Source organism: Ruegeria sp. CF4 (genome assembly GCF_056537345.1).
Window position 1 is genome coordinate 1 of record NZ_JBQFRJ010000001.1, and the last position, 57,671, is coordinate 57,671.

The window sequence follows — 57,671 nt, forward strand, 5'->3', positions numbered from 1 at the left end:
ATCGCGCGTCGCGCGATGCCGGGCCCAACAGGAGGAGGCATTCCGTCAGGAATGTCGATGACTGGCGGGAGCGCTTGTGCTCAGCCGATGGCGCTTTCAGCAGCAGTGCGTACGGCACGAATGTTGTCGCCGTAGACCGACGGATTGGTCACCGATCCGCCTTTGAACACCGCAGACCCGGCAACTAGAACATCAGCACCTGCAGCAGCGACCAGAGGGGCCGTGGCGGGATCAACGCCACCGTCAATCTCGATATGCACGGGGCGATCGCCGATCATTTCGCGCAGTCGACGTACTTTGGCCGTCATGTCGATGAACTTCTGACCGCCAAAGCCGGGGTTTACGGTCATCACGCAGACCAGATCGGTCAGCTCCAGCAAATGCTCAACCGCCTCCGCCGGAGTGCCTGGGTTCAGCGCGACACCTGCCTTCATACCGGCACCGCGGATGGCCTGCAGCGTCCTGTGTGTATGCGGTCCGGCCTCAACATGGGCGGTCAGGATGTCGGCGCCCGCATCGGCATAAGCCTGAATGTAGGGATCGACCGGAGAGATCATCAGGTGCACGTCCATCACTGTTTTCACATGCGGACGGAACGCTTTGACAGCAGGCGGGCCGAAAGTGAGGTTTGGCACGAAATGCCCATCCATCACATCGACGTGGACCCAATCCGCCCCTTGTGCTTCGATGGCCTGAATTTCCTGTCCGAAATTGGCGAAATCGGCAGACAAGATGGAAGGTGCGATCTTGATGGAGCAATCAAAGCTCATGGCGGGCCTCATGTGAGATCTGGTTTGCGAGGCCATATAGCTGCCTGAGGCTTCGATGGGTAGCCCCTACGCTCGTGATTTGGGGCAATCCTCTCTCAAGCGCCCAAGGGGATGCGTTCCAGCAGGTGAAATCGGCCATCAGAAGCTTCTCCGACCAGTGCCAGATCACGGATCTCCAGTGGTTCGGGCAGTATCGGATGTAGCCTCGCCTCTAGCAGGGTTTGAACCTGTCGCAGGGTCGGTTTGCTGAGCTTGCTGCTCAGAGTGATGTGAAAGCGAAAAGTACCCATTACATGCGGATACCCCCAACGGATCAGATTGCTTTCCTGCTCTGTCGTTAGTCTGGCCGTGCGACGGCGCGCCAGTTCAGAGTCAGTCAATGGCATTCGGAACCTGTCCAGATCGCGTACGCAAGCGGCGGCAAGTGTGTTGACAGCTGTGGTGTCACCACCCGGCACAAGAGCCAGAAATCGACCCAGCGGGGCGATGTGCAATCCTGATACAACCGCCAGTCGCTGCGTTTGCGCAAGTTCTCTGCAGGCAGCTTTCAAAGCAGCCAGAGTTTGCCCCTCTCGCAGACGAAATGGTGGCTTCAGGGTCGCGTGCAGGCCGTATCTGCGCGGCGTTTCTGTTGTGGCAGCAACATCAATATCGGAAAGATCTGGATGGGGAATTGGCTGGCCTTCGTCCACGTCCCAGCCCAGCCATGCCTTGCAGAATCGGACCCATTCAGCCTCAGGCGGTGGCAGGAAATAGACTGCGTAGCGTGTGAACTCCATCTCGGTTTCTCGATACATCCTTGCGTCAAATCAGGCGCGGTAGAAAAGATACCGGTCCGGAGCGATGGTTTCGGGTCCCGCGATTTGGTCGAACCCGACCAAGGGTTGGCCCGAGATCAGCAACGCTCCGGGGCGCATCACCTGCGCTATCAAGGGGCTGAGGCGCGCGGCCTCTGCCACATCCTCGGATTTGATGCCGCGCCCGAAATCATAATGCGCCAACGCTATGGTTCGCCCTTGTGTGGCCAGCTTTTCCAACATGGGTTCCGCCTCACCCTGCAGGAAATCCTCTTCCGGAGGCGTACTATCGGGGTGACATTGCAGGACCCGATCCATCACCCAGATTCGACGCGCAGGTAAGATTTCCCGAAGATGATCGTAAGTGCGGCCATTGCCCAACCCCATGTCCAAAACATCGCCATCCTCGCCTTCGATCTGCGCAGCGGCCCAGTTCAGCCCGTCGCGCTGAGCCGTCAGGCGGCGCAGCATTGAATCAAGTCTGCTCATTCGGGCTTTCCTTCCAGTTGAGGGTCTTATGCAGCGGTCCAGGGTTTACCCGGCCCATCGAGCAATCGTTGCAGCAAGTCTCTCGTAAAATCCCAGATGTCTTGATCATGGACCAGATGGTGCGTCAACACACCAAACGGTTCCGTGTTGTCAGTCCGTCCTTCACGGCGATCCTGCAAGAGCTGCACGGTTTGCAAGACAAGGTGCTCGGGGTCGGCCAGACCGCGCGTGCCGTGCCAGTCGATGGGATCCAGATGAGTGTTCACTTGTTTCAAACCCGGCGCTGCCAATTCGGATTTGCGTGGCGTAGACGTCGAGAGAATGCGATAGCCCAAAGCGGGCAGGCGCTCCGCGGCTTCAGGCGCGATCCGGTTCCAGGGGGGAACAAACATCGGGCGCAGGTATTCGCCGAACAACATCTTGAGCCGCATCAGACCCGCCTCAGCGTCAGCGGTGATTGCCTCGATTGGTCGATGGAGGCGAAACTCCGCCTTTTTCTCGCCTTGCGGTGCATGGTTCCGATGCGCCCAACCGTGCACGACCGGGATCAAAGCAGGACTGGCTTGCACATAAGCTACGAGTTCAGCTTCAGCGCCTTGCGGGATCACCGCCAAGTGGGCGGGCAGACCAAGCTCATCAGACAGCGCCGTCAATTGATCGAGCTGCCGGGTGACTGAAACGGCATCGTCGTCTCGCCACCAGAGTGGCAGAGTGAGGCCCGCCTTGCGCCAAAGATCCAGTTCTGCTTGCAAGGGTCGCCAATCGGGGGTCATCCTTTGGCCCTCCGCAAGCTGGTCGCGATCTCCACCGCGCGTTGGGCACCGTTGAATCCGTGGGTCATGGGCGCGCGATCCGGTCCTGACATGACGCGTGCCAATGCGTCAGCAAGGGACGCGCCATCCAGATCGTCACTTTTCAGAACAGTGACGCCATCCAACTTGGCAAGACTGCCTGCGCGCAGACTTTGTTCGACTTCTTTGCCGTCTTCGAAGGGTATGAGAACCGAAGGCGTGCCGCTTTGCAGCAAATCCATTGCCGTGTTGTAGCCGCACATACTGACCGACGCGGCAGCAAGCGGCAGCATTTGCCGAAAGTCTGATCGAACAGGTTCAATGGTGATCGGGATATCTCCGGCAAGAGCCGACAATTCATTAATGCGCGACCGTGCGTCTTGCCCACCTACCAACAGGCGCCAACGCCTGTTGGGCATCTTTCGCGCGGCCTCGATGGCCGAGCGAAAGATCGGTTGGCCAACTGACCCTCCGCCTGCGCTGACCACAATTTCATCCTGCCCCAGGCCTTCGGGATGCGGCAGCGGTGCGGCTGCCGCAACAAAGCCTGTATAGTGCAGGCGTGCGGCCAGTTGATCCGATACAGGCCAGCTTATCTGCAGCGGGGCGATGTCGGGATCGGAATGAACAAGAACACTGTCGTAGAACTGTGCAATGATTTCATCCGCGCGTTCGGCTTTAGCGGGTTTCGAGGGCGGCGCGAGGATATCGCGGATCGAACTGAGAATGACTGGCGGGGTCGGCAAGGCTTGTGCGACCTCGAGCGCCGCCAGAAATTCGGGCGCAAGCGAGCGACGGCCGAACGGATAAAGCTCAGTGATGAATATCTCAGGTTGAAACCTGCGCAGCGCCTCTGTCAGTGCGGTAACACGCGCGGCCAGATAGTCCGGGTCTGCCACCTCTCCGCTCTGGTCCAGAAGGCGCGTAAAGTTGGTGCCATCCGATCGCAGCGGCGGCAACCCCAGCAATGTCATCCCGCGCGTGTCAAGCTGTGGCGCAGGCATCCCGCCTGAGATCACAAAAACCTCATGGCCTTGCTGAACAAAGGCGCGACCCAAAGTCAGTGCGCGGCTCAGGTGCCCGGTTCCCAACAAATGAGTTACGGTGATCATGACCCTCATGGATGGGCCTCGCTTCGGATCAGTCTGATTGGTTCGACCTCGGCCCGCATGGTGCTGAGGTCCACGATATATAGTCTGTTTCGCTTGATCTTGAACGGGGCGGGGCCTGAGAAATCCCAGTCCCATGCCTTGGCAAGGATCACCCGCATGATGCCGATGTGGCAGACGGCAAGCGTGTCACCCTGAAGGGTCTCCAGCCATGGTGCAATCCGAGTCCAAAGGTCTGCCGGGCTTTCGCCTCCGGGGGGCCGGAAGCCCCAGCCCCAATCCTCTATGTGCCGGTAGCCGCTGTCCGGTATCTGGATAAGGTCGACGCCACGCTGCCCTTCCCATTCGCCCCAGTTCATTTCGGTCAAGGCTTCGGATGTTTTTGGGGTCTGACCCGAGACCAGCAGCGCGGTTTCCGCTGCTCGTGATAAGGGGCTGGACCAGACCGATGCCGTGTCCCATGGGGCAGGCAGGCAATATACTGACAGTTCGGCGCGTGCATCGGCATCAAGCGGTATGTCACTGCGTCCTTGAATGCGGCCCGCGCGGTTCCAGTCCGTATGTCCGTGGCGTAGTAGCGCTAAACGGCTCATGGTTGATCTTCCAGCAACGGGCGAACGGCGGACCAGAAGGTATTTGTCGCAGCGGGCATCAGATGTCGTTTGGCAATGTGCGCGCGCGCGCGTTCGCCTTCTCTGCGGCGCAAATCAGGATCAGCGCAAAAGGTCTGTATACGTGTGGCCAGCCCGGCCGTTCCGGCCTCAACAGATGGATAATCGGAAGGCAGAAGAACATCGCGCACGCCGGGGCGATCTTGCGCCGCCACGGGTATGCCGCTGGCCTGCGCCTCAAGGTAGACCATTCCGTAAGCTTCATTGAAACCAGGCCAGATCAACAGTGATGCGCGCTCGTAGACCTGTTGCAATGTCGCCCGGTTCAACTGCCCGAGAAACCGGACACGATCTTCAAAGGGTGCCATCAACGCTTCAACCTGTGGGCGGGCGGGACCGTCACCCGCGATGTCCAGAACCCAGTCACCGGTCAGATGCGCCAGAGTTTCAGCCAGAATGGTGTATGAGCTCAGCTTGTCGCCGTCTCGCATCATTCCTACGGTCAGCATGGGGCCATCTTGAGATGAAGCTTTCGGCAGGTCTGTGATCGGCAGGAACGGGGGTAGCTCGGTAAGCTGCTGATTGCCGTAACGCTCTCGCTGCAATGTGATCAGGTCGTTTGCCGTATGGTAGAAGATAACCTGCGCTGCATCACAGGCCGCATGGGCGTAGTGGGCGAAGCGATCCCAAGGGCCGTTCAGCCGACTTGTGGCGCGGGTGCTTTCAAGCTGTACGTACGGGATGCCGCGCGCACGGCAGATTTCCGGCCCCAACAGGTCAGGGGCCTTGTAGTAATTGTGATAAGTCACCCAAAGGTTTGTATCAGCAGGCAGGCCCTGAACCAGTCGCTCGGTTTCCGCCTGTGCTTGGGCCAGAAACGTCTCTTGCACCTGTGAATCACCCGTTTTGTCGTAGATGCGGAGTTGCGAGGCGAGCTCGACGCTGTCCCCCTGCGCCGCGATCGCTGTCATGAGGTTCCGTGCCATTTCGCGATCGCCCGAGGGTTTAGGGCTGTCGGGGGATTTCATCGGCGCATAGAATGCAACCCGCGCCATCAGACGTCATCCGTACACAAGGTTTTCAGCCGCTCAGACAGGCGGCGAATGCCTGGGTCCATCTGGAAGTCCGCGATCAACCGATCATGAGCGGCCGCGGCCATACAGATTGAAGTATCGGGATGCTCGGCTAACTTGATGATCGCGCTGGCCAGTGCCGTCGGTTCGTCGCTGGACAAGACGCCGTGGACGCCATCTTCGATGAACTCGGGTATGGCCGAAATCGGAGTGGAGAGGATCGGCAAACGTTGAGACGCCGCTTCCATCAGCACGTTCGGTAACCCGTCCCGGTCGCCGTCTTCCGCGATACGGCTGGGCAGGACAAACAGATCTGAGTGCTGCATTTCGGCAATCACCTCGGGCTGATCGCAGGCTCCCTTCCACGTGATCCGCGAGGTCAACCCCGCCGCATCGGCTTGGGCTTTCAGCGCATCGCCGAGTGTACCGCCGCCGATATGGACCCAGTGCCAATCCAGCGTCTTCGGCAAAAGCGCGAGCGCCTCAAGAAGCCGGTCAATACCTTTCTTTTCGACCAGACGCCCGACCGAGAGCATGCGGAACGGCGAACCCGCCTGACGTGGTGCGCGTTGAGGAGGGGCGGGAAACCGTGACAGATCCAGCCCGTGATAGATCAGGTCGACCCGTTCCGGATCGTCGGCAAGTGAGCGCAAATGCGCGGCACCGATGGCTGTGCAGGTCGCGCCAAAGGCCGCCCCATATGTTGCCGCTTGCAGCTTCTCACGCTTTTCCCAATCGGGTGAGGTCCAGATGTCTTTGGCGTGGGCCGAAAAGCTCCAGGGCAGGCCGCGTATGATTGCGGCATAGCGCGCGACCGATGAGGGCGTGTGCATGAAATGCGCATAAAGCGCTTGTGTCTGCTCGGGAAGCTCGGCAGCCAATACGCAGGCCTGGCCAAAGCGGCGGATACGGTTATGGGAGGGATCGCGTCGCAGATCCTGCCGCCAGATGTCATAGGCTTGTTGATAGCCGGGCAAGCGCATTGCGATCTGGCGCGCAGCCTGCAGACGTTGCGGTTCATCATACAGATATTCCGGCAGGTAATGAACCTGCCCCTGAAATCTGTCGTGCAGCGGGTGGCGTTTGGTGTCGGTGGGGTGGCGCAGGGACCAGATATCGAACTGGTGCCCGGCGTCCTGCAGGGCCACCAGTTCCTGTGCAATGAACGTCTCGGACAGGCGCGGCCAGCCTTTGACCAGCACCGCTAGCTTGGGGGATTTGGCCGTCATCCGATGGCGCGCTCTTGTTCCGCACCCAGCAGGGCATCGATACGATGGGTGACGTATTTCAGGCCATCCAGCAACCCCGCACGAATGGCTTGTGAGGGGAGGGGCTGGTCTGACAGATCACGGATCGCTTGGATCATTGCGTCCGCCGTCAGTCCGTCGCGCGTTTCATCCAACATCTGCACAAGGCCCAGATCTTCCGCGCGTGAGGCGCGGATCCATTGTTCAAGCCGTGGGGTCGTACGCGGCACGATTACGGCGGGCTTGTCGAAGGACAGAACTTCGCAGAAGGTGTTGTATCCGCCCATGCAGACAACACCGGCGGCACCGGCAAAAAGCGTCTCGATCTGGGATTCGAAGCCAACCGCCGTAACCCGGCCGTTCAGTGCGGCGACGCGGGTTTCGAAATCCTCGCGCAGCTCGCCCGACAGGAACGGACCATAAACCAGAACTGCGCGAGGTGACAGATCGGGGTCCTTTTCGTAGGCCGAAAGAACGAGGTTGACCATCGCCTTGCCGTCGCCACCACCGCCGGGGGTGATCAGGATATAAGGCTGCTCGGGCGGCTCACCGACTGGTCCCAGATCGCGCCGCAAGTAGCCTGTCCAATGTATCCGCTGCTGCGTCGCGGGGCTGAGGGGCAACCCTTGCGTGGGATCATAGATCGAGCGCAGGCCATAAACCCAGATTTCGTCGTAGAACCGTTCGGTCGCTGCGATTGCGTCCTTGCGTTGCCATTCAGCGGCCAGAACTTCGGGTTCATCCAGCACGTCACGCAGGCCGAGTACCAATTTTGTCGAGCGAGAATACTCCAGATATTCGAGCGTCGGCAGCAGCTCTCCGCGAAACCCGGTGGGTTCCTTGTCGACGATCAACACGTCAGGATCGAATTGCTCAACCGCGGTCTGGATCAGGCTGGATCGCAGCTCGGTGACTTCCTCGATACCCATGCCGATAGTCCGCGACGCGTAAGAGCCGTCGGCACGCTTGGTAACACCAGGCAGGCGCACATGGTCCACGCGACGCGGGAAAGTGAAGCGCCCGGCCACCGGAGAACCCGTCAGAATCAGAGCTGAGGCGCGCGGATCCGCCTGCGTGATAGCGGCAGCCAATGCCCGGGACCGTCTTAGATGACCCAGACCGAACGTATCGTGACTGTAGAGCAGGATGCGCGGGGCGCGGCCGTGTTTTTCGTGTGCTGTTCTTAGGCTCATGCTTTGCCTGTTTCGGGTTCCAGTGCAATTCCGCGCGTTTGCATCTGTTATCTTATATGTTCCGTGCCTGCTTGCCAAAGCGGCAGAGCGCACCATGCAAATGTGGCAAACATTGCGAATTGGCAACAGCTTTTGCTGGCCAAGCCATCTGTGGGCCACTTTGAACAGGGGTTTTCGAGGCAGGTCTCCAACATCGTATTTCTCTGAGTTGTCATATTCAATTTTCGTTGGCTTGAAAACACCTTATAGCCAGCGGTGTCACGAGAACACGGATGCAGGACGATGTTGTGATGGCGTGTGGTGAGGATTTGAACCAGCTCGACAGGTTCTATAGGCTGCCCTGCAACCGCGAATTGGATGAAACGTATCATGAAAAAGAAAGTTCTTGCCGGATTGGTGCTGGTGTTTTGGGCGCTGTCGCTGGCATTTGTTTCAGCGGCGGCGGCGCAGTCGCTTATTCCAGGCTATCCCATCGGAGGGACGGAAGAGTCCGGTACCGCGACCTCAGAGAATGAGGATGTGGCGGCGGCTATCCGGGCTGCATCCGAGGCGGGGGCCAGCGTTATCGTGATCGATAGTGCCGGTCAGGTGGTTTCAACACCCGCCTCAGGCAGCGCGGCGAATGAGTCGTCAGCTGCTGACTCCATGGGTGAGGGATCACAGCTTATGAAAGCGCAGGAGCGCTTTTCTGACTTCCGCGAATCCGTTCGTTCGCGACTTGAGGCGCTGCCCTACTCAGTTTTTGAAGTAAAATATGTCCTAAGACAGACCAGCCCGGATGGTCGCATCCAAACCTATGTCGAAGTGCTGTTCTGGAACATTTTATTCCTGTTGCTGGGGCGCTGGTTGTCGACGGAAATCTACGGCAAACGTATCGCCAAGCGCTTTGTCGTGGCGCGGATCAAGGAACAGCCTCATGGCTATCGCGAGAAGATGCCGTTCCTGGTGTTCCGCTTCTTGATGGGGATTGGCGGTACGGTCTTTGCCATGCTCATGGCGCTGATCGTCGGATATCTGTTCTTTGGCGAGGCCGAGGATATCTCGATTCAGTTCACCGTCACTGCGATCTTCACGGCGTTCTTCCTGTCGCGCACAGTGTCGGACCTGTGGCGCATGGTTCTGTCGCCCTACCTCAGCCAATATCGATTGCCGCCCTTCTCGGACCGGGATGCGAAACGGTTGTATGTCTGGGCATCGGCGCTGGCGACCTATGATATTTCGGTGGTTTTGTTCTCGACCTGGGTCGCTGATTTCGGTCTGAACTACAATGTCTATGCCATGGTGTACGGCTCGCTGACCCTGGCCGGGGCGTTGGGTAATGTGTTGATGATCCTGTTCAACGCGCGTGCCATTTCAAATGCGATCCGGGGCGGGCGAGCCCCCGATCAGGTGTCGTGGATTTTGCGTTTCATCTCGTTCGCCTGGGCACCGGTATTGATCCTCTATTTGGTCTTCAGCTGGCTCAAGCTGGCAGTCGATCTTGTGCTTGAGGTCGAGGACTCGATCCCGATTGTGGCCAGCAGCTATGCGATCTTTATGTCGGTTGTCGTGGCCTACGGGGCGATGAACTATCTGCTTGAGCGCTATTTTGATCGCAATCGCAAGATTGAAGAGTTGAATGCGGAAGCGGAAGACGCGGAGGCCAAGGCCGAAGCAGAAACCGCCACACTTGAGGCCGAAAAGCGTAAATACGCTATCCTGACTTACGAGGATCTCGCCCGCCGTGTGGCCGGTATTCTGGCTTTTGTCGTAGGCCTCTATGCCTTGGTAGTGATCTGGAACCCGCAAGCGAACTGGAGCGAGGATCTGCCGGTTGGTCGGGCGCTGGATGTGATGGTAATCCTGTTCATCGGCTATATCCTGTTCCACTTTTTCCGGGTCTGGATTGACAGCAAGATCGCCGAGGAGGTTGACGACGGAGGCGCAGAGGCGGAGCTGGGTGACGAAGGCGGCGAAGGCGGGCAAAGCCGTCTGGCGACGTTGCTGCCCCTGTTTCGCGGGGCGATATTGGCGGTGGTCGTGGTGACGATTGCGCTGATCGTGCTGATGGAACTCGGCATCAATGTCAGCCCCCTGTTTGCAGGTGCCGGTGTCGTCGGTTTGGCCGTTGGCTTTGGGTCGCAGACTTTGGTTCGAGACATCTTTTCGGGGGCGTTCTTCCTGATGGATGATGCGTTCCGGAAGGGCGAATATATCGATATCGGCGACGTGAAGGGAACGGTTGAGAAGATCTCGGTCCGGTCGTTCCAGTTGCGGCATCACCTTGGGGCGCTGAACACTATTCCCTTTGGTGAGATCAAGGTTCTGACCAACTATTCGCGTGATTGGGTGATCATGAAACTGCCCTTGCGGGTGACCTATGACACCGACGTTGAGAAGGTGCGCAAACTGATCAAGAAGCTGGGGCAGGAATTGCTGAGCGATCCTGTGATCGGCGATAACTTCATCCAACCGCTGAAGTCTCAAGGCGTGATCGAGATGCAGGATTCGGCGATGATCATCCGGGTGAAGTTCATGACCAAGCCGGGCGATCAGTGGCTGGTGCGCAAGAAAGTCTATCAGGATATACGCGAGCTGTTTGCCCGGGAAGGCATCCGTTTCGCGCATCGTGAGGTCACGGTGCGTCTGGCGGATGACAAGGAGGCTGAGGACCTGACACCAAAGCAGCGCGAAGCGGTAACCGGAGCGGTGCAGGCGGCGATTGATGAGGATTATCTGGACGATATCGGACCGGCTGGTGGCGACGATCGGTAAGGTCCTCTCCCGCCCCTTTGATCTGCGTCGCTGACGCGACGCGGCCCAAAGCGTTGGGCCAAGCCGCGCGTTCCGCGCGGCGATTGCGCTAGGCTGAGGGGGTCGGCCAGGCCGCGTCAGACGTCCCGAGTTTGGCGGCGGGCAAGCGCCAGGTCATTGCGGCGGGTCCGACTGTGAGGGCCGGTTTCAGGCGGTGGCCTGGCCCCCAGCCGGAAGCTTCGGTCTGTGCGGCGTAATCTGAAGAAGCTGCGGTGGTAATGTCTTCACCGCCGCTGTTCTTAGCGAGGGTCGCCAGCAGTTCTGCGGTGCGGGCGAGCGATAGGCGGGCATCCATTACAGTGTGACCCGTAGCGGCCTCGGCCATGGCTGAGAGGACTGCCGCGGCCATCAGATAGCCCGTGGCGTGATCGAGAGCTTGCACGGGCAACGGTGTGGGCTTGTCTGCAGAGGCCCAGGCCATACCGGCATGGGCGATCCCTGAACTCATTTGCACAAGGCTGTCGAACCCGCGCCGAGTGGCCCATGGACCTTGCCAGCCATAGGCATCCAGAGTGACCTCGATCCGGTTAGGGGCAAGTTGGTCACGGGTTGCTTTGCCCAGCCCGAGCGCGTCCAGTGCGCCGGGGCGATAGCCATGAACCAGCACATCGGCTTGTGCCAATAGGTCTTTCAGCTGATTCAGCCCGTCCGGCGTTTTCAGATCCAGATAGGCGCAGCGTTTCCCTAGTGAGATATCGGGGATCACTCCGGGTTCATCCCAACCCGGAGGGTCGATGCGCAACACGTCCGCCCCGAATGCTGCAAGTGTCCGTGTCGAGACCGGACCGGCCAGAATGCGGGTCAGGTCGAGTACACGAAGCCCGGCCAACGGTCGCTCGCCCGACGCTTCGGGACGATCACGCAGAGTGACATTGTGCGGTCCGTGCCAGCCGATCAGGGGCTCGCGGGCGACGGCGCGCCCTTGTGGGTGGTCCTGCCATTCGGAGCGGTTGCGCATGGCGGCGGCGACACCTCCCTCAGCGACGATGGCAGCTTCCAGATCGATGATGGACCAGTCTTTGATCGCGCGTGTCACGGTGTCCCGGTCCGCTTCCACCTGCAGTACCTTGAGCGCGGCGGCGCGGTGGTGGGGCAGGTTGGTGTGCAACCTGATCCAGCCATCTGCGGCCTTGTAATCCCCGGCAATGGTATCCCACAAGCTGGGCATCTTCCACCCTTCGGGCTTGAACGAAAAGCCATACCACAAAGAGGCGAGCCGGTGATCCACGGCTATCTCAGGCGGCGTGGCTGACAGGTTGAGGGCTGTCATCAGACGGGCCAGTTCCTGACCCACTGCGGCAAAGCTTGCCGTCGCCAGTTCGGATACCGCAAAGGCGCTGGGGCGGGCTCCGACCCCGATGACCTTGTAGCTGTCGGTTGCGGGCAGGGCAGAGAGCAGGGTCATTGCTGATAGGGATCCAGACTGTCGCGCAATCCGTCACCGAGGAAGTTGAAGGCCAGCACAACGACGATGATCGGCAGCATCGGGATCGCGGTCCACGGGTAGATCTCGATCGAAGCGAGGTTCTGCGCGTCGTTCAGCATCACGCCCCAACTAACCGCTGGGGCCCGCAGGCCAAGGCCAAGGAAGCTGAGTGCGGTTTCGCCAAGGATCATTGCGGGAATCGACAGTGTTGCTGACGCGATCAGGTGTGACATGAAGTTCGGAAGCAGGTGCTTGCGGATCACCCGGCCCGAGCTCGCGCCCATCATCTCGGCGGCGCGCACATATTCCTCTTCCCGCAGCGACAGGAACTTGGCGCGTACAGAGCGGGCGAGGCCTGGCCAGTCGAGTATGCCGAGGATGATCGAGATGATGAAGAACACCGCAACCGGGCTCCAATTCGATGGAACAGCGGCGGACAAGGCCAGCCAAAGGGGCAGTTCCGGCAGCGAGCGCAGGATTTCAATTACACGATTGATGACCCAGTCGATGCGCCCTCCGAAATATCCGGCCATCGAACCGAACAGGATACCCAGGAAGAACGACACCGAGATGCCGATCAGACCCACGGTCAGCGACAATTGCGCGCCATAGAGGATGCGGCTGAAAACGTCTCGACCCAATCGGTCCGAACCCCAAAGGAACAGCGTGGCGCCCTCGGGCGCGCAGAACAGGTGCGTGTCGGATTTGATCAGGCCCGCCAGCTTGTACTCGGACCCTTCACAGAAGAACCGGATCGGGCGCGGGTCCTCGGTATCGGGGACGAATTTCCACTGGAAGGTCTCAAGGTCAGCCTCTGCCACGATGGGATAGACGTAAGGGCCAACGAATTCACCCTCATGGAACCAGTTGATGGATTGAGGCGGGGCGTACAGGTGCTCGCCGTTCCGATCATTGGGACCGTATGGTGCGATGAAACCTGCAAAGGGCAGCATCAGGTAACAGAGCAGCAGGAAGATGCCAGATATCAGGCCCAGCTTATGGGTCTTGAATTTGCGCCAGACCAGCACCCAGTTGGGTGCGTCCAGATCGGCACGTTCCAGCTGTTGGATCGAGGCCTGTGGGTCGAAAGGGGCTTCGTCGACATAGCGACCGTCGGGACGTTGGGTCATGCTTCACGCCCCTCATATCTGATGCGCGGGTCGAGCATGACCAGCAGGATGTCCGAGATCATGGTGCCGATCAGGGTCAGCAAGGCCACAAACATCAGGATGAAAGCCGACAGAAACTGATCCTGTGTTTTCAGCGCCGTCAGCAGGGTCGGGCCGATGGTTTGCAGGCCCAGAACAACCGAGACCAGAACCGAGCCTGATACCATGGACGGCAGCAGGTTGCCGATGTCGGCCACAAAAGGGTTGAAGGCCACGCGCAGGGGGTATTTCGTCAGCATCCGCGATGGCGCCATGCCCTTGGCGATAGCAGTTTCCACATAGGGTTTGCCAAGCTCGTCCAGCATATTGGCCCGCAGGCGCTGCATCATCGCTGACGCGCCCGAGGTGCCGATCACAAAGGTTGGCACGATCAGATGAAGTAGGATGGATTTGAGCTTGTCCCAGCTCATCGGTTCGCCTTCGAACTTTGGGTCCATCAGGCCGCCGATGGGCAGGTTGAAATACTGATGGCCATAGTAGAACAGGATCAATGCCAGCAGAAAGTTAGGCGTGGCGAGGCCCAGATAACCCACAAAGGCCGAGGTATAGTCGATCCATGTCCGCGATCGCGCGGCGGCGATCACGCCGAGGGGCAGGGCGACTGCGTAAACGAAAAGGATAGCGGCCAGATTGACCACGACGGTCAGCCATAGCGTATCGCCGACAATCTCGGACACCGGGCGATCGAATTCGAAGGACCAGCCATAGTTGCCTTGCAACAGCCCTTCGAACCCATGCGGTCCGGGCCAGAAGCCCATCCAGATCAGGTATTGTTCCGGCAGAGACCGATCCAGCGAATATTCCTTTCGAAGGAATTCCGCCTTGGCGACGCCAGCCGATTGCCCCGAGGCCTGCAGCTCGGCGATCTGGTTGCTGAGGTAATCGCCGGGGGGCAGGTTGATGATCACGAAGATCAGGACCGATACCACCAACAACGTCAGCAGCATCGTGAAAAAGCGATACACCGCATAGCGCAGCATGACCATTTAGCTGCTCCTGATCAGTCGGCGAAGAAGAACTCGTCGGGGCGGTGAATGCCGAAATGTGCGCCGGGCTCCCACGCCCACATGGCTTGTTCGGGTACATTGCGCAGACGGTTCGACACCACGACGGGCTGCGGTGCGCCATTCAGAATGCCGATCGCATAAAGTTGCTGAGCATGGATATCCAGCATTTCGCGCCAGGCAGCTTCGCGCTCTGCATCGGTGGTGGCGATTTCCCAGTTGTGCGCCAGCTCCATCAGACGTTCAGCCTCGGGCATGTCAGGCGCCTCGCCCGCATCGCCGCCGGTCTGATAGTATTGGCCCCATTTCGGCCAAGCCAGAAACACCTGATCCGTGGGTGCCAGATAGGCCGGAGAGGTGTGGCCCTGCGGGATCCCATCATCCCAACCGAACCAGACCGATGCCATTGTGTTGCCGGAAAAGACCCGGTTACGCAGGATGTCCCGGTCCAGAGGCCGCATCACCAATTTCACACCAATCTCACGCCAGGTATCGGTGACGATCTGCAGTGCGTTTTCGACCTCTTGCCGTTCTCCGGCGGTTTCGATCACCAGTTCCATCGGGCGACCATCGGGCAGCAGGCGGATGTCATTCTTGTCGCGCTGGCTGAGACCGGCATCATCCAGCAGGGCGTTTGCCATATCGATGTCGTATTGCGCCCAGGCTTGCGCGTTTTCTTCGCTATAGTAGGGCGAAGCTGGCAGAACCGACATCGCACCGGGCTGCGCCAGCTTGAAATAAAGCGCCTGATTAATCGTCTTGCGATCAATTGCCAGCGACAGGGCGCGGCGCACACGCACATCGCGCAGCACGTCACGCCAGGCTTTGTCCTCGAAATTCAGATTGGGGTAGATGGCGATCTGTGACGCAACTCCGGTTTTCCACAGCAGCGTCTTGTACTCGCCCTGCGCCTCGCCCTTTTTCAGGATCGAAGCGTCCCGGAAGGCCAGCCCACGCCCCTGCAGGTCGCTTTCGCCTGCATTGGTCTTCGCGGCAACTAGACCGGGAGCCACGATCTCCATCTCGACTACGTCCATATAGGGCAGTTGCACTCCCTTCGTGTCGATGCGGTGGTAGTAGGGATTGCGTATGAAGCTATGGCGGATTTTCTTACCCGAGCTTGCGTTCAGCCAAGGCTGCAGCGTCGGCAATTCGTGGTTGTCGAACTTATAGAGATTGTCGAGCTTGTTGTGCAGCGCGGCCCAGCTTTTGACACGGGCGTCTTCAACCTGAAAGGCCAGCTCTTCGGGGTCGGCGAATTTCTCGTGATATTGCTTGAGAAACTCGGATGGCCGGTAAATGAAGGGTGGGCGGGCCTGCGCCAGCGATTGCAGGAAGTTCGGGTTCGGGTCCCCCCATTCAAAGATCACCGTTGTCTCATCCGGGAAGCTCACCGCTGGTGGCTGGCCTTCGACAAGCAGGAAATCCGGCGGGCCGGAGGGGCTGAGTAGTTCGTTATTGGCAACATCCTCCCACCAATAGCGGAAATCCTCCGAAGTGAAGGGTGTGCCGTCTGACCACTTGTGACCGGGGCGCAGCTTTAGCGTGAATTTACGATTGTCTTCATTTTCGAACGCGGCCAACAGGTCGGGCACGATGTTGTATTCATGATCGAAACCGACAAGCCGTGCATAGCCGTAAACCACCATCTGCCGGATGTCTTTGGACCGGGTGACCATTGTGCGTAATGTGCCGCCCTGGGTCCCGAACTCGCGCCCTTTGGCGGAAAGGTCAACAATAAGCGGGTCTTGTGGAACACGTTCGGCGGCAGGGGGCAGGTTTCCGCTGTCAACTTCGGACTGCCAGAAGGCGCTCTCTTGCAGGTTTGAGGGAACTTCTGCCATCGCGGATAGAGTGCCCGCAAGGACCAGCGTGGTGGCCAGAAACAATCGGTGAGTGGTCTTAAACATGGCAACGTACCTTATGGCCGGGCTCCATTTCTACCAGTGAAGGTACCACGGAGTCGGAAAATCGGAAGGCATCATCCCAACTGTCCGGCGAACCCGCGCCTAAAGCGACCAGTTTAAGGTCGATCGGGCGATTGATATCGGGCTCAGGCTGGGCAGCGATGAGTGCCTTGGTGTAGGGGTGGTGAGGATTGTAGAACAGGGTTTCGGGCGGGGCCTGTTCAACAACAAGGCCCTGACGCATCACGGCGACCTCATCAGCGATCCGGGCCACAACAGCCAGATCGTGTGAGATGAACAGGTAGGACAGATTCAGACTGTCCTGTAGATCTTCCAGCAGGGTCAGGATCTGTTCTTGCACGGACACATCCAAGGCCGAGGTCGGCTCGTCACAGACAATCAGCGCGGGGTCCAGCATCATCGCGCGCGCGATTGACAGGCGCTGGCGCTGACCGCCCGAGAAAGCATGGGGATAGCGTTTGAGCATATCGGCACTCAGCCCGACCCGTTGCAGCATTTCGGCTGCTTTGTCTCGCTGTTCAGCGGCCGTGCCCAATTTATGGATCTCAAGCGGCTCGGTCATGGCGTCCTGAATGCGCATTCGGGGGCTGAGTGAGCTGTAAGGATCCTGAAACACCATCTGTGCCTTGCGCTGAAAGGCGGTGCGCTCGGCGCGCGACATCTTGTGGACGGTGATCGGCTCGGCATCCACAGAGGTGCGGAATAACACCTCGCCTCCTGGATCGGGCAATTCCGCGCCCAACGCGATCCGGGCGGCGGTGGTCTTGCCTGAGCCGCTTTCGCCTACAATCGCCAGCGTCTTGCCGCGGGCCAACTTCATGTCGACCCCACGGCAGGCATGGATCAGCTTGTCGGCCTTCCAACCCTTGCTGGACCGCATCGTGTAGGTCTTTGATACACCCTTCATCTGCAGGATCAGATCCTCATCGGGCATCGGTAGCCCCACGGCATCCTGATCCGGAATCTCGGGTGCTGCATCAAACAGCTGTTTTGTATAGGGATGCGCCGGTTCGTTCAGAATCGGTGCGGCAGGTCCGGCCTCCATCACGCGGCCCTTGTGCATCACCACGACCTGCTCGGCCATATTGGCGACAACGCCAAGATCGTGGGTCACGAGGATCAGTGCCATACCGGTCTCGCGCTGAAGTTCCTTGATCAGTCCAAGAACCTGCGCCTGCGTCGTCACATCCAACGCGGTTGTCGGCTCATCCGCGATCAACAGTTCGGGTTTTGAGACCATGGCCATGGCGATCATCGCACGTTGACGCATACCACCAGACAGCTCGAACGGGTAACTGTCATAGGCGCGCGCAGGGTCTGGGAAGCCCACGCGTTCGAACTGGGTCAGAACTTCTTTACGGGCCTGAGCCTCGGATGCGCCGCGATGCAGCCAAAGAACCTCACTGACCTGATTGCCGATTTTATGGAGCGGCGACAGCGAGCGCATCGGTTCCTGAAAGATCATCGAAACCCGATTGCCGCGAATGCCGCGCATCTGTTTCTCGCTGATTTCGGTGAGTTCTGCCGTGCCCTTGGAATCGTTCAGCCTGATTGATCCGCTGCGAATCTGTGCCGTACGTGGCAGAATCCTCAGCGCGGCCCTACACGAAATTGTTTTGCCCGATCCTGATTCTCCGACCAGGGCCAGCGTTTGACCCGGTTCAACGTCAAAGTTGACATCCCGAACAACGGCTTCGCCCGCGCCAAAACCTATGCTCAGATCCCGGACGGACAACAATGCATTCATGCGGGAATTCCACCCGGCTGGCCGCTTGATAACATCGGCTTAGTAATCTCCCTGACTTTTTTGACGCAGTTTCGCGCGGTTGGGGCGGCCTAGTCAAACACCTTCTTGCGCAGAAACGTCGCGGAAATATGAAATGCATGCCGGGACATCTACACAAAGTCTTGAGATTTTGTCATCTAAAGCGCAACCGATGCCGATTAGGCTTGTCCAAAACAATGAGGTTTGCCCGTGTCCCAGCAACAAAGCCGACTGGATCTGTTCATCGATCGCATGGTGTCACAGCGTGCCTGCCTGGATTTTGCGATTGCGCAGACAGCGGGCCAACCCGGTCCCGTGTTCGAGCTGGGTTTGGGCAATGGGCGCACCTATCACCATATGGTGCAGTATATTCCGGATCGTTCGATCTATGTATTCGAACGTGCGATCGCCTCACATCCGGATTCAACCCCGCCCGACGATCTGGTGATTCTGGGCGATGTACGCGAGACGCTGCCTGCCTCGGTCGAACGGTTCGGTGCATCTGCCAGCCTAATTCATGCCGATCTTGGTGGACATAATCGGGAAAAGAATGACGCTTTTGCCCGCTTCGTCTCGCCTCTGATCGAGCCGTTGCTGGCTCCGGGCGGGCTGATGGTGTCGAGCGACCGGATGTATTTCGAGGCTTTGAAGGAACTGCCCTTGCCAGAAGGCGCGGTTGAAGGGCGCTGCTTCATCTATCAACGCTGAAATGCCGTAGGGTAACTTGCGTATTTAACCGGAAGGGCCGCTAACCTTCGAGATGTCATGCCTCGAAGGAAGTTGCGTCATGTTATTCTACGATTGCTCGACCGCCCCCAATCCACGCCGCGCCCGGATGTTTATCGCCGAGAAGCGCATTCAGATTGAAACGCGTGACATTTCAATCGCTGAGGGAGAGCAGCTGAGCGATGCGTTTCGCGCTGTGAATCCGCGTGCCACCTTGCCCGTTCTGGTGACGGATGAGGGGTCGGTCCTGACTGAGAATTTGGGTATCGCGGCCTATCTCGAAGCACGCTTTCCTGAACCTGCCCTCATGGGTCAAACGCCGGACGAAAAAGGCATGGTGCTGATGTGGAACGCGCTTGTTGAGCAGCAAGGCGGCTTACCGATTGCCGAAACGCTGCGAAATGCGCACCCGGCCTTTAGGGACAGGGCGATTCCCGGCCCGGTGAATTATGCGCAGATCCCCGAGCTGGCGCAGCGCGGGAGCGACCGGGTGCACAAGTTTTTCGATCTGCTCGAAAGTCGTCTGCGCGAGAGTGCGTTCCTCGCCGGTGACGCGTTTTCGCTGGCCGATATCTCGGCCTTTGTCTTCGTCGATTTCGCTCGCGTCATCAAAATGCGTGTCCCCGCCGGGAACACCGCAACGCAAGCTTGGTTTGACGTAATCAAAAGCCGCCCCAGCGCTCAGCTTTAGGTTATTTTTGCATCAAATCTCATCAGGCACAGGACTGTACAGAAATGTCTAGACAGAAGTGAACAGTGCTATTAGCGTCCTCTGCGAGTCATGCAGGGGAGTGCAGGATGAAATCTCAGTATCGTGTCGTAGTCATCGGTGGCGGCGTGGTTGGCGCCTCGGTTCTGTATCATTTGGCCAAGTTCGGTTGGTCCGATGTGGTTATGCTGGAGCGACGGCGCTTGGCGTCCGGTTCGTCCTGGCATGCGGCCGGTGGCATCCATGCCCTGAACGCCGATCCCAACATGGCATCGCTGCAGGCCTACACCATCGACTTGCTCAGCGAGATCGAAAAGGAGTCGGGTCAGAATATCGGTCTGCACATGACCGGCGGCCTGACATTGGCCGGCACGCCTGAGCGGTGGGAGTGGCTGCAGGCCAATTACCGCATCTTCCAATCCATCGGCATTGATGATTGCGAGCTACTGACCCCGGAAGAAGCACAGCGCCGTTGCCCGATCATGTCTACTGATGGCGTATTGGGCGCGATGTGGGCGGATCGCGAAGGTTACATCGACACCACCGGCACAGTGCAGGCTTATGCCACCGCAGCCAAGAAGCGCGGTGCTGAGTATTACGAAGAGACCAAAGTCGAAGAGCTGATCCAGACCGACGATGGCTGGCAGGTGGTAACCGACAAAGGCACGATCACCTGTGAGCATGTGGTCAACGCTGCTGGTCTCTGGGCCAAACAGGTGGGGCGTATGGCTGGCGTGGAACTGCCTGTTTCGCCGCTCAAACACCACTACCTGATCACTGACTCTGTCCCAGAAGTGGCCGAAGCCGATTTCGAGATGCCAATGACGGTCGATCTCGAAGGCTTTACTTATATGCGGCAGGACCAGAAGGGCGTTCTGGTTGGCATCTACGAGGTTGACCATGAACATTGGGCTATGGACGGTGCGCCTTGGAACTATGGCGAAGAGCTGTTTCAGGAACAACTCGACCGGATCGAAAATGAACTGACGCTGGGCTTTGAGCGTTACCCTTCGATCCAGAATGTGGGCATCAAGACATGGGTGAACGGCGCGTTTACCTTCTCGCCTGATGGAAACCCTCTGGTCGGTCCGGTGCCCGGCAAGCGCGGCTATTGGTCAGCCTGTGCAGTAATGGCCGGGTTCCTGCAAGGCGGTGGCGTCGGCAAGACGTTGGCCGAATGGATGATCCATGGAGAGCCCGAGGCTGATGCGTGGCCGATGGATGTGGCACGTTATGGCGATTTCGCGCAGAACAAACGCTACATCCGCGAGACGACCGGTCAGTTCTATTCCCGCCGTTTCGTGATGACCTATCCGAACGAGCAATTGCCCGCAGGCCGTCCGCTGAAAATGGCCCCGGCCCATGATGCGATGACCGAGGCGGGGTGCAAATGGGGTGTGAGCTGGGACCTCGAAGTGCCGCTCTATTTCGCGCCGAAAGGGTTCGAGGAGACGCCAACGCTCAAGCGGTCGAACGCACATGATATTGTGGCCGAGGAATGCAAGGTGATCCGCGAAGGGATCGGTCTGTTGGATATCTCGGGCTTTTCACGGTTCGAAGTCACTGGGCCGAATGCCGAGGCATGGCTGGACAATGTCATGGCCTCAAAACTCCCCGCGCCGGGTCGGGCCAAGCTGGCGCCGATGCTGGGTGAGAATGGGCGTCTCAAGGGTGACCTCACCGTGTTGAACTGGGGCGATGGCACCTGGTGGATCATGGGCAGCTATTATCTGCGGGCTTGGCATATGCGCTGGTTTGACGATCACAAGATGGATGGCGTTACTGTGCGCGATCTGGGCGAGGAATATTGCGGCTTCGCCGTGGTTGGCCCCAAATCGCAGGCAGTGGTTGAGAAGCTGGCTGAGCAGGATATCTCGGGCCTGAAATTCATGGGCTGCGGTGAATTCGATATCGGTCTGGTTCGCGGCCGCGTTGCGCGCATGTCGGTGACCGGCGAAAAAGGGTATGAGATCAACTGCCGCTATGGCGATCATATCAAACTACGCCGCATGCTGCTGGAGGCCGGAGCTGACGAGGGCATCCGCGAATGCGGTTTCAACGCGATGTTGTCGACAAGGTTGGAGAAAAGCTTTGGCATCTGGTCGGCGGAGTTCACGCAGCTCTACACGCCGGGCATGACCGGTATGGATCGCTGGATCGACTGGGATAAGGACTTCGTCGGCAAAGAGGCGGCACTTGCCGAACGCGAAGGCAATGGTCCGGCGCAGGTTCAGGTCACGCTTGAGGTTGATGCAGATGACGCCGATGCCAGCGGGTATGAACCGATTTGGGCCGGAGGAGAGCGTGTGGGCTTTGTCACCTCGGGCGGCTACGGCCATTACACCGGCAAGTCACTGGCCATGGCTCTGGTCGATCGCGACAAGGCTGAGCCAGGGACCGAGCTGTCGGTCCATGTGGTCGGCGTTGAACGCCCCGCCCGCGTGGTTGCGCCGTCGCCTTACGACCCGCAGGGCAAAGCGATGCGAGGCTGATCATGGAGGCAGAGGTCGGAAGACGCCGTCGCCGGGGGCGTGGGGCTGAGGCGGCCCCACAGCCCAGTCGTGATGTGAACTATCGCCAGCTTCGCAATCCGTTTCCGCAGATGGAAGTATTTCCGGCGGATCAGATCGCGGACATGCACGACACCGCCCTGCGCACACTGGAAGAGCTGGGTGTAAAAGTCCTGCTGCCCGAGGCACGCCGGATTTTTGCGCAGGGCGGTGCACGCGTGGATGAAGACAGCGAGATGGTCTTCATCGGTCGCGACATGGTCGAGGCTGCAGTGGCTTCTGCCCCCAAATCCATAGCCTGTCGCGCGGGTGCGCGGCGGCGGGATTTCACGTTGGAGCTGGGCTCTTTGGTGTTTCAGCCCGGGGCAGGGGCACCTAACGCAACCGATCTGGAACGCGGGCGCAGACCGGCGACCGGACAGGATTATCTGGAGTTTCTGAAGCTCACGCATCACTTCGATGTCTTCCAGATGATCTCGCCCCAGGTGGAGCCGCAGGACGTGCCGACTAACGTGAGGCACTACTTTACGACACAGGCGCAAATGGAGCTGACGGACAAGTTCCCGTTCTTCTTTTCGCGTGGAACGCCGCAGGTGATGGACTGTTTTGAGATGCTGTCCATGGCGCGCGGGCTCAGCGATGATGATTTCCGGGCCAATCCGCATTGCTATACGATCATCAATACCAATAGCCCCCGAACGTTGGATATCCCAATGGCGCAGGGGCTGATCGACTTTGCCCGCCATGGGCAGATGTCGATCATCACGCCGTTTACGCTGATGGGGGCGATGGCACCAATCACCGTTGCCGGGGCCATCACCCTGTCGCATGCCGAGGCGCTTGCGGCTTTGACCCTGACGCAACTGACAAACCCCGGTGCCCCCGTGTGCTATGGGACCTTCACCAGCAATGTTGACATGAAATCCGGTGCACCCGCTTTTGGAACGCCGTCGCATTTCCAGGCCTCGCTGGCTGCCGGTCAATTGGCCCGGCATCTCGGACTTCCCTGGCGCTCAGCAGCCGGGTCTGCGGCCAACATCAACGACGTACAGGCCGCCAATGAAAACCAGTTTGGATTATGGGGCTGCCTGATGGCCGGGGCGACGGTGATCATTCACTCGGCTGGATGGCTCGAAGGTGGCCTGACCGTGTCCTTCGAGAAGATGATCTGCGATGCCGAGGTGCTGAACATGGTGGCCGAGCTATGTGCTGGCGCGCAGGCCGGTGGGGCCGAGATCGGGTTCGACACTGCCCTCAGCGAAGTAGAGCCCAGTGGTCATTTCTTTGCCACCAGCCAAACGATGGAGCGCTATAACACCGCGTTTTATGAGCCCCACCTGCATGATTATGCCAATTTCGGTACTTGGACCGAGCGCGGCTCGATCGATGCCAACCACCGCGCAACGGGTGTGTGGAAGGATATCCTGGCCAATTTCAAAGCGCCGTCGTCGGATATGGATCGCATCGGCGCATTGAAGGATTTCATCGCACGACGCACGGAAGAGGGCGGCGCGCCGCCGGAGAGTTGAATGAACACCAAACCCATCCTTCATCGTGATGACCCGAAGGCCGAGCCGCTGGTCGGGAACATCAAGGTCACGCGTGACGATTGGCTGAACGTGGCGATGGACGTACTGATCTCGGACGGTGTGGATCAGATCAAGGTCCTGAACCTGGCAGAGCGGATGGCCGTGTCGCGGTCATCTTTCTATTGGTATTTCAAATCCCGGCAAGAACTGCTGGACGCGCTGCTGGCACGCTGGCAGGCGATGAACACGGCGGCTCTGGTGGCGCAAGCTGAGGCTCCGGCCGAGACCATAACAGGTGCGGTCTGCAATGTGCATCGCTGCGTGGTGAATACCGATCTGTTCGACACCGCACTGGACTTTGCCATTCGCGACTGGGCGCGTAAATCCGGCAAGGTGCGCCGCGCGCTGGACCAGTCCGATGCACGGCGGCTTGAAGCGTTGCATGCGATGTTCACGCGCTATGGCTATACCGAGGTTGAGGCCGAGACCCGCGCGCGTGTCCTCTATTATATGCAGATCGGTTATGACCTCGCGCAGTTGAATGAACCCATCTCGGTGCGAATCTCGATGGTCCCCCATTACCTTTATGTTTTCACCGGGGTCGAGCCGCGCGCCGAAGAAGTCGAAGAATTCAGCAGATATAGCCGGAGCCACTGGAAAGGAGACCCCGCATGAGTCAGCCAGATGCAATCATCATCGGCACTGGCGTGATCGGCGCAGCCATCGCGTTCGAGATGTCGAAGGCCGGGTGGAAGACCCTGTCGCTGGATCGCAATACGCAGGTCGGACATGGCTCCACCGCCGGATCTTGCGCCATCATCAGAATGCATTACTCGACATTTGATGGAACTGCGTTCGCGTGGGAGGGCTATCATTATTGGCGGGATTGGGCAGAGTATCTGGGGCTGCCGGAGGATGCCAATCTGGCCCAATTTCGGCAGACCGGCTGTCTGGTCATGAAGACCGGAGCCAACGGGTATCTGGACAAACACAAAACCAACAGCACCGAATTGGAGTGCCCGTTCGAGGAATGGTCACCGGAGGACATTAAGAAACACTTGCCGATCTATTCGCTTGATAGCTTTGCCCCGGCAAAGCGCATGGATGATCCCGAATTCGGACAACCCAACGGAGAGAAGATGCAGGGTGCTGTGTTCTGGCCCAAAGCGGGCTATGTCACGGACCCGGCCTTGTCGGCGCAAAACCTGATGGATGCCGCCAAACAACACGGCGCAAAAGTGTGCACAGGTGTTGAGGTGGTGGAGATCCTCACCGACGCTGGGCGTGTCTCGGGCGTCAAACTGGCCTCGGGCGAGGAAATCCACGCGAAAGTCGTCGTGAATGTCGCGGGCCCCGGCTCGGCGATCATCAACGGCATGGCTGGGGTTCTGGACGACATGACCATCGAAACCCGTCCGCTCCGGCAGGAAGTGGTGCACGTTCCAGCGCCCGAAGGTTTTGATTTCGAAAGCCAGGGTACCATCGTTTCGGACAGCGATATCGCGCTTTATTGCCGACCTGAACATGGCAATCACATCCTGATCGGATCTGAAGACCCGGAATGCGACCCGCATCAGTGGTGCGAGGACGATAAGACCTACAATCAAGACTTTACTGATCAGTGGACCACGCAGGCGATGCGATATGCGCAGCGGGTTCCGAGCCTTGGCATTCCATCGAAAACCCGCGGTGTGGTCGATCTCTATGATGCGTCAACCGACTGGATTCCGATCTACGACAAATCTAGCCTTCCGGGGTTCTACATGGCCTGCGGCACCAGCGGGAACCAGTACAAGAACGCCCCGATCGCGGGCAAGATGATGGCGGCCCTGATCGATTATTGCGAGGGCGGGGCGGATCACGATGCAAATCCGCTGCGGTTCGAGCTGCCCTATATCGGGCGCAGCATCGATGTCGGGTTCTACTCGCGCAAACGACCGATCAATAACGAAAGCAGTTTCTCGGTTCTGGGCTAGACGGCAGCGTGGGTCGGCCTGACTTTCCGGGGAACTGGAAAAAAGGCCGTTCCTATGACAGATCAAGCCCCGCATGTTCTGCTCCATGGCCGCGTAAACCCTTCATGCATATTATCACCATCAACAACGCATGGTGTCTCTGCAGTGATTGGGGATTCCTCATCCACCCTGAGAGCTTTCCTGCCGACATCGATATGTTCGACAAACGGTGGCTCAAGATCTTTCGATCCTCATGTCCGCATCAGGTCGCCTGACCGGATTGGCCTTTCAGCAGTCCGTCAGCCTTGAGGCGCGCCGCGCGGGCGGCCTCGATGCGGACCGGACCATATCCCCGGACCTCATCGGCGCAAGCCAACGCATCATACCAAATGGCGTCATCCTCGGAGGAATAGGTTGCCTGCAACTGATCCAGCAGTGACTGATACCATCCCAACATATCCCGATGCAGACGCGCCTCAGCGTGATACCCAAAGGGGTTAAACGCTGATCCGCGCAAACCACGCAGCTGTGATAACCTCTGAAGAACCGGGCGCATCCACGGACCCAATGCAAATTTGAGCGGCCTTCCGCGTTCATCTTTTCGCCAGCTGAACATCGGCGGGGCGAAGTGGTATTTGGTTTTGAAGTCACCCTCGAACTGCTGCGCAAGTTCATCCGTGAAGGCAGAGGATGTGTGCAACCGGGCCACTTCGAACTCGTCCTTATAAGCCATGAATCGGAACAGGTTGCGGGCCACGGACTCCAGGACACGACCAGAAATTTCCGGCTTGGATGCACGGATTGCTTCGATCTGCTGCGCATAGCGTTCAGCATAAGCTGCGTCCTGATATTCTGTCAGATACGCAACCCGACGCGCGATCATCTGATCGGACGTTTCTTCTGCCTCGGTCGGTTGCGTCAGCTCCTGAACCCGGTCGGGATCAACTGCCAGGCATCGGCCAAGTGCGAAAGCCAGTCGGTTTTTTTCGATCGCGACACCGTTGAGCAAGATGGCCTGAGCCAGCGCGCTGTGCGAGACGGGCACCAGTGCCTTTTGCCACGCGTAGCCCAACATGGTGACATTGGCGAAGACCGTATCCCCAAGTAGCGCCTCGGCGATTGCGTTTGCATCAAGGCTGGACAGATTGTCAGCCCCCACCACATCGGCAATGGCCTGTTCTCGTGCATCGACCCGAAGCTGAGCATCACGCCGCAACACAAGATCTCCGGTCGGCATCTCGGCCAAATTCAGCACGACCTGTGTGCCATGCGTATAATGGGCGGAGGCTTTAGGCGCTGAACTGACGACCACATCGCAGCCAATCACCGCATCCGCCGCGCCCTGATCAATACGAACCTGATTAAGCGCATCGGGTGCGGTGCCAAGGCGAATATAGCTCAGCACTGTTCCGAATTTCTGGGCAAAGCCGGTGAAATCCAGAACCGAGGCCCCTTTGCCCTCCAGATGCGCCGCCATGGTGATCAAGGCTCCAACTGTAACTACGCCGGTTCCGCCGACGCCCGTTACCAGAAGATCGAATGGCTTATCCAGTGAGTGAACTTCAGGAGTGGGTAAATCCGCCTCAATCACATTGAGATCCAGTTCGACGGTCCGCTTTCTGCGGGTTGCGCCCTCGATGGTCACGAAACTCGGGCAGAACCCGTTCAGGCACGAGAAATCCTTGTTGCAGGAACTCAGATTGATTTTGCGCTTGCGACCCAGCGGGGTTTCGCGCGGTTCAACGCTCAGGCAATTCGACGCGACTGAACAGTCGCCGCAGCCTTCGCAGACGAGATCGTTGATCCAGACGAAGGTCGCGGGGTCCTCCATCGTGCCACGCTTGCGGCGGCGGCGCTTTTCGGTGGCGCAGGTTTGTTCATAGATCAGAACCGTGACACCAGGAATGTCGCGCAACTCTCGTTGCAGGCTGTCCATCCTTGCCCGGTCATGAAACGTGGTTCCCACCGGGAAATTAGCGCGGTCGAATTTGGAGATATCATCCGAGACAAGCGCGATCCGTTCTACCCCTTCGGCGCGACAGGTCTGGGCAATACCCGCTACGCTGACAGGTCCATCTACCGGCTGCCCTCCGGTCATCGCGACCGCATCATTGTAGAGGATTTTATACGTGATGTTCGTCCCGGCGGCGACCGCCTGACGGATAGCGAGAGAGCCCGAATGATACCACGTTCCCTCACCAAGGTTCTGGAAGATGTGCTTGCCACCGTTGAATTGCGAAGCCACCACATGGGGCACGCCTTCGCCCCCCATCTGCGCATAGCCGACCGTCTCGCGATCCATCCACGAGGCCATGACGTGGCAACCGATTCCGCTGGCGGCGGTGGAGCCTTGGGGAACCTTGGTCGAAGTATTGTGCGGGCAACCCGAGCAGAAATAAGGCGTCCGCGTTGCGCCGGAAACACTTATGACGGGCGGAGGTGTTTCAGTCAGAGCGCGCGCCTTGGCGGGCAGGTTTTCTTCCGGAAAGAACGTATCAAGGCGGGCGGCCACGATGGGGGCTAGCATCAAGGGGCTGAGCTCCCCGGTCCACGGGATCAGCGGCTCACCATGGCTGTCATACTTCCCCACCATTTTGTGGGGTTTGTCACCGGGCCAGTCATAGAAGTATTCCTTAAACTGGCTTTCGATAATGCCGCGCTTTTCCTCGACGACCAGAACCTCGGCTTTGCCCTTCACAAAGCGCAATGCGTTGCGGCGCGCCAGCGGCCAGACCATGCCAACCTTGTAGATGTCGATCCCCAGACGGCGGCAGGCGGCCTCATCCAGACCCAGCAGACGCAAGGCCTCCATCAGATCCAGATGCCCCTTGCCGGTGGTCACGAAGCCGAACTTCGCATTGTCGATGTCATAAATGCGCCGGTCGATGGGGTTCTCTTCGGCAAAGGCCCGTACGGCACGCAGCTTGTGTTGGATACGAGTTTCAATCTCGGGTGAGGGCAGGTCTGCGGTCCGCACATGCAATCCGCGTTCGGGCAGGTCAAGTCGCGGCAGTGTGAAGCTTCGGTCTGGACGCAGGTTGACGGAGCGTGCGCTCTCGACTGTTTCCGAGATGGCCTTGAACCCGACCCACGTGCCAGAAAAGCGGGACAGGGCGAACCCGTATTCCCCGAATTCGAGATATTCCCCGACCGAGGCGGGGTTCAACGTGGGCATGAACCACGCCATGAAGGCCACATCCGACTGGTGCGGCATCGAAGAGCTGACGCAACCATGGTCATCGCCAGCCACAACCAACACGCCGCCTTTTGGTGCAGAGCCGTAGGCGTTGCCGTGTTTCAAGGCATCCCCGGATCGGTCGACACCGGGGCCTTTGCCGTACCACATGGAAAAGATTCCCTCGACCTCGCAATGCGGATCCAGTGTTGCCTGCTGCGCCCCAAGCACAGCCGTCGCCCCGAGGTCTTCGTTCACTGCGGGCATGAAGGTGATGCGGTCGGTTTTTAACCGCTCCTTGGCGCGCCAGAGTTCGAGGTCCAATCCACCCAGAGGAGAGCCGCGATATCCCGAGACAAAACCGGCTGTGTTCAGACCTGCGTCCCGGTCCCTGCGTGCCTGATCCATCATGATCCTAGCCAAAGCTTGGGTGCCCGTCAGAAAGACCCGGCCTTGGGTCAGGGCATAGCGGTCCTCAAGCTGATAGATGCGGGGGTTGGGGTCGTGGTGGCTCATTCCGGCGATCCATGGGTGTTAACTGTAAGAGTTGGAAGTTTATCCCGGCGAGGCTGAATAATTTTGCCTAAAATCGCGAGATATGTGAGTAAACAGGATGAGTATCTCGATTCTTTGAAAAAAATCGGATAAATAAACCACTATGACTGAACTCGATGACAGAGATCGCCGCCTCCTCACTCTGCTGCAAAGTGATTGCCGCATGTCCAATGCCGAATTGGCCGATACCGTCGGAATGTCGGCTTCGGCCCTTTGGCGCAGGGTCAGAGCGCTGGAAGAGGCGGGGGTGATCGAGCGTTATGGTGCATTGGTAAATCCCCCCGCTATAGGGCTTACCTTCGAGGCTATCGTGCATGTACATCTGACGCGCCACGACCCCGAGAAGATCGTGGATTTCATCCGGGCCGTTGAGACCAGCAAGGAAGTTCAGGAGTGTTATGCCACGACCGGGCAGGCGGACTATCACTTGCGCGTTCTGTGCCGCGACCTTGCGGCCTATAACGTTTTCCTCGAGGATTTTTTGTTCCGCTTGCCAGCCGTTGCCAGCGCGCAAACCAATGTCGTGCTGCGCCCGATCAAGCGGAATCGTCCGGTAGTTCCCTGAGTATCAGGTGGCGAAGGACACCCAGGCCCAAGCCATGCCGATATAAGTCAGGTTGTGCATAAGCTGATCCAGACCGGCAGCGCGCCAGAATGCGGCCTGATTGGGTTGCAGCTGCTTTCGCTCTGAATAATGCGCTTTAGCGAAGTCGATGTGGAAATGCACGATCCACTCTAGCGCGGCAATGATCAGGATGAATTCTACCGGCGCGCGAAACAGCGCGAAGATAAGGACTGAGCCCACGACATGCACAGCTGCGTGCTGCGCGCGCCCCACATGGAAATACGAGCCTCGCCCGGAAAGCATTTTGGGCGTCTGTAAATAATAATCGGCAAACATATGTTTGATCTGAAGCAGACAGAGCAACAGAAACACAGCGCCAAAACTGGCAGGCAAATTAGTCCTCCCGATATCGTCCTGAATCAGAAGACTAGGGGGTAATTGGCTGCCGCGCAAATGAACTTGTTCACACAAGGGTAATTCGGCGCAATTTGGAAATTTAATTGCGTCCACGGATACGATTGCGGTAACTTCGGGCTGTTGTATTCACGCCAAAAACATCGATTTGAGCGGCGGATCAAAAGCAGGGGCGGGTTCCATAGAACGAACGATTTTTCGGTTCATCTGGAAATACTCCAAGCGCGACCAGTTGATCCTGCTGGCCGTGACGGCGACGCTGTTTCCGTTGTTGTATCTGACGCTGGAACTGCCCAAGCGTATTATCAACGATGCGATCGGCGCGACCAGCGATATTGTCAACGTCTGGGGTTATGCGCTGCCGCAGACGACGTTCCTGATGATCTTGTGCTTTGCCTTCCTGGCGGCCGTTTTGGCCCATGGCTTGATGAAGATGCGCATCAATACCATGAAAGGTGTCCTGAGCGAACGGATGCTGCGCCGTTTCCGGTATCAGTTGATCAGCCGCGCGCTCCGCTTTCCGCAACCCTATTTCGAGCGTGTGAGCCAGGGCGAGATGGTCTCGATGATCACCGCCGAAAGCGAGCCGATGGGCGGGTTAATGGGCGATGCGATCAGCCAGCCAGTGCTGCAGGCCGGGCAAATGATCACCATCCTGTCGTTCCTGTTTTTACAAAGCGTATGGTTCGGGTTGGCAGCGGTTGCATTGATACCTTTGCAGGCTTGGTTGATTCCGCGCTTGCAGCGCCAAATCAATCTTCTGAACAAGAAACGCATACAAGAAGTCCGCGTACTGGCTGCTCAGATCGGCGAGAACGCGGCGGGTGCTTCGACCCTGCGGGCCAATGGCGGTTGGCGCTATCGTCGGGCGATGATCTCGGATCAGTTGGGCCGGTTATTCGGCATCCGGTTCGAGATTTATCAGAAAAAATTCTTTATGAAGTTCATCAACAACTTCATCTCGCAACTGACGCCGTTCATGTTCTATCTGGTGGGTGGCCTGCTGGTGTTGCAGGGTTCGGTTTCGCTAGGGGCGCTGGTGGCCGCGCTGGCGGCGTATAAGGACCTGAGTTCTCCATGGAAGGAATTGCTGACCTATTATAACCAGACGCAGGATATGTCGCTGCGCTGGGAAGTTGTGATTGAACGTTTCGCGCCGGACGGGATGATCAACGAATCCCTTTTCGATGGCGAGCCCGACCAGCGTCCGCATTTGAATGGCGATATCGTCCTTAACCGGATTTCGGTACGCGATATCGACGGTAATCAGGTGCTGGACGATCTGGATCTGACCTTTCCTGCGGGCCAGACCATCGGTATCGCGGCCCCCAGCGAAGAAGATCGCCACGCCCTGACCGAATTGCTAACGCGCGAGGTTTTGCCCACCTCAGGAAGGCTTGAGGTTGGTGGGGTCGATATGTCAGGGCTGCACCAAAGCGTTGTTGCAGCGCGGATCGGTCTGGCGACCTCGCGCCCGGTCATGTTTCAGGGAACGCTGGGCGAGAACGTCATGATGCCGATCCGGTCGCGTCCGATGTCTACTGCGACCGAGGATCCCGATTTCGCCGAGACATTGCGGGCGGGCAACAGCACAGATCCCTTTCAGGCGGAATGGTTAGACCCCGGACTTGCCGGTTTCGACGATATCACTCATCTGCGTGAATGGTGGCTTAGACTGATCGACGGCATGGGTTCGGGTGCAACGCTGTTCCAGCGGGGCGCCGAACAGGTTTTCAATGCAAAAGAGCGACCGGAACTTGCAGCCAAGTTGGTTGAATTGCGCCCATTGGTGCAAAAAGCTGTGCGCGAGGCTGGGCTGGAACAGCAGGCGTTGGTCTTTGACCGTTGCGCTTACAACCCCGCGCTGCCTGTGGTAGAGAACCTGCTGTTCGCGACCCCTCGTGTGCCGGTCACACAGCAACTGTTGGCAAAACAAACGGTGTTCCTGGGGCAACTGCGGGAGCTAGGGCTGGATGAAACACTGGCCAACCTGACCCGAGATGTAATCGAAATGCTGCGCCAGATCTTTGGATTGGACGGCACAGATCATCCATTATTCCGCAAGCTGGGCCTTGAGGTCACAACCTACGAGGCGGCAGTTGAGCTGGTCGAACAGACCCGCAAGGAAGGCGTCAGCGGGCTAGATGACGAGCAATTGGCCAACCTGCTGGCTGTGCCCTTCGTGATTTCGGCGGAACAGATCGGCCCGGCTTTCTCGGACGAATTGAAGAACCGCATTCTAGAGCTGCGACACAGCCATTCCGAGAAACTGCTGGAACGGTTGCACAACGTCTTTGTGCCACTGGATGAGGCCACCTTTGCACCGGGTTTGACGGTGATGGAGAACGCGCTCTTTGGCAAGGTCAGTCAGATTGGCGGCGCGCGCACGGATGAGGCACGCAAGCTGATTGTGGATGTGTTGGCCGAAAACGGCGCACGCCCGATGGTGGTCGAACTGATCTATGACGTGCCGGTGGCGTTGGGTGGTCAGAACCTGCCTGCAGTTTTTGCCGAACCTCTGGCCTTTACCCGTGCTGCGATCAAGAAGCCGGATATCCTGATCCTCGAAAACGCGCTGGCCAGTTACGATATGCAGACGCAGGTGGCGGTGTATAAGAACCTGCGCGAATTGCTGCCAGAAGCGACCGTTATCTATCTGAATGACCAATTTGAAAGCCCGGACGTATTCGACATGTACGTTGAAATCCGGCAAGGTCGCGTCGTGACGGATGAAGGACCCACCGATGTCGAAGGCGACGGCGCGGCCTCGGCTGACCTTGGGCGCAAGCTGCGGGCGCTGGAGCAGACGCCGCTGTTCTCTGGTCTGGACCGTCGTCAGTTACGCCTGCTGGCCTTTGGTGCGCGCTGGTTCGATGCAAAGCCGGGGCAGGTGATCTTCCTCAAGGATGATCAGCCGACGGATGGTGCTTATGTCATTCTGGAAGGCGAAGCGGGATTGTATCTGCCCCATCCGGGAGAGGCAGATCAGTTAATCACCAAGGTCGGGGCAGGGGCTTTGGTCGGAGAGCTTGGCCTGATCCGCAAGGAGCCACGCGCGCTGAGTATGATCGCCGAAACCGATCTGTCGTGCCTGCGCATCGGGGAAGAGGAATTCCTGGCGGTTGTCGAAAACGATGCCGCGACAGCATTCAAGCTGTTGCAGGTGATTGCGGGATACGTCTCGAACTGACCGGATCAGCTTTCTGGCTGGCAGAACAGGTCATAGAGTAGCGCTATGACGCGTTCGGTCTTGCCGTCGTTCAGTGCGTAGTAGATTGTTTTGCCTTCGCGGCGTGCTTTGACCAGCTGTTCTTCGCGCAAGCGGGCTAGCATCTGGCTGACTGCTGCTTGCCGCATCCCCAGCAGAGCTTCCAATTCGCCCACGGATCGCTCACCTGCACCCAGGTGACACAGGGTCATGAGACGGCCTTCGTGCGCCAGCGCTTTCAGGAACGTGGTCGCTTGAGTGGCGCTTTCTTTCATGTCAGCCGAGGTATCTGCGGATGGTGTCTTGGTTTCAGGGGGCTGCGTCGTCACTTAATAAACCGATATGCCATTAGGGGGTTCGCATAATATGCCCCAACTGGTCGCGGATTGTCACCCCTCGGTTGCCGGAGCACCACCCTGAAAGGCGTTTCCATGCTCATAATCGCAAGGATCTTCCTGCATCTGCAGGTGCAACCCGTCGCCTGAATAAGGGTTGGCGCGGGCAAGGTCCTCGTCCACATCGATCCCCAGGCCGGGTGCGCTCGGTGGGGTGACGAAGCCGTTTTCGACCCGGATCGAGCTTTTGATCAACTGGTCATGGAACGGGGTTTCGATGGTTTCCAGCAGCAGGAGATTTGGAATGGATGCAGCCAGATGGATGTTGGCCGCCCACTCTACCGGTCCGGCGTAGAGGTGAGGTGCCATTTGGGCGTTGAACACTTCGGCCATAGCGGCGACTTTTTTCATCTCCCAGATACCGCCAGCGCGACCAAGCGCGGGTTGCAGGATTTCGGCGGCACCAGCACGCAGAACCGCGCCGAATTCAGCTTTGGTGGTCATCCGCTCACCCGTTGCAACAGGGATGCGTACAGCGCGGGCCACGCGGGCCATGTCCTCGATCATGTCGGGCGGGGTCGGCTCCTCGAACCAGAGCGGCGAATAAGGCTCAAGCGCCTGACCCAGACGAATCGCGCCGGCGGTATTGAACTGCCCATGGGTTCCGAACAGCAGATCGGCTTTGTCGCCCACGGCCTCACGAATGGCTTTGCAGAAGGCCACCGACATTGAGATATCGGTCATCGCAGGCATATGCCCGCCCCGGATGGTATAAGGGCCTGCAGGGTCGAATTTGACGGCCGTATAACCGCGACGCACCATTTCAGCAGCACATTCCCCGGCCTGTTCAGGTGAGGTCCAGAAGTCTGTCAGATTATGCTGAGGCAGGGGGTAGAGATAGGTATAAGACCGAATGCGATCATTCATCCGCCCGCCCAGCAACGCATAAACCGGACGATCCCGGTCTTTGCCAAGGATATCCCAGCAAGCGATCTCAAGCCCTGAAAATGCGCCCATCACGGTCAGATCAGGGCGTTGGGTGAAGCCACTGGAATAAGCGCGGCGGAACATCAGTTCGATATTTTCGGGGTTCTCCCCCATCATGTGTCGTTCGAACACATCGCGGATGACATGGGTCATGGCTTCGGGACCGACGGAAGAGGCGTAGCATTCGCCCCAACCGATCACGCCCGTATCGGTCGTGACCTTGACCAGTATCCAATACCGCCCGCCCCAACCGGGTGCCGGAGGCGCGGTGACGATGACATCGAGATCCTGCAGTTTCACTTGGTATTCCCCCGGTTATCAGTCCCAGTCGAACAGGATCACATTGCGCTTGGCAGCACCGGTTTTGGTGTCCTCGATCGCCTCATTGATCTGCGACAGTGACCAACGACCCGAGATCAGCTCATCCAGTTTCAAACGCCCCTGTTCATAAAGATCGATCATCCACGGAATGTCCCGCTGGATCACAACGTCCCCCATTTTCGAACCGACCATACCCTGTCCCAGCGCGGCGAGAACGACGGGTTCATAGCTGGACATATCGCCCGAATGCGGCATCCCGATCATGATCGCCTTGCCGCCCCGACCCAGATAACGCGGGGCCTGATCATAAGCAGGGATCGCGCCGACGGTGATCAGAACCGCATCCGCGCCACGCCCGCCGAGGGCTTTATATGCGGCCTTCCACGGCGCATCGAGGCTACCCAAAACGCCATGTGTTGCGCCGAATTCCTTGGCGATCTCGAGCTTTTCTTCGGTCATGTCGACCGCAACGATCCGCCGCGCCCCGGCGATGCGTGCGCCCTGTATGGCGTTGAGGCCAACCCCGCCCGCACCAATCACGACAACATCCTGTCCGGGGCGCAACTCTGCGGCGTTCACCGCAGCGCCAACCCCGGTGATCACGCCACATGAAAGCAGGCTGGCGAGGTCCTTTGGCAGTGTTTCAGGGATTTTTACGATCTGACGATGGCTGACCACGACTTTCTCGGCAAAGGCTCCGCAGGCCATGGCTTGTTCCAGAGCGCCGCCGTCAGCGGTGCGCAGTGGGCCCTTAACGGTGTCATACGGCGTTTCGCAAATGGTAGGCTTGCCGCCTGCACAGGATGGGCATGATCCGCAGGCGCGGATCAGGGTCACGACCACGGGATCGCCTATCTTGAATGCCCCGGCGCCCTCTCCGATTGCCGAGATGACACCCGCAGCCTCATGTCCGTAAACGGCGGGCAGATGTCCGCCCCACGCCCCGCTGGCGAAAGAGATGTCCGAGTGGCAGATCGCCACCGCATCGAGCGTGACCTCGACCTCGCCCATACCGGGTGGTGCGATCAGAATATCCTCGATCACCAGTGGCGCGCCGAATTCCCGGCACACGGCTGCTTTGATGGATTGCATGTCTTTCCCCGTTCCTTTTTCAGTCACGGTGACCCGTTGCGGATCAACAGGCAAGGCGGAATCCGCCACCCGGGTGTCGCTGTTGTGCTGAAAGGCAAACGAGGAGGGCGGAAACGCCTAATACACGCCTAAATTCGCTGCGATATCTGGTGCAGCAGTCCGGCCAGATGCTCCGGATGCGAAAAAAACGGTGAATGAGAGCTGTCGATGGTCAGGCTCAGGTTCGGATTTGCGCAATGTGCCATCTCGGCCTGATACTCGGTCGGAACGGTACGATCATCCGCTGTACGGATATAAGCCTTGGGTACGCGTGCGAAATTCTCACTCAGATCCAGCGGAGTATCTTGTGGCGCGATTGCTTGCGGGCAAAGACGCCCGAGAGCATAGGCAACAACTTCGCGCGGACAGTCATGATAGAACAACCCGTGCACCCGGTCCGGCAAAACACTGTAGGACAGACCATCTGCAGATTTCTCGACCGCATCCCCGATCAGCTGGCGCGGTGCACGTTTGCGCATTTCGATCATCGAAAGACCGGATTGCGGGACATATGCGCAGAGATAGACCAAAGCCCGCATCGCGTCGGGCGCGGCTTCGGCTGCCGCGCTGATCGGGTAACCGCCCCAGGAATGCCCAACGATAATTGTCTCTGGCTTTGAGGCATTCAGTACCGCATCCCGGCAAGATTCCAGCGTGACATCGGGAATGGGCGTTGGATCAGAGCCGTGGCTGGGCATGTCGATGGCGCGCGCAGTATGTCCGAACGTGGAAAGCTCGGGGATCAGATCGCGCCAGCACCAAGCACCATGGCAGGATCCGTGAACCAGCAAGAAATCAGCCAAGTCTACACCCCCTCACACATGACCGGTCTCGGCCAGAAAACCGTTAAGAAGTTCGGCATACTCTGCCGGCCGCTCTACACAGGGCAGGTGGCCTGCCTTGCGGATCAGTGCAAATCGCGAGCCGGGGATCAGATCAACCGTTTCGCGCACGAGATCGGGTGGGGTCGAACCATCTTCGCTGCCAGCTACTCCAAGCGTGGGCAGGCGCAGGCCACTGGTCGGCGTATAGAAATCAGTTCCCGAAATTGCCGCGCAGCAGCCGAGATACCCTTCCAAGGGTTGCCGCACCATCATGTTGCGCCACAACTCCAGGTCGACATTGGCGCGGAAGGGTTTTGAGAACCACCGCTCCATGGTGGCATCCGCGAGCGCCTCGATCCCACCTGCGCGGGCTGCGTCCATGCGCTCCTGCCAGATCTTTGGCGTACCGATCTTGGCGGCAGTATTGGAAAGGACCAGCGCCCGGATTTGATCCATGCGCTTTACCGCCAAGCCCTGCGCAATCATCCCGCCAATCGACAGGCCGATAAACATGCAGTCTTTGACTTCAAGATGGTCCAGAAGTCGTTCGGTGTCGCGGACCAACGCCCCCATGGAATATGGACCATCGGGTTGCGAAGACAGGCCATGGCCGCGCTTGTCAAAGCGGATGATGCGCAGGCCTTTTGGAAGCAATGGCAGGATCGGATCCCAAAGGCGCATGTCGGTGCCGAGGGAATTGCCGAAGACCAGTGGCGCACCATCTGGGTCCCCGTCAATGCGGTAGTGTATCTTGACGTCTCCAAGATCGGCGATGTGCATGTGAGAGGTCCCGAGCAAATGGCTTCGAGCTACAATAGTGCACGTGTTGCACGCGCTTGTCAGGTCAGGAATTCCAACGCTTGTTCAAAAATCTGCGGGTCCACATTGCCACCCGAGGCAACGACGATCACCGCATCGCCTTCGATTTCATTGGCCCGAAACAACGCCGAAGCCAGCGACACCGCACCGCCGGGCTCCAATACGATCTTGAGGCGCAGGAATGCCATGGCCATTGCGCGCAGTGCCTCCTGCTCGGTGACCGAAAACCCCGGTCCGCAGAGCCGGTTTAGGATCGGAAAGGTGATCTTTCCCGGTTCTGGTGTTAGGATCGCATCGCAGATATTGCCGGAAGACGCGGTATTGTTCTGAATTGAGCCCGAAGCGAGCGAGCGTTTGACGTCATCAAATCCCTCCGGCTCACACGGGCGGGTGCGCAGACTGGGGGCGTGGCGCTCCAACGCCAGCGCGATGCCCGAGGTCAAGCCGCCGCCGCCGCAACAGATCAACACATCCGCCTGCGTGACGCCCTGCGCCTCAGCTTGTCGCGCCAGTTCCAGCCCGACCGTGCCCTGCCCCGCGATCACCTGTGGTTCGTCATAGGGCCGGATCAGGGTCAGTCCGCGCTGGGCGGCCAGCGCCTCGCCGATCTCCTCCCGGCTTTCATTGGCGCGGTCATATAGAACGACCTCGCCCCCAAGTGCCCGCGTGTTCTCGATCTTCAGCTGCGGCGCGTCCGACGGCATGATGATGACCGACGATATCCCGTGCTGGCTGGCTGCATAAGCAACCCCCTGTGCGTGGTTGCCCGAGGAATAGGCGATGACGCCCCGCTGTCGCGCAGTGTCATCCAGAGCCGAAATCGCGGACCACGCGCCGCGAAACTTGAAACTGCCGGTGTGTTGCAGACATTCAGGTTTCACCAGCACCCTGCGTCCGGCAATCTCGTCCAGAAACGGTGAAGACAGCAGCGGCGTTTCGCGTGCATGTCCCTTCAGCCGCTCTGCGGCGGCTTCGATCATCTCAATACTGCTCATGTCGCGTCCAATGTCTTGCGGATTACGTCGAGGGAGGCGGGCTCATCCAGAAAGGGTACATGCCCCCGATCAGCGATCTCGGCCCAGATCAGGTCGGGATGACGGCTTTGCATTTCGCCGAGCGTAGCGGCTCCGAACACGTCAGAATTTGCGCCCCGGATCACGCCAGTCGAGATATCGCGTAACGCGTCGAACAAGGGCCAGAGATCGGGCGGTAGCCCCGCGGCGGCCTGCTGGATCAGAGCTTCGCGCAGGGCGCTGTCATAGCGCAGATCGAGGCCTGTTTCAGATTGCAGATATTGATGTTCAACCTGCTGACGCCAGATGGTGAGCGGCACGCCGGGAAACCGCGAATCCATGATCTTTTGTAGCGTCTCTGCCGCCTCGTCATAGGTTTTTGCGCCGGGCTGTTTGCCCACATAATCCATGATCTTGGCGATACCCTCAGCTTCGATCACAGGCCCGACATCGTTCAGGATGACACCAGACAGACGTTCGGGGTGACTGGCGGCCAGGGCCATGGCGATCAACCCACCGCGAGAAGTGCCGAGGATCGAGACCATTTTTAGGCCCAGATGATCCAGTAACTCGATCACATCCAGCCCTTCGCGCAGGATATTGTAGTTCATGAAATCCGGGTCGTGATCGGACTGTCCGCGCCCGCGATAATCCATCGTGATCATCCGCAGATCGCTGATATGCGGCGCGAGGAACGAGAAATCTCGACTGTTGCGGGTCAGGCCCGCAAGGCAGAGCAAAGGCTGGCCCGATCCGGTGTCTTCAAAGTAGAGGCGTTTGCCATCAGAGGTCGTGAAAAACGCCATCAAAGCCCTGCCAGCTGAGGTATCGCTGTCAGATCAGACATTACATGCGCCGGTTTCCACGGCAGACGGTCCATTGGCTCACCCGCACGGTTGACCCAGGCCGTGACAAAGCCGTAGCCACTGGCGCCGGCGGCATCCCAGCCGTTGGAGCTGACGAACAGAACCTCGTCTCGGGCGCAGCCAAACCGATCTTGGACCAGGTCATAGACGCGGGCATGCGGCTTGAAGACGCCTACGCTTTCGACGGACAGTACATCGTCCAGAACCTCTCCGATCCCGGCAGATTGCACCGCACCATCCAGCATCGGGGGCGATCCGTTGGACAGGATGGCCGTCTGTAAACCACCTGCTTTCAACGCCTTCAGCATCTCGGGAACCTCGGGGTAGGCCTGCAACTCCCAGTAAAGGTCCAGAAGACGTTGGCGCAGAGTGTCATCACCCTGCAAGCCAACCGCTTCTAGCGCCCAATCGAGCCCGTCTTGCGTCACATCCCAGAAATCGCCATGCGCATCAGCAACCGCGCGCAACCAAGTGTATTGCAGCTGTTTCAACCGCCAGTGATTTGCCAACTCAGGCCACTTGTTGGCCAATCTCTCGAACCCCGGCTCGGAGGCGGCCTGTCTTGCTGCGGCGGCAACGTCAAAAAGCGTGCCATAGGCGTCGAATACACAAGTGGTGATTGCCATCTGATCCTCCCCTGATCGGGCGCAGGTAAGCACAACCGCTCCACAGGTTAAAGAGGGCAGGGTTTACAATAGCGTGTCAGCCTATACGCTGCGCCGCTCATTCCCCTTGAGGCCGGAGGCCACCATGACCGCAATCAAACAAGGCGACACCGTTCGAATCCATTACACCGGAACTCTGCTGGACGGTAAAGTCTTTGACAGTTCCGAGGGACGCGATCCGCTTGAGTTTGCGGTTGGCTCAGGTCAGATCATTCCCGGTCTGGACGTGGCGCTGCCGGGCATGGAGATCGGTGAGAAGAAGCGGGTCGAGATTGCCTGCGTCGACGCCTATGGCCCGATCAATCCGGGCATGCGTCAACAGATCCCGCGTGAGGGCATCCCTGATGATATTCCGCTGGAACCCGGTACGCAGCTGCAAATGCAGACCCCCGACGGGCAAGCCTTGCCCGTATCGGTGGTAGAGGTTGATGAAGCGACTGTGACTCTTGACGCCAATCACCCGCTTGCCGGGCAGGATTTGATCTTCGATATCGAGATCGTTTCGGTCAACTGATTGCGCCTGAGGTTAAAGCCCCGGAATCTGTGCCAATAATGGCTCAACCGCATCCCGGACATGCGGTTGGGTCATGAACACCAATGCGAACAACAACATGCTGAGAGTAAGTAACAGCACGCCCGCATGTATGCCTCCGACCTTCCGCCGGAAGTTGAGCGACCGCCCATTGCTGGCAAGGATCTGTTCTAATTTGCTCATATGCAATCCCTGCAGGCCAAAGATGGTTAAATCTTGACGCCCGCAGGGAAATAAATAGTCACATCGCTTCGGGCTGCGGCATGCCCAGAATGTGGTAACCGCCATCGACGCGAATGATTTCGCCCGAGGTATATGTTCCTGCATCCGAGGTGAGATATACAGCGGTGCCGCCTACCGCCTCAAGCGTCGCGTTCGAGCGCATGGGCGCGTTCTGGTCGCAGAACTTGTATGTCTTGCGCGCACCACCGATGGCCGCACCAGCCAGCGTCTTCATCGGGCCGGGAGAGATGGCGTTCACGCGAATGCCATCGGGGCCCAGATCATTGGCCAGATAGCGGGTCGCCGATTCCAGTGCCGCCTTGGCCACGCCCATGACATTGTAGTTGGGCACAACCTTGTTCGACCCATGATAGGTCAGTGTCAGCAGCGTGCCGCCATTGTCTTTCATCAGCGGATAGGCGCGGCGCGCGACCTCGATGAAGGAATAGGCCGATACGTCCAGTGAGTGTTTGAAGTTTGCCCGTGTGGTGTTCAGGAACCGGCCCGTCAGTTCAGACTTGTCGGAATAGGCGATGGCATGGACTACGAAATCGATGGTCGGCCAGCGCGCGGCCAGTTCATCGAATGCACGATCCAGCGATTCGTCATTGGTGACATCTGCGTCGACCATGAAATCGCTGCCCAGACTTTGGGCCAACGGTTCCAATCGTTTGCCGAACGCTTCGCCCTGATAGGTGAAAGCCAGTTCCGCGCCCGCCTCATGCATGGCTTTGGCGATGCCCCAGGCGATCGAGCGATCATTTGCGACACCCATGATCAGGCCGCGTTTTCCTTTGAGTTGATCTGACATCTTGTTCACCCGTTATACTTCGACAAGATCATGGATCCGTTGGTGCCGCCAAAGCCGAAGCTGTTGGTCATCACGCTGTCCAGTCCCGCGTTTTCAACTACTTGCGTTGCAATTTCACCGGGCACGATGCCTTCGGCAAGTGTGTCGACATTGATCGACGGTGTTATGAAATCATTGTCCAGCATCAGCAGACAGAAGATCGCCTCAAGTGCGCCCGCCGCGCCCTGTGCGTGACCGGTCATCGACTTGGTCGATGAAATTGGCGGCACATTGCCCTCGCCAAAGATGCGGCGCACAGCCTCGACCTCACCGACATCGCCAACCGGGGTTGATGTGCCGTGGGCGTTGATGTAGCCAACCTCGCGGCCTTCGGGCAGGGTCGACAGAGCCAGACGCATCGCGCGCTCACCGCCTTCGCCGGACGGGGCCACCATGTCGTGACCATCTGAGGTTGCGGCATAACCGGTGACTTCGGCATAGATCTTTGCGCCGCGCGCCAGTGCGTGGTCCAGATCCTCAAGCACGACAATGCCGCCGCCGCCCGAGATCACGAATCCGTCGCGATTCTCGTCAAACGCACGCGAGGCTTTTTCTGGCGTGTCGTTGTATTTGGACGACATCGCGCCCATCGCGTCGAACAGGCAGGACAGGGTCCAATCCAGTTCTTCGCCACCACCAGCGAACATCACATCCTGCTTGCCCAGCATGATCTGTTCCGCCGCGTTGCCGATGCAATGCAGCGAGGTCGAGCAGGCCGAGGTGATTGAGTAGTTGATGCCTTTGATCTTGAACGCAGTCGCAAGATTCGCCGAAATGGTCGAGCACATGCATTTCGGAACCGCAAATGGGCCGATCCGCTTGGTCGCGCCGTTTTTCAGCACAGTTTGGTGCGCGGTCAGCATGGCGCTGGTTGACGGCCCTCCCGATCCGGCCACGAGGCCGGTGCGAGGATTGACCACCTGTTCTTCCGTAAGACCGGCATCTGCAATCGCCTGGCTCATCGCGATATGGGCATAGGCTGCGCCGGGACCCATGAAGCGCAGCGTGCGTTTGTCCACATGCTCGGCTACGTCGATTTTGAGCGTACCGGCGATCTGGCTGCGAAAGCCATGTTCAACCATCTGCTCGCAGGCCTCGATCCCGGATTTGCCTGCTTTGAGTGAGGCCAAGACCTCTTCGGCATTGTTCCCGATGGAGGAGACGACCCCCAGACCGGTGACGACGACGCGACGCATAAGCGTACTCCTGTGTTCCTTGGTTCAGTTCCCTGTCCAACAGCTGGGGTCAGCTTTCGGACAATGCAACTTTCATTTCCTTGACCTGATAGATCACCTCGCCGTCGGCCTCGACCCGGCCATCGGCGACGCCCATGGTCAGGCGACGGGTTTGAACGGCTTTTGTAAAATCCACGTAATAAGTCAGCATCTTGCGATCGGGCCGGACCATGCCAGTCAACTTGACCTCGCCCACACCCAGCGCATAGCCGCGTCCTTGCCAGCCACGCCAACCCAGGTTGAAACCCGTCAACTGCCACAGGCCGTCCAGACCCAGACAGCCGGGCATGATTGGGTTTCCCGGGAAATGGCAGTCAAAGAACCAAAGGTCCGGAGTGATATCGAACTCGGCCACCACATGACCCTTGCCATGCGCACCGCCATCACCCGAGATATCGGTAATCCGATCCATCATCAGCATCGGCGGAGCAGGCAGTTGAGCGTTGCCGGGGCCGAATAACTCGCCTCGGGCGCATTTCAGCAGATCGTCCTTGTCAAAACTGCTCGGGAATTGGGCCATTCTGCCGCCTCTCCTGCCAGGGGTCTGTTTTGTTACATCTGGCCTCGTCTAGCACCCGTACGCAAGGTCCTGCAAGAGCGGGACGCCATATCATGTTGTGCTTACGACATTCTTTGCGAATGAATTTCATTTGAAATTACGGTGCCAGCGCACTTATATATGGGGTAGCAAAACACAGGTATCGGATTGATGACACCTCAGAGCCGGGAAATCGCTACGAATTGGTTGGTTGGCGCAGGATTGCGACCGACACGTCAGAGGGTTGCTCTGGCGGAACTGCTCGTTGGCGATGGGCTGCATCGTCATGTGACCGCCGAAAGCCTGTTTGAGTCGGCCAAGAACAAGGGCGACGCAGTTTCGCTGGCCACGGTCTACAATACCCTGCGGGCCTTCTGCGAGGCAGGCGTTTTGCAAGAAATCACCGTGGATGGATCCAAGAGCTATTTCGACACCAACACGCATGATCACCCACATTTCTTCTGGGAAGATGAAAGCCGCCTGAGCGATGCGCCCTCGGACCAGTTGGTGATCCAGCAACTGCCCGAAGCCCCGGAAGGGGTTGAAATCGCTTCGGTCGATGTGGTGATCCGCCTGCGCAAAACACAGTAACTATCCAGTCTGCAGTCTTGCGGTGAGCGTCTGTTCAGCCGCTGCAATAATCGAGTCGGTTGGTCCGCTGCCATGACGGGCAAGGACGACGGCCTCACGCGCGCCGGGATCGCTGATCGGCAGGCTGATCAATGGCAACCGGTCATAGCTGTACGTGTTCGCAGGGTTCGCATAGCTGATCCCGACACCTTCGCCATGGGCCGACAAGCTGCGCAGAATCTCAAGCGATTCAGCTCGATGCGAAACCGTTGGGTTCAGGCTGAGTTGTTTGAACAATCCAAGGACATGTTGGGCAGAGAGCCCTTCTTTGGACAGAATCAGCGGATAGGTCTCAAGTTCTTCCAGTGTTGTCTGACGCGATTTCGCCAGAGGGTGGTCCGGACAAACCAATGCACATGGGCTGCTGTCGAACAGCTTTGAACGGGTAAATCCGGCGTCCATGCCCAAGTCATACGTCAATGCAAGATCGAACCGACCTTCGATCAAACCGGTGATCAGATCCTCAAAGCTCTCGACGCCATGGGTCACTTCGACCTCCGGCAAATTGTCCCGAAGTGTGTGAAGGGCCTGGGCCAGCAGAAATGGCGCCAGATCGATGAAACAACCCAGTAGCAGCCTGTTTGCGCCTGCAACGGGCTCTTTCGAAGCTTCCAGCAGGGCGGCACGATTCAGCAGAGCCTCGGCTTCTTCAATGAATTTTCTGCCCTGAGGTGTCAGTACCATTGCCGCCCCGCGTCTGCGTGAGAACAAAGGATAGCTAAGATGCGATTCGACACGGGTCAGGGCGTTGGACAAGGCGGGCTGCGATACATTGACCTGCTCCGCCGCCAAAGAGAGGCTGCCACACCGACCAATGGCGCAAATGTATTCGTATTGGCGTAGAGAAATATATAACATGAAGTTAATAGTTAGTTTGAAAGATATGATTTGAACAGTGGGCGCAATCATGTGCAGATCATGCTGAGCTGTTTATGGAGGCCGACATGCCGCACCGCCTTGTTTCCCAAGAGATGATCGACACCTATCAGTCCGATGGCGTCGTCCTGGTCAAAGGCCTTTTTGCCGATCACGTTGAAGTCTTGCGCGACGGGATAGCGGCCAATATGGCCGAGCCGGGACCCTATGCGTCGGAAAACAAGAAAGAGGGCGAGTCGGGCCGATTCTTTGACGATTATTGCAATTGGTCGCGCATTCCCCAGTTTCGCGACGTGATCCGAGCCTCACCTGCAGCTGAGGTTGCTGCAGACCTGATGCAGTCGAACAGGGTGCAGATGTTCCATGATCATGTGCTGGTGAAAGAGCCGGGCACCTCGATGGCCACACCGTGGCATCAGGACGGGCCGTATTACTTTGTCGAAGGCCAGCAGACGATCAGCTTCTGGTCACCGCTGGATCGGGTCACACATGCGACCTTGCGCTGCGTTGCGGGTTCGCATCGGTGGGAGAAAGAGGTGCTGCCGACCCGTTGGGTCAGCGAAGAGGGGTTCTTCCCCGACGAAGGCCAATACATCCCCGTTCCGGATCCGGACGCCGAGGGTATGCGGGTGGTTGAGTTCGAAATGGAACCCGGTGATGCGGTCGCATTCAACTATCGCACTCTGCATGGTGCGCGGGGGAACCAATCTGATAGTCGTCGGCGTGCGTTCTCTCTGCGGCTGGTGGGGGATGATGCGCGCTATGTCGAGCGCCCGGGTCGCACGTCGCCCCCGTTTCCCGGCCATGACATGGTGCCGGGGCAGCGCTTGCGCGAGGATTGGTTCCCGGTCTTGTTGCAACGGTGAAGCTAGGGGGCTCTGCCCCCGGCCGCGGCGGGCCGCGACTCCCCCGAGGTATTTTTAGCCAGATGAGGAACGGATCAGAACCATTGCCCCGGTTCAATCAGGCCCAGCTGTAACAATTGGGCCGATGTCCATTCGAAGGGCACCGAATGGGTCCAGCGAAAGTCGGAGATGCCGAAGGCGGAGCCCGCATTTGTCTTGAGTGCTTTGGCCGCGCGGAACGAACAGATCGCCGCTGTAAGGTTGTTGTGCCAGGGACAGGCATAGGTGTTGTATTCGGCCTCGTTGAACGTGTGATCCGGATGCAGTTTCAGATCGGGTTTAGTTCTGAACAGCCCGATCCGGTCGATGCGGCGGCGCGCATAGGGGATGTGGTCTTCGAACCTCCAGCGCAGGCCGCCGGACATATCGAGTTGCCGTTCAAGAGGTCTGCCTGCAGCGTCGTGGCGGGTGTGTGCGTAATATCCTGTGCTGTCGAGCATCGCCCGATCCGGGGCCACTCCGTTGGGAAACGCCGTCAGGTCATCGGCATAAAGATCAATCACGTGGGTCAGCATTGCCGAGCGCCGCTCTTCGGTATGGAAGGCCAGCAACTCTCCGATCGTTCGCGTCTCGCAGAACGGAAAGATCAGGTATTCGGCGTTGTAGCAGTAGAACATCCAGAGATCCGGTGCGGTCTGGATGATGCGGTTGATCGTGTCGAACACCACTGTGCGTGGCGCACAGGTCAGAGAAACGCGATGGATCTGATCCGTGAGTTCGTCGCTAAGCGGGAACGCATCGGGCATGAAAGCGATAACGGGATTGAAACCCAGTCTCAGATGATGCCGCAAGGTGCCATCCAGTTCGACGTCATCCTCTGCAAAGATCAGCGCGATGGGACCTTTGCCAAGTGCAGTTTGGCCGGTTTGCAGGAAGTGATCGAGGGATTCGTAGTGCATCGCCTGTCCGGGTTTCGCCTTGCTGGAAGTTCCCGTCAAATTCGGGTAATTGCGCCGGCATTGCAAGCGGCGTTCGTTGCGTATAGACGACGCCGATCCAGCGAACCCAGAGGCCCGATCCATGTCCGAACCGAAGAAGCTGTTTATCAAGACCTATGGCTGTCAGATGAACGTCTATGACAGTGAACGCATGGCCGAAGCGCTGGGCGGGCAGGGCTATGTCGAAACGAAATCCGCCGAAGATGCGGACATGATCCTGCTGAATACCTGCCATATCCGCGAGAAAGCGGCAGAAAAGGTGTATTCGGAACTGGGGCGCTTTAAAGGGCTGAAGGCCGACAAACCTGATCTGAAGATCGGTGTTGCTGGTTGCGTCGCGCAGGCCGAGGGCGAAGAGATCATGCGCCGCCAGCCGCTTGTCGATCTCGTGGTTGGCCCGCAAAGCTATCACCGTTTGCCCGAGATGGAAGCGAAGACCCGCGCGGGCGAAAAGGCACTGGAGACCGACTTTCCTGAAGAGGACAAGTTCGAGAAGCTCAAGAACCGGCCCAAGGCCAAACGTGGTCCCACGGCCTTTCTGACGGTTCAGGAAGGGTGCGATAAATTCTGTGCCTTCTGCGTGGTGCCCTACACCCGCGGGGCCGAGGTCAGCCGACCCGCCGATCGTATCATCCGCGAGGCGCAGGATCTGGTCGAACGGGGCGTGCGTGAAATCACTCTGCTGGGCCAGAACGTCAACGCCTATCACGGGGCAGGCCCGAATGGAGACATGACACTGGCCGCTCTGATCTGGGAGTTGAACAAGGTCGACGGGCTGGAGCGCATTCGCTTCACCACCTCGCATCCCAATGACATGAGCGATGATCTGATCGAGGCGCATGGAACCTGCGAGAAGTTGATGCCTTATCTGCACCTGCCCGTGCAGTCGGGATCGGACAAGATCCTTAAACGGATGAACCGCAGCCATACAGCCGAAAGTTACCTGCGTCTGATCGAACGTATCCGCGAGGCGCGCCCCGATATTCTGATGTCGGGCGACTTTATCGTCGGTTTCCCCGAAGAGACCGAAGAGGATTTTCAGGCGACGCTGGATTTGGTGGAAGCGGTTAAATACGGTTATGCCTATTCGTTCAAATATTCGACTCGGCCCGGTACACCTGCGGCAGAACGGCCACAGGTCGATGCTGAACTGGCCGACGACCGCCTGCAGCGCCTGCAGGCGATGATCACACGTCACCAACGCAAGATTCAGGACGCGATGGTAGGTCGTAGTGTCAGCGTTCTGTTTGAGAAGCCGGGACGCCAACCGGGCCAGATGGTTGGGAAATCCGAATATCTGCACGCGGTCCACGTCGCGAATGCAGATGTGGAAAGTGGCGATTTGCGTCGGGTAAGAATCACCGCTTCTGGCGCGAATTCACTGGCCGGAGAGCTGGTTTAGGCCGTCGTATCTGCGTCATAGGGGAAAAATTCAGTGGAATTTAACCCTTGATTTATTAATCGCAGTCATGTTCCGAGAAAGACCAGATTTCACAGGGATAGGACTCTGGGTGTTTTAATCTGCGCGGGTTGAATGAAACCCTGTCGCGGTGGAGGTATGAGTGGTGAGCCGGATGCGTTTCCCAAGATCAGGACCATTTCGGATTTTGATGTCGGTCGCCGTGATGTTCGGCTGTGCCGCGCCTTCGTTGGCGGGTGATGTGACTGGGGGCGTGGAAGAACCGGAAGTGGTTTCGGCAAACCGTTTTGCACGGGACGTCAGCGCGTTCTATTTGGGTGTGAGCGGAGGTCGCGCCTCGGGCGGCTCAGACGAATTCGGCCTGAGGGTCAATGGCGCAACCCTGTTTGGCCTCGGAGAGTTGAACCCCAGTGGAAATTTCGGCGGCTTCCGCGGCGGTTGGCGTGGTGTTCTGCCTGCCTGGGGTGGGCGAGATTACGTCTATGGTATCGAGCTTGGATACGACTACGGAACGCTGGATGACAGCACAACAACCACGATCGGAGGGGCGGTCGTCTCGGGCAGGTCGGCAATCTCGGATGTATTTTCGGTGCGGTTGAAAAACGGCCTGACCAATCGCAGCGGCAGTGTCTTATATTTTGCGACACTGGGGTACGTGCGGGGCGACATAACCACATCGACCTCTATATCCGATCCCGGCGGGTCATCGCGGTTTGAAGATGTCGACCGGCGTCAGGGGTTTTCGGCAAGTCTGGGCGCGGAGCACAAGCTGAACGAAAACTGGTCGATCACGGGTGAGATCGAATACCTTCAGTTCGATTCGAAAACCGTCGATCTTGGCCCGACGTTCTCCACCAAATCCACACCCAGCTATCGCGGTTTGCGATTTGGATTGAACTACACCTTCTGATCAGTCGGAAAGATCAGTTGCAGCGCCTGGGCTTGCAACACAAATCGACGGTTTTACCATCGGTCCTGCAAAAATTGAATCTGCGGCTTGCGTCTACCTCAGAATGTTGTCTACGCTCAGGTTGAAACGCCAAGACAGGAGAACGGATTGGCCATCGGTGCCCTGACCCCACCGCAAGATGACATGCCCCAGCGTGAGGCGCTTGTTGAATTTCCAGATAACAGATTACTGATCGATCTTTGTGGTGAATATGACCGCAACCTGACTGATATCGAGCAAAAGCTCTCGGTCCAGATCGTTCGGCGCGGCAATCAACTGGTCGTGCTTGGTGACGAAGATTCGCAAAAGCAGGCGATCGAAGTTTTGCAATCGCTCTATACGCGCCTCGAAGGCGGGCGCGATGTCGAAGCCGCAGATGTAGATCGCGAGCTGCGCATGGGTAACTCTGAGGCTGGAACTGGCACTCGGGATGGCGATCAGCTTGAGATGTTCAAGGGCGGCACCGTTGAGATCAAGACCCGCAAGAAACTGGTTGAGCCCCGCACCGACGCCCAGAAAGCCTATGTGCAGTCGCTGTTCAACAATGAGCTGGCCTTTGGCATTGGCCCAGCGGGAACCGGCAAGACCTATCTGGCCGTCGCTGTTGGTGTTTCGATGTTCATCGGCGGCCATGTGGACCGGATCATCCTCAGCCGACCGGCGGTCGAGGCGGGGGAAAAGCTGGGTTATCTGCCAGGCGACATGAAGGATAAGGTCGATCCTTATATGCAGCCGCTTTATGATGCGCTGAACGACTTCCTTCCGGGTAAGCAGCTGGCCAAACTGATCGAGGAAAAACGGATCGAGATTGCGCCGCTGGCCTTTATGCGCGGGCGCACGCTCGCGAATGCCTTTGTTGTCCTGGATGAGGCGCAGAATGCCACCACGATGCAGATGAAGATGTTCCTGACCCGTTTGGGTGAGGGCAGTCGGATGGTGATCACTGGCGACCGGTCTCAGGTTGATCTGCCGCGCGGGGTGCAGTCGGGTTTGGCGGATGCCGAGCGGCTGTTGAAGACGATTCCGAATATCAGCTTCAACTATTTCACTTCGAAGGATGTCGTGCGCCACCCGCTTGTCGCCGCCATCATCGAAGCGTATGAGGCCGACGCGGGCCGCGAAACCGGATAACCTTCGGGCCCAACGATGTTTGGGCCCGGGATCACTGGTATGAATCTGGAAATTACTCTCGAAGATGGGCGTTGGCTCGGTCTGGACGAGCTGGCGACGCGTGCAATCGTGGTCACCCTGGTTCATTGCGATTTGGATGCCGACCTGTGTGAGGTCAGCTTGTTGGGCTGTGACGATCAACGAATCTCGGAACTGAATGCTGAGTTTCGGGACAAGTCCAAGCCGACCAATGTACTCAGCTGGCCTGCGGAAGATCTGGCCGCCGACCGGGCCGGTGATACGCCGCCGCCGCCGCAACCGGATTTCACCGGTGAAATAGCGCTGGGCGACATAGCGATCTCATACGATACCTGCGCGCGCGAGGCTGCAGAAGCAGGTAAAGATATGGACAATCACGTCGTCCATTTGATCGTTCACGGAACATTGCATTTGCTGGGTTACGACCACATTCGTGACCTCGACGCCACTTTGATGGAGGCGGTCGAGGTCGAGATACTTGGCAAACTGGGTATAGATAACCCATATAATGTATGACAGGGGCAGCTTTGCCCGATCATTTGGAACAGGATAATGGGCGATACAGACGGCAGTTCTAGGGCGGCGCAGAGCGCGCAATCTCAGAACAGCAGCAATGATGGCGACGAAAAAGGCGGACTGTTGTCACGCATCTTCGACGCTTTTTCTTCACAGGGTGATGAGGCGGATCAGGCAAACGGTGCCGAGGTCAGCATCCAACAACCCAGAGGCATGATCAACCTGCGCAGGATGCGGGTGGAAGATGTTGCAATCCCGACCGCCGAGATTATCTCGGTCCCCTCGACAACCCCAAAGGATGAGTTGGCGCAGATATTCCGCGACAGCGGCTTGTCCCGAATCCCGGTCTATGAGGGAACGCTCGATACGCCACTGGGATTTGTTCATCTGAAGGATTTCGCACTGACGCACGGGTTCAACGGCAACTCGACCGAGTTCGATCTGAAGTCGATGCTCAGGACATTGCTGTTCGTGCCCCCATCGATGCCGATTGGTGTACTTCTGACCAAGATGCAAACCGAACGACGTCACATGGCGTTGGTCATTGATGAATATGGAGGGGTCGACGGTCTGCTGACCATCGAAGACCTGATCGAGCAGGTCGTAGGTGAGATCGCCGATGAACATGATGCTGATGAAGATCAGTTGTGGATCCAGGAAAAGCCGGGTTGCTACGTTGTTCAAGCCCGTGTCCCGCTCGAAGATTTCGAGGCCGAGATCGGTCGCTCTCTGACCAGCCACGAAGACGTGGATGAGGAGGAGATCGATACGCTGGGTGGTCTGGTCTTCATGCTTTCTGGCCGGGTGCCTACGCGCGGTGAAGTTGTTTGCCATCCCGAAGGCCCCGAGTTTGAAGTGCTTGACGCAGACCCGCGCCGTATCAAGCGTTTGCGGGTCATGCTGCCGGATAGTGCTGCATGAATGCTGCCCGCCGGTGGCCTATGTGGTTGCGGACTGCGTTGGCAGCCGTGCTTGGGGCTATCGGGGCCTTGGGTCTTGCCCCTTTGGGATACTGGTTGGCTACGCTTCTGGCTTTGCTGCTGATCGCACCGCTTTATCTGACCTGCGAGACACCCCGCCGTGCCGCCGCGCTGGGGTGGGCTTTTGCGACCGGGTATTTTGCCCATGCCCTCAGCTGGATTGTCGAGCCGTTTCAGGTTGATGCAGAACGACACGCCTGGATGGCGCCGTTTGCGCTGCTGTTGATGTCCGCCGGTCTCGCTCTGTTCTGGGGTGCGGCTTTCGGCGTTACAAAGCGGATCGGAGGACGACCCGTCGCGCAAGCCGCCATATTGGCCGTAGCACTATCCCTCGCCGAGTTTGGGCGTGGGTATTTGCTGACGGGGTTTCCGTGGGCGGGCATTGCCCAGATTTGGGTGGATACACCGGTTGCCCAACTGCTTTCGCTTATGGGGCCTTATGGCGTTGGTGCATTGACACTGCTGGCGACGCTTCTGTTGGGTGCTGCGCTGTTCAACGATCGCTCGCCGCGCGGGCTGATGATACCCGTCGTCATAATCACTGGATTTGTTGCAGTGACGATCGCTTATGCTTCGACGCGACCCTCTGTCGAACAATCCAGATATATTGTCCGATTGGTCCAGCCCAACGCGCCGCAGCATCAGAAGTGGGACCCGGCATACGCCCCGTTGTTCTTCGCGCGTCAGCTCGAATTTACGGTAGCGGAGCCCAGGCCTGATCTGATCGTCTGGCCTGAAACTTCAGTACCCGCCTGGCTGGGCAGCGCGCAGCCTCATCTGTCCGCCATTGCCGATGCCGCCCAGGGCACGCCGGTCTTTTTGGGTATCCAAAGGGCTGAAGGGCAGCGGACCTACAATTCGATGATCTACCTGGACGCCGAGGGTCAGCAGCAAGGGCTTTATGACAAGCACCATCTCGCTCCGTTTGGCGAATATGTCCCGTTCGGCAATCTGATGGCTCGCTTTGGCATACACGGGATGGCTGCAACTACGGGCAACGGGTTCAGTGCTGGACCGGGTGCTGCGTTGATGGAGGCTGGCCCTCTGGGCAAGGCGTTGCCGTTGATATGCTACGAGGCAGTGTTTACGCAGGATGTCTTGTCCGCACCGGGACGCGCTGATTTCTTGCTCCAGATCACCAATGACGCTTGGTTCGGGACGTGGTCCGGCCCCTATCAGCATCTGGCTCAGGCGCGGATGCGCGCGATAGAGCAGGGGCTGCCGATGATGCGCGCGGCCAATACCGGAATATCGGCCATGATTGACCCTTTGGGGAGGATCACCGCATCCCTACCTTTGGAGCAGGCGGGTTTCATTGATGCTGAATTGCCGCTGGCCCAGCGCGCCACCGTCTATTCCCGGATCGGAGACAATCCGATCCTCTTGGCACTACTGGTGCTGTTCGTGCTGCTCTGGCACCACAACCGTCGCGGCCGAAACCAATTACCGATTGACCCTGACTGATAGCACGCGTATTCGGTCGGTCGCCCGTCACAACGGCTTCCTGGCGTGACGGAGAAATCTTAATGGAGCACTTTCATGTCCCGACAGAACTACACTTTTACTTCGGAGTCTGTATCCGAAGGGCATCCGGACAAGGTCTGTGACCGTATCTCGGACGCCGTACTTGACGCGTTTCTGCGTGAAGAACCCGAAGCCCGCGTCGCGTGTGAGACCTTTGCCACGACCGACCGCGTGGTCATCGGTGGTGAGGTTGGCCTGTCGGATCAGGAAAAACTCCACGATTATATGGCGCATATTGATGACATCGCGCGCGCCTGCATCAAGGATATCGGATACGAGCAGGACAAGTTTCACTATGAAACCGTCGAGGTGACAAACCTGCTGCACGAACAATCCGCCCATATCGCGCAGGGCGTGGACGCGTCGGATAACAAGGACGAGGGCGCTGGCGATCAGGGCATCATGTTTGGCTATGCCACAACTGAAACGCCCGCATTGATGCCCGCGCCGATCCAGTATTCGCACGCGATCCTGCGCCGTTTGGCTGAGGTTCGTAAGAACGGTACCGAACCAGCGCTGGGCCCTGATGCCAAATCGCAGCTCTCGGTGGTCTATCGTGATGGCAAGCCGGTCGGCGTCAGCTCGATCGTGTTGTCGACACAGCATCTTGATGCTGCGCTGACCTCGGATGACATCCGCGCCATTGTTGAGCCCTATATCCGCGAAACCCTGCCCGAAGGCTGGCTGAGCAACGAAACCGAGTGGCACGTCAACCCTACGGGAAAATTCGTCATTGGTGGTCCTGATGGGGATGCTGGTCTGACCGGACGTAAGATTATCGTCGACACTTATGGCGGGGCAGCTCCGCACGGTGGTGGTGCGTTCTCGGGGAAAGATCCAACCAAGGTCGATCGCTCAGCCGCTTATGCCGCGCGCTATCTGGCCAAGAATGTCGTGGCCGCTGGCATGGCCGAACGCTGCACGATCCAGCTGAGCTATGCGATCGGCGTCTCCAAGCCGCTGTCGATCTATGCGGACACACATGGCACCGGTCAGATCGCTGACGCCGTGATCGAAAAGGCAGTGGGCCAGGTCATGGACCTGACACCGCGCGGGATTCGCGAACATCTGCAGCTGAACAAACCGATCTATCAGCGCACCGCAGCTTATGGTCATTTCGGTCGTGAGCCGGATGCTGACGGTGGCTTCAGCTGGGAACGCACTGATCTGACTGCAGCGCTGAAGTCTGCTGTCTGATCGACTGCTAAATTGTGCGCCCTGACGGGCGCGCTTTGCATTCTCTTCGAAATTACCGCACGAGCGTGGAGGTTGCCCTCCACCTCTTGCCACATCGCGCGCACCACAGTATGGCGACCGCCATGAGCACGCAGACCCCACAACGCCCGCGCAGAAACTTTTACGGTCGCTTCAAGGGCAAAACCCTGAAGCCCAGCCAAAAGACCTATCTGAACGAGGATCTTGCTGCGCTGTCCCCCGGTGCTATCGACTGGGATAGCAATCCCGAACGAAACCCGCTGGATCTTGACGCGCTGTTTGGTGGCAAACCGGTCTGGCTTGAAGTCGGCTTTGGCGGCGGCGAGCATCTTGTTCATCAGGCGCAAAGCAACCCCGATATCGGGATCATCGGGGCCGAGCCCTATATCAACGGCGTTGCCATGCTGCTGGGCAAGATCCGTCAGGCGGGTGTCGAAAACCTGGCCGTGCATCCTGGCGATGCGCGTGACCTGTTCGACGTGCTGCCTGAGGCCAGTATCTCGCGTGCGTTTCTACTCTACCCTGATCCCTGGCCCAAGAAGCGACATCACCGACGCCGTTTCGTAACCCCAGAACATCTCGAACCTCTGGCGTGGGTTCTGAAGCCCGGCTCGATCTTTCGCGTTGCAACCGATATTCCGGACTACGTCCGCCAGACCTTGGAAGAGGTGCCGCGCGCCGGGTTCGAATGGCTGGCCGAGCGCCCGGCGGATTGGCGTGAGCCGTGGGATGACTGGATTTCCACCCGCTATGAACAGAAAGCCCTGCGTGAAGGGCGCACGCCTCATTACCTGACCTTCCGCCGCAAAGACTGATTGCTGCTGGACCATCGGCCCTCAATTCGCTAATCCGCCTTGAACTGATAGCGAAAACAGGAGCCCCCATGTCCGGACACGGCACGCCCATCCCGATGACGTCGCACCCCTGCGGCCCGCTGACCGGCACGGCAGAGGTGCCCGGGGACAAGTCGATCTCGCACCGGTCGCTGATCCTGGGCGCGATGGCCGTGGGTGAGACCCGGATTTCGGGCCTGCTAGAAGGTGAGGATGTTCTGGACACCGCCAAGGCCATGCGTGCCTTTGGGGCTGAAGTGACGGATCACGGCGGTGGTGAATGGACGGTGCACGGCGTGGGTGTCGGTGGGTTTGCCGAGCCGGATCAGGTCATTGATTGCGGCAACTCCGGCACCGGTGTGCGGTTGATCATGGGCGCGATGGCGACGTGCCCGATCACGGCAACGTTCACCGGCGATGCCAGCCTGAACAAACGCCCGATGGCGCGGGTCACCGATCCGCTTGCGTTGTTTGGGACGCAGTCCGTTGGCCGATCTGGTGGGCGCTTGCCGATGACGATCGTTGGCGCGGCGGATCCCACTCCAGTACGATATGAGGTCCCAGTTCCATCGGCGCAGGTGAAATCGGCTGTGTTACTGGCTGGTCTGAATGCGCCCGGCAAGACCGTGGTGATTGAGAAAGAGGCGACCCGCGATCACTCGGAACGCATGCTGGCCGGGTTTGGTGCCGAGATCACTGTCGAAGACACGGACGAGGGGCGGGTTATCACTCTAACAGGCCGGCCAGAGCTGAAACCCCAGGTCATCGCCGTGCCGCGCGATCCGTCCAGTGCGGCATTTCCAGTTTGCGCCGCACTGATCACGCCGGGCTCGGATGTGCTGGTCCCCGGCATCGGCCTGAACCCGACACGCGCGGGCCTGTTCACCACGCTGCGCGAAATGGGTGCTGACCTGACCTATGAAAACGAGCGTGAAGAGGGCGGCGAGCCGGTTGCTGATTTGCGGGCAAAATACTCTCCGAACATGAAGGGGATTGAGGTGCCGCCGGAACGCGCGGCCTCGATGATCGACGAATATCCGGTGTTGTCTGTCGTGGCCGCGAATGCCACCGGGACCACCATGATGGGTGGCGTCAAAGAGCTGCGCGTAAAGGAAAGCGACCGGATCGACGCCATGGCCAAAGGTCTGCGCGCCAATGGTGTAACCGTGGAAGAGGGCGAAGACTGGTGGTCGGTCGAAGGGCTGGGCATCGGCAACGTTCCCGGCGGCGGCACCTGCGAAAGCTTTCTGGATCACCGCATCGCCATGTCCTTCATGGTGATGGGCATGGGGGCCAAAGCTCCGGTTTCAGTGGATGATGGCGGCCCCATCGCGACCTCTTTCCCGATCTTCGAGCCTTTGATGGCCACGTTGGGGGCCAGGGTCGAACGCACATGAGCTTTACCGTCGCAATCGACGGCCCGGCAGCGGCGGGGAAGGGGACCATCTCGAAAGGTGTGGCCGCGCATTTCGGTTTCGCACATCTGGATACGGGTCTTTTGTACCGTGCTGTCGGTCGGCGCACTCTCGAAGGTACAGACCCGGTCGAAGCAGCGCAGGCCCTGACGGCGGAAGAACTTGGGCAGGGTGATCTGCGCACCGCCGAGATCGCGCAGGCTGCGTCCAAAGTGGCTGTGATACCCGAGGTCCGTGCCGCTTTGGTGGACTTCCAACGCAGCTTTGCACGTCGCGCCGGAGGCGCTGTGCTGGATGGGCGCGATATCGGCACGGTGATTTGCCCCGAAGCCGAGGTGAAGCTGTTCGTTACCGCCAGCGCCGAAGTTCGGGCCGAGCGCCGGTATCGTGAGCTCAGCGCCAAGGGATCGGATGTGAAGCCAGAGCAAGTTCTGGCCGATGTGCGCGAACGCGATGCGCGGGATGCCGAGCG

52 protein-coding genes and 1 riboswitch (1 of these 53 running past the window's edge) are annotated in these 57,671 nt (G+C 58.6%); of the genes, 22 read left to right on the plus strand and 30 right to left on the minus strand.

Annotation, left to right across the window (positions count from 1 at the left end):
• Positions 1-80: 80 nt before the first annotated feature.
• The 9 genes from rpe to ACR0NF_RS00045 all read right to left on the minus strand — a co-directional run bounded on the left by rpe (position 81) and on the right by ACR0NF_RS00045 (position 8,080).
• The gene (rpe, locus tag ACR0NF_RS00005) at positions 81-770 is read right to left on the minus strand and encodes a ribulose-phosphate 3-epimerase (RefSeq protein WP_480666546.1); all 690 of its coding nucleotides are present in this window, start codon (positions 768-770) and stop codon (positions 81-83) included.
• Between the two features lie 95 nt (positions 771-865).
• The gene (locus tag ACR0NF_RS00010) at positions 866-1,549 is read right to left on the minus strand and encodes a DUF1045 domain-containing protein (protein ID WP_480777556.1); all 684 of its coding nucleotides are present in this window, start codon (positions 1,547-1,549) and stop codon (positions 866-868) included.
• A 30-nt stretch (positions 1,550-1,579) separates the two neighbouring features.
• Positions 1,580-2,056: a class I SAM-dependent methyltransferase gene (locus ACR0NF_RS00015; protein WP_480469025.1), complete on the minus strand. Its 477-nt coding sequence runs from the start codon at positions 2,054-2,056 to the stop codon at positions 1,580-1,582.
• Between the two features lie 26 nt (positions 2,057-2,082).
• Positions 2,083-2,829 (minus strand): polysaccharide deacetylase family protein, encoded by a 747-nt coding sequence (locus tag ACR0NF_RS00020; RefSeq protein WP_480666549.1) that lies wholly within the window; start codon positions 2,827-2,829, stop codon positions 2,083-2,085.
• Complete coding sequence (locus ACR0NF_RS00025; RefSeq protein ID WP_480777557.1) at positions 2,826-3,968, minus strand: glycosyltransferase family protein; 1,143 nt, start codon at positions 3,966-3,968, stop codon at positions 2,826-2,828. Before ACR0NF_RS00025 ends, ACR0NF_RS00020 begins: the two co-directional genes overlap by 4 nt.
• Positions 3,965-4,549 carry a histidine phosphatase family protein gene (locus ACR0NF_RS00030; protein WP_480469028.1) on the minus strand — a complete coding sequence of 195 codons (585 nt, stop codon included), beginning with the start codon at positions 4,547-4,549 and terminating at the stop codon, positions 3,965-3,967. Before ACR0NF_RS00030 ends, ACR0NF_RS00025 begins: the two co-directional genes overlap by 4 nt.
• On the minus strand, positions 4,546-5,622 hold the full coding sequence (locus tag ACR0NF_RS00035; RefSeq protein ID WP_480469029.1) for a glycosyltransferase family 4 protein: 1,077 nt from the start codon (positions 5,620-5,622) through the stop codon (positions 4,546-4,548). Before ACR0NF_RS00035 ends, ACR0NF_RS00030 begins: the two co-directional genes overlap by 4 nt.
• On the minus strand, positions 5,622-6,869 hold the full coding sequence (locus ACR0NF_RS00040; RefSeq protein ID WP_480469030.1) for a glycosyltransferase: 1,248 nt from the start codon (positions 6,867-6,869) through the stop codon (positions 5,622-5,624). Before ACR0NF_RS00040 ends, ACR0NF_RS00035 begins: the two co-directional genes overlap by 1 nt.
• Entirely contained in the window at positions 6,866-8,080 is a 1,215-nt protein-coding gene (locus ACR0NF_RS00045) for a glycosyltransferase family protein (RefSeq protein WP_480469031.1), read from the minus strand. The genes ACR0NF_RS00040 and ACR0NF_RS00045 overlap by 4 nt, the downstream gene beginning before the upstream one ends.
• Positions 8,081-8,449: 369 nt before the next feature.
• Here ACR0NF_RS00045 and ACR0NF_RS00050 point away from each other — a divergent pair, with 369 nt between their 5' ends.
• Positions 8,450-10,834 carry a mechanosensitive ion channel domain-containing protein gene (locus tag ACR0NF_RS00050; RefSeq protein WP_480469032.1) on the plus strand — a complete coding sequence of 795 codons (2,385 nt, stop codon included), beginning with the start codon at positions 8,450-8,452 and terminating at the stop codon, positions 10,832-10,834.
• 88 nt (positions 10,835-10,922) lie between these two features.
• Here ACR0NF_RS00050 and ACR0NF_RS00055 read toward each other — a convergent pair whose 3' ends face one another.
• From ACR0NF_RS00055 to ACR0NF_RS00075, 5 genes are read right to left on the minus strand one after another with little or no spacing between them, the layout of a single operon-like run.
• Positions 10,923-12,278, minus strand: a complete 1,356-nt coding sequence (locus tag ACR0NF_RS00055; RefSeq protein WP_480469033.1) for a CoA transferase — start codon at positions 12,276-12,278, stop codon at positions 10,923-10,925.
• Complete coding sequence (locus ACR0NF_RS00060; RefSeq protein ID WP_480469034.1) at positions 12,275-13,429, minus strand: ABC transporter permease; 1,155 nt, start codon at positions 13,427-13,429, stop codon at positions 12,275-12,277. The genes ACR0NF_RS00055 and ACR0NF_RS00060 overlap by 4 nt, the downstream gene beginning before the upstream one ends.
• Positions 13,426-14,454 carry an ABC transporter permease gene (locus ACR0NF_RS00065; protein ID WP_480469035.1) on the minus strand — a complete coding sequence of 343 codons (1,029 nt, stop codon included), beginning with the start codon at positions 14,452-14,454 and terminating at the stop codon, positions 13,426-13,428. The genes ACR0NF_RS00060 and ACR0NF_RS00065 overlap by 4 nt, the downstream gene beginning before the upstream one ends.
• A 14-nt stretch (positions 14,455-14,468) precedes the next feature.
• Positions 14,469-16,382: an ABC transporter substrate-binding protein gene (locus tag ACR0NF_RS00070; RefSeq protein WP_480777558.1), complete on the minus strand. Its 1,914-nt coding sequence runs from the start codon at positions 16,380-16,382 to the stop codon at positions 14,469-14,471.
• Entirely contained in the window at positions 16,375-18,147 is a 1,773-nt protein-coding gene (locus ACR0NF_RS00075; protein WP_480469037.1) for an ABC transporter ATP-binding protein, read from the minus strand. The genes ACR0NF_RS00070 and ACR0NF_RS00075 overlap by 8 nt, the downstream gene beginning before the upstream one ends.
• A gap of 228 nt (positions 18,148-18,375) precedes the next feature.
• Here ACR0NF_RS00075 and ACR0NF_RS00080 point away from each other — a divergent pair, with 228 nt between their 5' ends.
• The 6 genes from ACR0NF_RS00080 (at position 18,376) to ACR0NF_RS00105 (ending at position 25,615) form a co-directional block, all read left to right on the plus strand.
• Positions 18,376-18,873 (plus strand): class I SAM-dependent methyltransferase, encoded by a 498-nt coding sequence (locus ACR0NF_RS00080; RefSeq protein WP_480469038.1) that lies wholly within the window; start codon positions 18,376-18,378, stop codon positions 18,871-18,873.
• Positions 18,874-18,952: 79 nt separating this feature from the next.
• Complete coding sequence (locus ACR0NF_RS00085) at positions 18,953-19,582, plus strand: glutathione S-transferase (RefSeq protein WP_480469039.1); 630 nt, start codon at positions 18,953-18,955, stop codon at positions 19,580-19,582.
• Positions 19,583-19,689: 107 nt separating this feature from the next.
• On the plus strand, positions 19,690-22,092 hold the full coding sequence (locus ACR0NF_RS00090) for a GcvT family protein (protein WP_480777559.1): 2,403 nt from the start codon (positions 19,690-19,692) through the stop codon (positions 22,090-22,092).
• Positions 22,093-22,094: 2 nt separating this feature from the next.
• A complete protein-coding gene (locus ACR0NF_RS00095) occupies positions 22,095-23,639 on the plus strand; it encodes a trimethylamine methyltransferase family protein (protein ID WP_480777560.1) in 1,545 nt (514 codons plus the stop codon).
• The gene (locus ACR0NF_RS00100) at positions 23,640-24,314 is read left to right on the plus strand and encodes a TetR/AcrR family transcriptional regulator (RefSeq protein WP_480469042.1); all 675 of its coding nucleotides are present in this window, start codon (positions 23,640-23,642) and stop codon (positions 24,312-24,314) included. It abuts the gene before it with no gap.
• On the plus strand, positions 24,311-25,615 hold the full coding sequence (locus ACR0NF_RS00105; protein WP_480469043.1) for an NAD(P)/FAD-dependent oxidoreductase: 1,305 nt from the start codon (positions 24,311-24,313) through the stop codon (positions 25,613-25,615). The genes ACR0NF_RS00100 and ACR0NF_RS00105 overlap by 4 nt, the downstream gene beginning before the upstream one ends.
• Positions 25,616-25,856: 241 nt before the next feature.
• On the opposite strand, the gene ACR0NF_RS00110 is transcribed toward ACR0NF_RS00105, so the two are convergent.
• Positions 25,857-29,285: an indolepyruvate ferredoxin oxidoreductase family protein gene (locus ACR0NF_RS00110; RefSeq protein ID WP_480777561.1), complete on the minus strand. Its 3,429-nt coding sequence runs from the start codon at positions 29,283-29,285 to the stop codon at positions 25,857-25,859.
• Between the two features lie 142 nt (positions 29,286-29,427).
• Between ACR0NF_RS00110 and ACR0NF_RS00115 the strand changes: the two genes are divergently transcribed.
• Positions 29,428-29,889 carry an Lrp/AsnC family transcriptional regulator gene (locus tag ACR0NF_RS00115; RefSeq protein ID WP_480469045.1) on the plus strand — a complete coding sequence of 154 codons (462 nt, stop codon included), beginning with the start codon at positions 29,428-29,430 and terminating at the stop codon, positions 29,887-29,889.
• A gap of 3 nt (positions 29,890-29,892) precedes the next feature.
• On the opposite strand, the gene ACR0NF_RS00120 is transcribed toward ACR0NF_RS00115, so the two are convergent.
• Positions 29,893-30,282: a DUF3307 domain-containing protein gene (locus tag ACR0NF_RS00120; protein WP_480471876.1), complete on the minus strand. Its 390-nt coding sequence runs from the start codon at positions 30,280-30,282 to the stop codon at positions 29,893-29,895.
• 169 nt (positions 30,283-30,451) lie between these two features.
• Here ACR0NF_RS00120 and ACR0NF_RS00125 point away from each other — a divergent pair, with 169 nt between their 5' ends.
• A complete protein-coding gene (locus ACR0NF_RS00125) occupies positions 30,452-33,493 on the plus strand; it encodes an ABC transporter transmembrane domain-containing protein (protein ID WP_480469046.1) in 3,042 nt (1,013 codons plus the stop codon).
• Between the two features lie 5 nt (positions 33,494-33,498).
• On the opposite strand, the gene ACR0NF_RS00130 is transcribed toward ACR0NF_RS00125, so the two are convergent.
• From ACR0NF_RS00130 to ACR0NF_RS00165, 8 genes are all read right to left on the minus strand, one after another.
• The gene (locus tag ACR0NF_RS00130; protein ID WP_480471877.1) at positions 33,499-33,786 is read right to left on the minus strand and encodes an ArsR/SmtB family transcription factor; all 288 of its coding nucleotides are present in this window, start codon (positions 33,784-33,786) and stop codon (positions 33,499-33,501) included.
• Between the two features lie 114 nt (positions 33,787-33,900).
• Positions 33,901-35,133, minus strand: coding sequence for a mandelate racemase/muconate lactonizing enzyme family protein (locus ACR0NF_RS00135; RefSeq protein WP_480469047.1), 1,233 nt, complete (start codon positions 35,131-35,133; stop codon positions 33,901-33,903).
• Positions 35,134-35,151: 18 nt separating this feature from the next.
• A complete protein-coding gene (locus ACR0NF_RS00140; RefSeq protein ID WP_480777562.1) occupies positions 35,152-36,246 on the minus strand; it encodes a Zn-dependent alcohol dehydrogenase in 1,095 nt (364 codons plus the stop codon).
• A gap of 128 nt (positions 36,247-36,374) precedes the next feature.
• Positions 36,375-37,088, minus strand: coding sequence for an alpha/beta fold hydrolase (locus tag ACR0NF_RS00145; protein WP_480469049.1), 714 nt, complete (start codon positions 37,086-37,088; stop codon positions 36,375-36,377).
• Between the two features lie 12 nt (positions 37,089-37,100).
• Entirely contained in the window at positions 37,101-37,889 is a 789-nt protein-coding gene (gene pcaD, locus ACR0NF_RS00150) for a 3-oxoadipate enol-lactonase (protein WP_480777563.1), read from the minus strand.
• Positions 37,890-37,948: 59 nt separating this feature from the next.
• Positions 37,949-38,923, minus strand: coding sequence for a threonine ammonia-lyase (locus ACR0NF_RS00155; protein ID WP_480469051.1), 975 nt, complete (start codon positions 38,921-38,923; stop codon positions 37,949-37,951).
• Entirely contained in the window at positions 38,920-39,747 is an 828-nt protein-coding gene (locus ACR0NF_RS00160) for an alpha/beta fold hydrolase (protein WP_480469052.1), read from the minus strand. The genes ACR0NF_RS00155 and ACR0NF_RS00160 overlap by 4 nt, the downstream gene beginning before the upstream one ends.
• On the minus strand, positions 39,747-40,433 hold the full coding sequence (locus ACR0NF_RS00165) for a haloacid dehalogenase type II (RefSeq protein WP_480469053.1): 687 nt from the start codon (positions 40,431-40,433) through the stop codon (positions 39,747-39,749). Before ACR0NF_RS00165 ends, ACR0NF_RS00160 begins: the two co-directional genes overlap by 1 nt.
• Positions 40,434-40,557: 124 nt before the next feature.
• Between ACR0NF_RS00165 and ACR0NF_RS00170 the strand changes: the two genes are divergently transcribed.
• Complete coding sequence (locus tag ACR0NF_RS00170) at positions 40,558-40,986, plus strand: FKBP-type peptidyl-prolyl cis-trans isomerase (RefSeq protein ID WP_480777564.1); 429 nt, start codon at positions 40,558-40,560, stop codon at positions 40,984-40,986.
• A gap of 12 nt (positions 40,987-40,998) precedes the next feature.
• Here ACR0NF_RS00170 and ACR0NF_RS00175 read toward each other — a convergent pair whose 3' ends face one another.
• The 4 genes from ACR0NF_RS00175 to fabA are packed head-to-tail and all read right to left on the minus strand — an operon-like array spanning position 40,999 to position 43,831.
• On the minus strand, positions 40,999-41,187 hold the full coding sequence (locus ACR0NF_RS00175) for a hypothetical protein (RefSeq protein WP_480777565.1): 189 nt from the start codon (positions 41,185-41,187) through the stop codon (positions 40,999-41,001).
• Between the two features lie 58 nt (positions 41,188-41,245).
• Positions 41,246-42,037, minus strand: a complete 792-nt coding sequence (locus tag ACR0NF_RS00180) for an enoyl-ACP reductase FabI (protein ID WP_480777566.1) — start codon at positions 42,035-42,037, stop codon at positions 41,246-41,248.
• A gap of 5 nt (positions 42,038-42,042) precedes the next feature.
• Positions 42,043-43,272: a beta-ketoacyl-ACP synthase I gene (gene fabB / locus ACR0NF_RS00185; protein ID WP_480777567.1), complete on the minus strand. Its 1,230-nt coding sequence runs from the start codon at positions 43,270-43,272 to the stop codon at positions 42,043-42,045.
• 49 nt (positions 43,273-43,321) lie between these two features.
• The gene (gene fabA, locus ACR0NF_RS00190) at positions 43,322-43,831 is read right to left on the minus strand and encodes a bifunctional 3-hydroxydecanoyl-ACP dehydratase/trans-2-decenoyl-ACP isomerase (RefSeq protein WP_480777568.1); all 510 of its coding nucleotides are present in this window, start codon (positions 43,829-43,831) and stop codon (positions 43,322-43,324) included.
• Positions 43,832-44,020: 189 nt separating this feature from the next.
• Between fabA and irrA the strand changes: the two genes are divergently transcribed.
• A complete protein-coding gene (irrA, locus tag ACR0NF_RS00195) occupies positions 44,021-44,440 on the plus strand; it encodes an iron response transcriptional regulator IrrA (protein WP_480469058.1) in 420 nt (139 codons plus the stop codon).
• Here the strand turns inward: irrA and ACR0NF_RS00200 are convergent, their stop codons facing one another.
• The gene (locus ACR0NF_RS00200; protein WP_480777569.1) at positions 44,441-45,337 is read right to left on the minus strand and encodes a LysR family transcriptional regulator; all 897 of its coding nucleotides are present in this window, start codon (positions 45,335-45,337) and stop codon (positions 44,441-44,443) included.
• Positions 45,338-45,423: 86 nt separating this feature from the next.
• Between ACR0NF_RS00200 and ACR0NF_RS00205 the strand changes: the two genes are divergently transcribed.
• A complete protein-coding gene (locus tag ACR0NF_RS00205) occupies positions 45,424-46,221 on the plus strand; it encodes a phytanoyl-CoA dioxygenase family protein (protein WP_480666560.1) in 798 nt (265 codons plus the stop codon).
• 74 nt (positions 46,222-46,295) lie between these two features.
• Here the strand turns inward: ACR0NF_RS00205 and ACR0NF_RS00210 are convergent, their stop codons facing one another.
• Positions 46,296-47,159: a hypothetical protein gene (locus ACR0NF_RS00210; protein WP_480666561.1), complete on the minus strand. Its 864-nt coding sequence runs from the start codon at positions 47,157-47,159 to the stop codon at positions 46,296-46,298.
• A gap of 121 nt (positions 47,160-47,280) precedes the next feature.
• Between ACR0NF_RS00210 and miaB the strand changes: the two genes are divergently transcribed.
• From miaB to cmk, 10 genes are all read left to right on the plus strand, one after another.
• Positions 47,281-48,600, plus strand: coding sequence for a tRNA (N6-isopentenyl adenosine(37)-C2)-methylthiotransferase MiaB (miaB, locus tag ACR0NF_RS00215; RefSeq protein WP_480777570.1), 1,320 nt, complete (start codon positions 47,281-47,283; stop codon positions 48,598-48,600).
• Between the two features lie 172 nt (positions 48,601-48,772).
• On the plus strand, positions 48,773-49,528 hold the full coding sequence (locus ACR0NF_RS00220; protein ID WP_480561650.1) for an outer membrane protein: 756 nt from the start codon (positions 48,773-48,775) through the stop codon (positions 49,526-49,528).
• Positions 49,529-49,675: 147 nt separating this feature from the next.
• Entirely contained in the window at positions 49,676-50,698 is a 1,023-nt protein-coding gene (locus ACR0NF_RS00225; protein WP_480469064.1) for a PhoH family protein, read from the plus strand.
• A 39-nt stretch (positions 50,699-50,737) separates the two neighbouring features.
• Positions 50,738-51,232 (plus strand): rRNA maturation RNase YbeY, encoded by a 495-nt coding sequence (gene ybeY / locus ACR0NF_RS00230; protein ID WP_480469065.1) that lies wholly within the window; start codon positions 50,738-50,740, stop codon positions 51,230-51,232.
• Between the two features lie 36 nt (positions 51,233-51,268).
• Positions 51,269-52,153 (plus strand): hemolysin family protein, encoded by an 885-nt coding sequence (locus ACR0NF_RS00235; RefSeq protein WP_480469066.1) that lies wholly within the window; start codon positions 51,269-51,271, stop codon positions 52,151-52,153.
• Entirely contained in the window at positions 52,150-53,676 is a 1,527-nt protein-coding gene (lnt, locus tag ACR0NF_RS00240; RefSeq protein ID WP_480666563.1) for an apolipoprotein N-acyltransferase, read from the plus strand. The genes ACR0NF_RS00235 and lnt overlap by 4 nt, the downstream gene beginning before the upstream one ends.
• Positions 53,677-53,697: 21 nt before the next feature.
• Positions 53,698-53,746, plus strand: a riboswitch (SAM-SAH riboswitch).
• A gap of 5 nt (positions 53,747-53,751) precedes the next feature.
• Complete coding sequence (metK, locus tag ACR0NF_RS00245; RefSeq protein WP_480777571.1) at positions 53,752-54,933, plus strand: methionine adenosyltransferase; 1,182 nt, start codon at positions 53,752-53,754, stop codon at positions 54,931-54,933.
• 122 nt (positions 54,934-55,055) lie between these two features.
• Positions 55,056-55,766, plus strand: a complete 711-nt coding sequence (gene trmB, locus ACR0NF_RS00250) for a tRNA (guanosine(46)-N7)-methyltransferase TrmB (protein ID WP_480777572.1) — start codon at positions 55,056-55,058, stop codon at positions 55,764-55,766.
• 68 nt (positions 55,767-55,834) lie between these two features.
• Complete coding sequence (gene aroA, locus ACR0NF_RS00255) at positions 55,835-57,181, plus strand: 3-phosphoshikimate 1-carboxyvinyltransferase (RefSeq protein ID WP_480777573.1); 1,347 nt, start codon at positions 55,835-55,837, stop codon at positions 57,179-57,181.
• Positions 57,178-57,671, plus strand: the 5' portion of a protein-coding gene (cmk, locus tag ACR0NF_RS00260; RefSeq protein WP_480469071.1) for a (d)CMP kinase. It continues 121 nt past the right edge of the window; only the first 494 of its 615 coding nucleotides appear in the window; the start codon lies at positions 57,178-57,180; its stop codon lies off the right edge, out of view. Before aroA ends, cmk begins: the two co-directional genes overlap by 4 nt.

Coding starts and splice junctions, on each gene's coding strand:
- ACR0NF_RS00050 (WP_480469032.1), top strand. CDS start 8,450: ATGAAAAAGAAAGTTCTTGCCGGATTGGTGCTGGTGTTTTGGGCGCTG.
- ACR0NF_RS00055 (WP_480469033.1), bottom strand. CDS start 12,278: ATGACCCTGCTCTCTGCCCTGCCCGCAACCGACAGCTACAAGGTCATC.
- ybeY (WP_480469065.1), top strand. CDS start 50,738: ATGAATCTGGAAATTACTCTCGAAGATGGGCGTTGGCTCGGTCTGGAC.
- ACR0NF_RS00220 (WP_480561650.1), top strand. CDS start 48,773: ATGCGTTTCCCAAGATCAGGACCATTTCGGATTTTGATGTCGGTCGCC.
- ACR0NF_RS00040 (WP_480469030.1), bottom strand. CDS start 6,869: ATGACGGCCAAATCCCCCAAGCTAGCGGTGCTGGTCAAAGGCTGGCCG.
- ACR0NF_RS00030 (WP_480469028.1), bottom strand. CDS start 4,549: ATGAGCCGTTTAGCGCTACTACGCCACGGACATACGGACTGGAACCGC.
- metK (WP_480777571.1), top strand. CDS start 53,752: ATGTCCCGACAGAACTACACTTTTACTTCGGAGTCTGTATCCGAAGGG.
- ACR0NF_RS00180 (WP_480777566.1), bottom strand. CDS start 42,037: ATGTCAGATCAACTCAAAGGAAAACGCGGCCTGATCATGGGTGTCGCA.
- ACR0NF_RS00115 (WP_480469045.1), top strand. CDS start 29,428: ATGACTGAACTCGATGACAGAGATCGCCGCCTCCTCACTCTGCTGCAA.
- ACR0NF_RS00205 (WP_480666560.1), top strand. CDS start 45,424: ATGCCGCACCGCCTTGTTTCCCAAGAGATGATCGACACCTATCAGTCC.
- ACR0NF_RS00235 (WP_480469066.1), top strand. CDS start 51,269: ATGGGCGATACAGACGGCAGTTCTAGGGCGGCGCAGAGCGCGCAATCT.
- ACR0NF_RS00015 (WP_480469025.1), bottom strand. CDS start 2,056: ATGAGCAGACTTGATTCAATGCTGCGCCGCCTGACGGCTCAGCGCGAC.
- irrA (WP_480469058.1), top strand. CDS start 44,021: ATGACACCTCAGAGCCGGGAAATCGCTACGAATTGGTTGGTTGGCGCA.
- ACR0NF_RS00045 (WP_480469031.1), bottom strand. CDS start 8,080: ATGAGCCTAAGAACAGCACACGAAAAACACGGCCGCGCCCCGCGCATC.
- ACR0NF_RS00085 (WP_480469039.1), top strand. CDS start 18,953: ATGTTATTCTACGATTGCTCGACCGCCCCCAATCCACGCCGCGCCCGG.
- miaB (WP_480777570.1), top strand. CDS start 47,281: ATGTCCGAACCGAAGAAGCTGTTTATCAAGACCTATGGCTGTCAGATG.
- ACR0NF_RS00100 (WP_480469042.1), top strand. CDS start 23,640: ATGAACACCAAACCCATCCTTCATCGTGATGACCCGAAGGCCGAGCCG.
- ACR0NF_RS00110 (WP_480777561.1), bottom strand. CDS start 29,285: ATGAGCCACCACGACCCCAACCCCCGCATCTATCAGCTTGAGGACCGC.
- ACR0NF_RS00130 (WP_480471877.1), bottom strand. CDS start 33,786: ATGAAAGAAAGCGCCACTCAAGCGACCACGTTCCTGAAAGCGCTGGCG.
- ACR0NF_RS00060 (WP_480469034.1), bottom strand. CDS start 13,429: ATGACCCAACGTCCCGACGGTCGCTATGTCGACGAAGCCCCTTTCGAC.
- ACR0NF_RS00070 (WP_480777558.1), bottom strand. CDS start 16,382: ATGTTTAAGACCACTCACCGATTGTTTCTGGCCACCACGCTGGTCCTT.
- ACR0NF_RS00020 (WP_480666549.1), bottom strand. CDS start 2,829: ATGACCCCCGATTGGCGACCCTTGCAAGCAGAACTGGATCTTTGGCGC.
- ACR0NF_RS00075 (WP_480469037.1), bottom strand. CDS start 18,147: ATGAATGCATTGTTGTCCGTCCGGGATCTGAGCATAGGTTTTGGCGCG.
- rpe (WP_480666546.1), bottom strand. CDS start 770: ATGAGCTTTGATTGCTCCATCAAGATCGCACCTTCCATCTTGTCTGCC.
- ACR0NF_RS00095 (WP_480777560.1), top strand. CDS start 22,095: ATGGAGGCAGAGGTCGGAAGACGCCGTCGCCGGGGGCGTGGGGCTGAG.
- ACR0NF_RS00140 (WP_480777562.1), bottom strand. CDS start 36,246: ATGCAATCCATCAAAGCAGCCGTGTGCCGGGAATTCGGCGCGCCACTG.
- pcaD (WP_480777563.1), bottom strand. CDS start 37,889: ATGCACATCGCCGATCTTGGAGACGTCAAGATACACTACCGCATTGAC.
- ACR0NF_RS00025 (WP_480777557.1), bottom strand. CDS start 3,968: ATGAGGGTCATGATCACCGTAACTCATTTGTTGGGAACCGGGCACCTG.
- ACR0NF_RS00200 (WP_480777569.1), bottom strand. CDS start 45,337: ATGTTATATATTTCTCTACGCCAATACGAATACATTTGCGCCATTGGT.
- ACR0NF_RS00155 (WP_480469051.1), bottom strand. CDS start 38,923: ATGAGCAGTATTGAGATGATCGAAGCCGCCGCAGAGCGGCTGAAGGGA.
- ACR0NF_RS00065 (WP_480469035.1), bottom strand. CDS start 14,454: ATGGTCATGCTGCGCTATGCGGTGTATCGCTTTTTCACGATGCTGCTG.
- lnt (WP_480666563.1), top strand. CDS start 52,150: ATGAATGCTGCCCGCCGGTGGCCTATGTGGTTGCGGACTGCGTTGGCA.
- fabB (WP_480777567.1), bottom strand. CDS start 43,272: ATGCGTCGCGTCGTCGTCACCGGTCTGGGGGTCGTCTCCTCCATCGGG.
- ACR0NF_RS00010 (WP_480777556.1), bottom strand. CDS start 1,549: ATGGAGTTCACACGCTACGCAGTCTATTTCCTGCCACCGCCTGAGGCT.
- fabA (WP_480777568.1), bottom strand. CDS start 43,831: ATGGCCCAATTCCCGAGCAGTTTTGACAAGGACGATCTGCTGAAATGC.
- ACR0NF_RS00090 (WP_480777559.1), top strand. CDS start 19,690: ATGAAATCTCAGTATCGTGTCGTAGTCATCGGTGGCGGCGTGGTTGGC.
- ACR0NF_RS00210 (WP_480666561.1), bottom strand. CDS start 47,159: ATGCACTACGAATCCCTCGATCACTTCCTGCAAACCGGCCAAACTGCA.
- trmB (WP_480777572.1), top strand. CDS start 55,056: ATGAGCACGCAGACCCCACAACGCCCGCGCAGAAACTTTTACGGTCGC.
- ACR0NF_RS00035 (WP_480469029.1), bottom strand. CDS start 5,622: ATGGCGCGGGTTGCATTCTATGCGCCGATGAAATCCCCCGACAGCCCT.
- ACR0NF_RS00175 (WP_480777565.1), bottom strand. CDS start 41,187: ATGAGCAAATTAGAACAGATCCTTGCCAGCAATGGGCGGTCGCTCAAC.
- ACR0NF_RS00105 (WP_480469043.1), top strand. CDS start 24,311: ATGAGTCAGCCAGATGCAATCATCATCGGCACTGGCGTGATCGGCGCA.
- ACR0NF_RS00160 (WP_480469052.1), bottom strand. CDS start 39,747: ATGGCGTTTTTCACGACCTCTGATGGCAAACGCCTCTACTTTGAAGAC.
- aroA (WP_480777573.1), top strand. CDS start 55,835: ATGTCCGGACACGGCACGCCCATCCCGATGACGTCGCACCCCTGCGGC.
- ACR0NF_RS00165 (WP_480469053.1), bottom strand. CDS start 40,433: ATGGCAATCACCACTTGTGTATTCGACGCCTATGGCACGCTTTTTGAC.
- ACR0NF_RS00170 (WP_480777564.1), top strand. CDS start 40,558: ATGACCGCAATCAAACAAGGCGACACCGTTCGAATCCATTACACCGGA.